The sequence below is a fragment of the Pedobacter alluvionis genome (assembly GCF_003664035.1).
Classification (GTDB): domain Bacteria; phylum Bacteroidota; class Bacteroidia; order Sphingobacteriales; family Sphingobacteriaceae; genus Pedobacter; species Pedobacter alluvionis.
Window position 1 is genome coordinate 1 of record NZ_RCCK01000013.1, and the last position, 57,671, is coordinate 57,671.

Sequence of the window (57,671 nt, forward strand, 5' to 3'; positions counted from 1 at the left end):
ACATTGTTTCCTTTAGGATCTTTACCAGTTGCTGTTGCAATGTTGTAAACAGCACCATTATCAATATCGGCCTGTGTTACAGTGTAAGAAGCAGTAAATGTAGTTAAGTCGGCAGCACCAGGAAGTAATGTTACCGGTCCGCCAGTTACGGTTACTTTAGGGTCAGTAATAACGATGTCACTCACCGTTACGTTACCAGTATTTTCAACTTTGAAAGTATAGCTGATCTTGTCGCCAAGGTTTACTTTACCGTCGCCATTCGCATCAGCATAAGTTCCGGTTTTAGTTAATTTAATAACCGGGGTTTGTGGAAGTGGCGTAATCGTGCAATCCGGACAGGCAGGATCAACAGGAGGCGTACCAGGACCTGAAGGGTTACCGCTTTCAGACTGATCGGTAACATTGTTTCCTTTAGGATCTTTACCAGTGGCTGTTGCAATGTTGTAAACAGCACCTTTATCAATATCGGCCTGTGTTACAGTGTAAGAAGCAGTAAATGTAGTTAAGTCGGCAGCGCCAGGAAGTAAAGTTACCGGACCACCAGTTACGGTTACTTTAGGGTCAGTAATAACGATGTCACTCACCGTTACGTTACCAGTATTTTCAACTTTGAAAGTATAGCTGATCTTGTCGCCAAGGTTTACTTTACCATCGCCATTGGTATCTGCGTAAGTTCCGGTTTTGGTTAATTTAATAACCGGGGTTTGTGGAAGCGGTGTAACCGTGCAATCCGGACAGGCAGGATCAACAGGAGGTGTACCAGGACCTGAAGTGTTACCACTTTCAGATTGATCGGTAACGTTGTTTCCTTTAGGATCTTTACCAGTCGCTGTTGCAATGTTGTAAACAGCGCCTTTATCAATATCCGCCTGTGTTACCGTGTAAGAAGCAGTGAAGCTCGATAGGTCTGCTGCACCAGGAAGTAAAGTTACCGGTCCGCCAGTTACTGTTACTTTAGGGTCAGTAATAACGATGTCACTCACCGTTACGTTACCCGTGTTTTCAACTTTGAAAGTATAGCTGATCTTGTCGCCAAGGTTTACTTTACCGTCGCCATTCGCATCAGCATAAGTTCCGGTTTTAGTTAATTTAATAACCGGGGTTTGTGGAAGTGGTGTGATCGTGCAATCCGGACAGGCAGGATCAACAGGAGGTGTACCAGGACCTGAAGGGTTACCGCTTTCAGATTGATCGGTAACGTTGTTTCCTTTAGGATCTTTACCCGTTGCTGTTGCAATGTTGTACACCGCGCCTTTATCAATATCGGCCTGTGTTACCGTGTAAGAAGCAGTGAATGTATTTAAGTCTGCTGCGCCAGGAAGTAAAGTTACCGGACCGCCAGTTACGGTTACTTTAGGGTCAGTAATAACGATATCACTTACCGTTACGTTTCCAGTGTTTTCAACTTTGAAAGTATAGCTGATCTTGTCGCCAAGGTTTACCTTGCCGTCGCCGTTGGTATCTGCGTAAGTTCCGGTTTTAGTTAATTTAATAACCGGGGTTTGTGTGATGATCGTTTCAGTAGGCGTATCATTTAAAGCAGTAGATCCTGAAATATCACTTACAGGTGTATTGATTGGATCCTTAGCAGTAACAGTAGCCTGGTTTGTTACCTTACCAGCATCAACATTAGCCTGAGTAATCGTATATGCACCTGAGTAAGTCCATACTTCGCTAACACTAAGCAACTGATCGTTACCAGTATCGCCCGTAGGGCCAGTTAAGGTAACAAAAGGCAGACTTTCAGCTAAAGCGACCGTGTTCAATATTACATCCCCTTCGTTTTTGACTTTAAAGCTGTAATTAATCACATCACCAAGTTTGAAAGTGCCACCAGCACCATTACCCGTATTCGTTATCGATTTAACTAAAGATATTTTCGGATTGGTACCAATGGTGATCGTTACCGTAATCGGGTCAGAATCTACCAGATCGCCTGTAGTAAGTTTGTAGGTGTATGTATCCGTACCGATATAACCATTTGTTGGCGTATAGGTAATTGTTCCATCACCATTAACCACAACAGAACCGTGCGTTGGATTAGCCACTTTACTAACAGTGGTACCCGATGCACTGACACCATCATTGGATTTTACAACTGTTGTAACCGGCGTGTTCAATGCAGTTAAACTGGCATCATCAACACCAACCGGTTTAATGCGGACAGTAATTGTACCCTGATTACTTACAACACCTGCATTGTCTTTTACCGTGTATTTAACCGGCGTTGCAATACCGATAAAGGCAGGCTCAGGATTAAAGGTAACTTGTCCAGTTGCCGGATCAACGGTATAAACACCCTGGTTGGCTACTGTAAGACTGGTACCATAGGTATTTGTTGTTGGGTTAAATAGTAAAACTGTTGTTTTATTGATTGTTGCGTTACCGTTTGGATCCGTATCGTTTGCAAGAACTTCAATAATCAAGTCAGTGTCTATAGTAGTAGATACTCCATCATTTACAGCAAACGGAACCTGATCAACGGCAAAGTTTACCGCTGTTACATCCATGCTTAAACCAGGTATCACTACTGTAACCCGCATGTCAGGCACACCAGCTTCAAATCCCGTCTGACTGTTGTTAACTCCAAACGCATCACCTACAGCATTCCAGCCAGTAGGAATCGTTGGCGGGATATTAGCTATTGTATTGGTTCCGTTTACCGGCACATTAACAGTAGAAATAGCCACACTATACGTTCCCTTATTCAGGTTGGCAAATTGATAGCTGCCATCAGCGGCAACAGGCGTTTTAGCAATAATTTTACTCGTGTTATCTAATAAGTAAGCGTATAGTGGAGATCCGCCGAGCGTGTTGATTCCTGTTCCCGAGATTTGATTATCACTCAGGCCGTTTCCGTCGTTAATCACATTTCCAGAAATTGACGGACCAATAATATCTTTCAGCTTGTAATCTTCTGTTTCACCATCGGCAGCGAACGACGTACTTCGCTCATCTACCGGCGTAGCAGGGTCATCGATTAGAGTACTTGTTGTTATTCTGATCCGGGCATAGAGCGGCCCGGTTTTGATGTCATTAATAAAAGACGCATTAGGATAAGTAAGCGTTACTGTATAATTGGAAGCATTGGCCGGAACAGTAACACTGATCATTTCATTTGGAGAAAAAATACCATCCCCATCAAAGTCGACCCATCCACGTACCACAGCAGGTACGTTTTTAGTATTAGTAACCGGAAAGCTAATGACATAATCCCCAGCCTGATTCACCTTAACATCGGCTAAGCCAGAAGGATCAATCGTGTTTTCATCATTATTTTGCGTATTGTTATCCGCATTAGCCAGGGGCCCATGAGCACCCAGACCATCCGCATCTACATTTGGCGAACCGATATACACCGTAGCCTCAGGCGTTAATGGTGTAGTAGGGTAATTAACAGTGGCATAGTCGCCATCACCAGGAAAATAATCGGTGATCAAAAATTTATCAATATAATGGCCAACTTTATCACCATACGAAATCGGGGCATCCCCAAGATCAAAAGGCAAGACAAAACCGATAGCCATTGCGGTAATACCAGAACCTTTCATCTCTACATCCAGCAGGTTGCTTGCATTATGGGCAAACATAACCGCCTGGATACCAAAATTGCCGGGCGTAAGGTTAGCAGAAAGTTTAAATTTCTTACCTGCATTAGAAAGCAACATTCTATAGTGGTCATCATTAGCGTTACCATTGGTACGCTTGTTTAGCAGCTGCCATGCAATAGAAGAAGGAGATGTTCCCTGGATATATTCACCACCAGCATCAATAGATTCAGCATCGCCGATCACCATACCTGGGTAAGTAATGTTTGTCCAGACCCCATTCATCAAGATATCAACTTTTACGTCGATATCGAACTTGATTGTTGCGCCGGTTGTGGTGGCAAGACCCGAATTTACCACACCCCTGGAATTGGGCTTAGTAAGTCCGTTTCCAGAATAGATCAAGTCGAGACCATCACCCGAATATTGACCAGGCGTATAGGCTACCATATTTCCGCCAGCGTTAGTAGTGCGGTTAGAAATGATGGCCGTAATGCGGACTGTTGGGGAGAACATCCAGCGATACGTACCGTTTACCACATTGGTACTGGTAAAAGTAGCTGGCTTTTCAGTCAGGGTAGCATTATCCCAGGTAAGCCAGTATACAGCTTTGGTAAGATCGCCAGCTGTTCCGCCAATGGCATATTGCGCCCTGGCGTTGTTTACGAAAAAAGTTAGGGCAACGAGCAATCCAATTGCGTACCGAAATCGTAAGTTTCGTTTTAAATACAGTAAAATTTTTTCCATGCGATAAGTTTATCTTCCCCTTACACATAGGGGAGCGTTAAGTGGGCGCAAAGATGACTTATGCAAGCATTAGTAACGGATCATCCGTATGGGCAGGCGTACTTCCCAGATGGATGATCTATGTTGATGTGACCTCTTGCAGGTACTCTGAAGGCGTGAGGCTGACTAGCAATTTGAAGTTTCTATTAAACGAAATCTTTGAATTAAAGCCACTTGCGAAAGCAAGTTGCTCTATAGTTAGCTTGCTCCCGGATTTATTATCGAGCATATGGCAAGCATATGCTATGCGGTGCTTGTTAACGAAGCTGGTAAAATTGGTCTGCAGCTGCAAATTGAGTGTTTGCGTAAGGTGGTGGGCTGGAATTTTAAGTTGGAGTGCAAGATTTTCCAGGGAAAGAGACGGATCAAGATAAGGTTTTTGCGCATCCATCAGATCATTAAGTCTGGAAGTATATTCCTGCAGCTGGAGATCCGATAATTTCGACTTAGCATATAAAGGGGTTGCATCTTTATCAAGAGCTTCCTCTAAAGGCCGCTCGCCATCAGCACGGTGGACCTTAAGGAACATATTTTTCAGATAACCAAGAATCAGGACTGTGATAATCAGCATGAATGTATAAATAGTTGTTCGAAACACATAGCTGCTTTGTGCGGCAGTACCATGTTTAGCTATGGAGATGCTTACAGCAATAAAGAACATACTGACAAACAGCATCATAATTCCGCCCACTAATACGATATTACGTTTCCGCTTCATCTGCAGGATTGCATTGCTTCCGTTACTAAAGATGCCCGTAAAGGTGTAGCCTAAAAGAGAGCATACCGAGCACAATGCACTTATTCGCATCACTGGCTTGAAAATATGGGGATCCTTATACCAACCGTAGATTGCCGAATGGATAAAGATAACGAAGAAGATTGCGAATGGGATTAAATGAATCAATACCCTACCCGTAGAAATCGTCTTTCCTTTCATTGCCCGAAGCGCAAAGTAAAGAAAAGGACCGTAGACAAATATGAAAGGCATCATCCTATCCAACCACCGCTCGTGTATGTAGAAATTCTCCAGATAAAAGACATAAAATGCATGGAAAAACACAAATATGGAAAATGCGTTGATGACTTTTCCAAACAAATCTTTTTTGTTGTATTCAAATCCGATATAGATGTTTATCGCACTAACAGTTCCTGTCAACAATAGAAGGTAGGGAATCAGTGGGAATATTGCCGGTTCATTCATAGGTGCTAAGGGGTACGCTGAGGATCTAAGTAAGTTCGCTGGTATTCTTGTGGTGTTAAATTAGTGATTTGCTTAAAATATTTATTGAAAGACGTTTTTGAGTTGAAACCGCATTCATAAGCTAAAGATTCAATGGTAAGCATGCCGTTGCTGGATTTCATTTGTTCAATAGCATAGCTGATTCTATACTGAGCTACGAACTTATAAAATGTGAGCTTCATCTGCACCGTAAATATTTGAGAGAGCAGGTGTTTTGGGATGTCTAATGTTTTAGAAAGAAGCTCCAATGACAGGTCGGATTTGAGATAAATATTTGTGTTGTCAAAACAGTCGGTGATCATTTTTCTGTAGCGCTCTGCCATCTCAGTACTCAACTGCGAATTAGCATACATAGGTGTTACGACGTCTTCCAGCTTCGCTGGAAGCGCTTTTGGCGCATTTGCCAGGTATCGAAAAACCAGGAAACTCATGCTCAACAACAGAAAATAACTAAAGAAACGGTAGTCAATCTGCATATCAATTTTAAATACGTTCCAGCATAAATACATCAGGATCATTAGTGTGGCAATGATGATATATATGGCAGCGCACATCACCAGCAGGTCGGCAGCAAGTGTATTTATTGCCGAGTACAGTCTATTGATTGTCAGGCAGCTGTATGTTATTAGTGATATAGAGATCACCAAATAGGAATTTTGGTAAAGCGAAAATGAGCTACTGGCCCATGTATAATGAAAGATTTTGGTAAACCATACATACGCATAGAGAACTGTGGTAAGCGCTGCCGGTATTAAATGCAAGCCATCTTTACTGGTCGTTCGAGCCCCAGAGAGAGATCGTAAAGCAAGATGGAGCAGTGGTCCAAACAACATCCATACGGGATTCCATAGACGCTCATTACACTTTATTTCATTTGCGATCCATTGCAATTTGTAAAAGACAACATAAATTCCCAGGCAAGCTGAGAGCAAAATTAATTTGTTGAAGGTACCGGCTAGCTTTAAGAGCATTTTTTATTAAGCATCAAGGATATTCGTATGGCCAACAAAGTTACCCTTTTCTAAATATTTTTAGTGATTTCGATTGTTCAGTTTGTTATGGGGATCAAGCGGGATTCTTGGGGGCATTAAACAAAAAAGCCTCAACTTTTGCAAGTTAAGGCTTTTGTTGCGGAATGGACGGGACTCGAACCCGCGACCTCCTGCGTGACAGGCAGGCATTCTAACCAGCTGAACTACCACTCCTTTTGTTCCCTTTAAAGTTCGAACCTCTTGTCTCTTTCGAGGTTGCAAATATAGAGACTATATCTTAATTCGCAAACTTTTTTTTCAAAAATATTTAACTCCTTAACCTACAGCGCCTTCCTGCATCTTCTCTGCATTTTCTGCGAACTGGAGTGCGTCAATAATCTCCTGGATATCCCCATCCATAATACTTGGCAGGTTATACATCGTTAATCCGATACGGTGTTCGGTAACACGCCCTTGTGGATAGTTATAAGTCCTGATCTTAGCCGAACGATCTCCGGTTGACACCATTGTTTTACGTTTAGCAGCAATATCACCATTCTTTTTCTGCAATTCGATATCGTAGAGTTTACTACGCAACATCTCCATCGCAATTACACGGTTACCCAATTGCGAACGTTCTTGTTGACATACCACCACAATACCCGACGGTTTATGTGTTAACTGCACTTTGGTTTCTACCTTATTTACGTTCTGTCCACCAGCACCGCCTGAGCGCGAAGTTTGCAACTCAATATCTGCAGGGTTAATATACAGATCAATTTCTTCTGCTTCTGGTAAAACTGCTACTGATGCCGCTGAGGTATGCACACGGCCCTGCGTTTCAGTATCTGGCACGCGTTGTACGCGGTGTACGCCACTTTCGTACTTTAACTGACCATAAACATCATCGCCATTTACTTTCAGAATTACCTCTTTATAACCGCCCGCAGTGCCTTCGGTTACATCAACAGTCTCCACTTTCCAACCCTTAGTTTCGAAATAACGGGTATACATGCGGTATAAATCGCCCGCAAACAAAGCCGCTTCATCGCCACCGGTACCACCGCGAATTTCAAAAACTGCATTTTTAGCATCTTCAGGGTCTTTAGGAATCAACATCAAGCGGATATTGCTTTCCATTTCTTCCTGCTGTTTTAACAAAAGATCGAGCTCTTCTTTTGCCATTTCGCGCATTTCAGCATCTTTCTCTGTAGCTAAAATTTCTTTGTTGGCATCAATATTACTCATTACATTTTTGTAGATTTTATATTCATCTACAATCTTGCCTAAATCTTTATATTCTTTATTTAAAGCCGCAAAACGTTTCATATCCTGAATTACATCCGGATTACTAAGCGATTCCTCCACATCTTCCCAACGCAGCTTTATAGCTTCTAATTTATCTAACATATTTATTCTTGTTGAAATTTCCTGATTAGTAGCACCAGGCTAAAAATCAGGAAATGCAAAAATAAGGAAAAAAGCTGAATTTGTTTGTTTAGGATTAGAGGTTAATTGGTTAACCGTTTGAATTGCTCAGTCGCTTAGACATAATTGAAATCGCTTAAGTTCAATTTGAAAATGAGCAGTTCCTCTCTTATGGCAGCCAGTAGCCCCGCTATCACTTCAAGTCCTCGCTGCGCTGTGGGCTTTCCGTTTTATCGGGTTTAAGAACAGAGGGCGGTGCAGCAGCTAAGCGCAATGCGACCCTTAATAGTAGCATGCACCTGCGTAACTAAACGGGATTACAGTGGCAGCTCCCGATTTTCCTTCAAAATCGGGACTATAATGAAAAGCCAGACGAACATTAAAAAAAGCTACAGGTTTTGCTTTCCGAAAAATAGACATTAATATAGTTGGAAAAATAGTTTTATGCCAGAGAAAGCACTATTTAGAGGTTTTGGAAATGAGCAGTTCCTCTCCTATGGCAGCCAGTAGCCCCGCTATCACTTCAAGTCCTCGCCAAACGCTGCGGGATTTCCGTTTTATCGGGTTTAGGAACAGAGTGAGGTGCATTTAGGCGCATGCGACCCTTAATAGTAGCATGAACCTGCGTAAATAAACGGGATTGTAGTGGCAGCTCCCGATTCTTCATCGGGACTAAAACGAAAAGCCCGACGAACATTAAATTAAGCTTCAGGTTTTGCTTTCCGAAAAAAATGAACCTAATTACGCATCCGGACTATAATACTCCAATTTCAAATCTACACCATCAAAAACCCCATAAGAATTATAGTTAAGCCACTCTCCAATATTCACATAGCGGCTTCCCTTGCCCAAATCAATATCAAGCGGCAGGTGTCTATGTCCGAAAATAAAATAATCGAAATGTGCTTTTTGCAATTGTTCTTTGGCATAAATGGCCAGCCATTCTTTATCCTCGCCTAAAAAAACTTCTTTTTCGGTTTGTGCAGCCCTACTCCCCTGGCTCCATCCATTTGCAATGCCAATGCCCAGGTTTGGATGCAAACGGGCAAACAACCATTGACAAAGTTTGCTTCTAAAAATTTTCCTTAGGAATTTATATTTGTTGTCTCCAGGCCCTAAACCGTCGCCATGGTGTAGATAAAATTTCTTACCTCCCCTTTCGATGATCAGTTCATCACTTACAATTTCCATCCCGATTTCCTGAATGAAATAATCGCGCACCCACATATCATGGTTGCCTTTAAAAAAATAAATTTTTATTCCGGCATCGGCCATAGCAGCCAATTTACCCTGCAAACGAATAAAGCCTTTAGGAATTACTTTCGAGTACTCGAACCAAAAATCGAAAATATCGCCCATCAAAAACAATTCGCCACAATTTGGCTCTATAAAATCCAACCAGCTTACAATACGCGCTTCACGGGCACGGCTTTCGGCATAATTGGGCGTACCTAAATGAAAATCGGAAGCGAAATAAATATTTTTTGCCATGGATTTTTCAAAGGTAACTCAAAAAGCTTAAAGACTAAAGAAGAAAGCACAAAGCTTAAAGACCAAAGACTAAAGCTAGAATACTAAATTAATACAAACACTAAAACTAAAATCGCCTAACAAATCGGTATAATCACCTTGAAGGAGAACTAATGTTATGTGCTTACCTCCGTGTAAATCTGTGTTTCCGTGGCAAAAAACTTAATGCCCTTAATTTCTCAATGGTAAAAACCCGAAGGTAAAGGCTGAAAAACTAGCATAAAGACTAAAACTTAAAATACCTTAATCTGTGCAATCCTAAAATCTGTGTAATCAACCCGAAGGAAAAAAAGACATATATTAGTAAATAAATCTGTTTCACTATGAAAAAACAAATTCTATTAAGCTTATTTGCATTAAGTCTGTTCGCCTGTAACCAGGGCAAAAAACCTGCAGAAAAAATAACATTGATGAAATATCCTGAAACAAAAAAAGATAGCACAAAAGATAATTATTTCGGCACCACTATTGCCGACCCTTACAGATGGCTGGAGAACGATACTTCGGCAGAGACAAAAGCCTGGGTTATAGCCGAAAATAAGGTTACCCAAAACTACCTCGGGCAGATTCCCTATCGTGCTGACATTAAAAAGCGCTTAACCGAATTATGGAACTATCCTAAAGAAAGTGCGCCATTTAAGGTTGGCGAATATTATTTTTTCACTAAAAATGATGGCCTTCAAAACCAAAGTATCTGGTTTATTAAAAAAGGATTAGATGGCAAAGAAGAAGTTTTTCTTGATCCAAATACACTCACAAAAGATGGAACAGCAGCCGTTTCGCTTTTGGGCTTCTCTCACGACAAAAAATACCTGGCCTATTCGGTTGCGCAAGCAGGATCAGACTGGAGCAATATTTACGTAATGGATATAGCCAGCAAAACCAAATTAGCAGATGAGCTGAAATGGACAAAATTCTCTGGCGCAGCCTGGAAAGGCGATGGTTTTTACTACAGTAAATTTGACGAACCTGCTAAAGGGACCGATCTTTCTGCAGCCAATAAATACCAAAAAGTGTATTTCCATAAATTGGGCAATCAGCAACAAAATGATCAATTAATTTTTGAAGATAAAACCAATCCTAATCTATATTTCGGCGCCAATGTTACCGAAGATGAACGTTTTCTGGTGGTTTATGCCAGTGCCGGCACTTCAGGCAATGCATTATACTACCAGGACTTAAAAGCGCCTGACAGCAAAATCGCCCTACTGGTTAAGGGCTTCGAAAACAACCACAGTGTTGTTGATAATATTGGTGACAAACTACTGGTAAACACCGACCTTGATGCAGAAAACAAACGAGTAGTTTTAATCGATCCTAAAAATGCAGATCCCAAAAACTGGGAGAAAATTATCCCTGAATCGAAATTGGCTTTAGAAGGTATTGGAACTGGCGGAGGATTTCTTTGGGCTACGTATTTAAAAGATGCAAGCACCAATATTATTCAGTTTGACTTAACAGGAAAGAAAATTGGCGAAGTAAAACTACCAGCAATTGGAACCGTTGGAGGCTTTGGGGGTTATAAAGAAGATAAAGAATTTTTTTACACCTTTTCCAATTTCACCACTCCCGGCACTATTTACCGTTACGATGTGGGCAAAGCTGAATCGATTTTATATAAAAAGTCAGAACTGAAATTCAATACAGACGATTATGAAACCAAACAGGTATTTTATCCATCAAAAGATGGCACTAAAGTACCCATGTTTATTGTACACAAAAAAGGCATCAAACTGGATGGCAATAATCCGGTTTATCTTTATGCATACGGCGGTTTTCAGGTGAGTTTAACCCCGGGGTTTAGTCTCTCGCGGATGTTATTTTTAGAGCATGGTGGCATTTACGTTCAACCCAGTTTACGGGGCGGGAGCGAATATGGCGAAGCGTGGCACAAAGGTGGAATGTTAGCCAAAAAACAAAATGTTTTCGACGATTTTATTGCCGCAGCCGAATACCTGGTTAAGGAAAAATATACCAACCCATCTAAAATTGCCATTTCGGGTGGCTCAAACGGCGGACTTTTAGTTGGCGCCTGTATGACGCAACGGCCCGATCTTTTTAAAGTGGCTTTACCTGCTGTTGGCGTGCTCGATATGTTGCGCTACCATAAATTTACTGTAGGCTGGGGCTGGGCTGTTGAATATGGAACAAGCGATAAAAAGGAAGATTTTGATTACCTGATTAAATATTCACCGCTCCATAACATAAAAAGTGGGGTGAATTATCCGGCCACATTAATCACCACAGCCGATCACGATGACAGGGTGGTACCGGCACATTCATTTAAATTTGCGGCAACCTTACAGGATAAATACAAAGGTGAAAATCCGGTTTTAATCCGAATAGAAACTAAAGCGGGTCATGGCGCAGGCAAGCCAACAACGAAAATGATTGAAGAAGCGGCTGATGTATGGAGCTTTGTATTTCAGAATTTAGGAATGAGTTGGTAAAGCTTGCGAGCGTCACCCTGAATTTATTTCAGGGTCTTAATAGCCAGATAGATGCTGAAATAAATTCAGCATGACGATTTACCGGAAATATAAACTATATCCCACTAAATCCATAGACCAATTATAATTTGCTTTAAATCACTAAAAACCCTTAACTTTTGCTTTCATTTTAGCCCAAAGCATATAAAATACTGAATATAATACGATTGCAAAATTATCTAGAATATTTCTAAATAGCAGGATTGATAATACTTTATTTCGTAACTTTGCGTCAAATTTTTTTTAATGATTACTACTGATATAGCCGTAATAGGCGCTGGTCCGGTTGGTTTATTTGCCATTTTTGAAGCCGGTTTATTAAAAATGCGTTGCCATTTAATTGATTACCTTCCTCAGGTTGGAGGTCAGCTGTCTGAAATTTACCCTAAAAAACCGATATACGATATCCCTGGTTATCCTTCTGTGTTGGCTCAGGAACTTATCGATAACTTAATGGAGCAGGCAAAACCTTTCCATCCAACGTTTACTTTAGGCGAGCGTATTGAAGGTTTAGAAAAACGCGGTGAAGCAGATTTCGTATTAACGACTAATATGGGTACCGTTATCGAAGCTAAAGTTGTGGTAATTGCCGGTGGTTTAGGTTGCTTTGAGCCACGTAAGCCTGCTGTAGAAAATTTAGAAAACTTTGAAAATGGCAAGGGTGTAAACTACATGATCCTTGATCCAGAGAAATACCGCGACCAGAAAATGGTAATTGCAGGTGGTGGCGATTCAGCTTTAGACTGGACGATTTACTTAGCAGAAGTTTGTTCTGAACTCACTTTGGTTCACAGAAGTGAAAGTTTCCGTGGTGCACCAGATTCGGTTGCAAAAGTAATGGCATTGGCCGAAAGTGGAAAAATCAATTTAATTTTAAACAGCAATCTCCAAGCTGTACAGGGAACTGACAAATTAGAGCAAGTTGAAATTGTTCAGAACCGTACCATGGAAAAAACGGTGGTAGAGGCTGATCACTTAATCCCTTTGTTTGGTTTGAGCCCTAAATTAGGCCCGATCGAAGACTGGAATTTAAATATTAACAAAAGTGCAATTGAGGTTAACGTTGATGATTATTCGACAAACATTCCTGGAATTTACGCTATTGGCGATATCAACACTTACACCAATAAACTAAAATTGATTCTTTGTGGTTTCCACGAGGCTGCATTAATGAGCCACAGCGCTTATTCTTACATGAACCCAGGTGTTAAATATACCATGAAGTATACAACTGTAAACGGAGTTTCAGAATTTTAAGCTTTCTCCTATATTTGCTATTCAAATAACAAGAGAACTAAAAATGGAAAACAACATCAATATATATATGCAGGAGCCGGATGGCTCGGTTACTGAACACGTTGCACCAACCGACATGGGTTTAAGCCTGATGGAGTTTTTAAAGGCATCAGAGTACGATATTCTTGCTACTTGCGGTGGAATGGCGCTATGTGCTACCTGCTGTGTTGATGTATTGGAAGGCGAAGAAAAACTTAACGAAATGACAGACGATGAGTATGCTATGTTAGATACTCTGCCTGATCTATTACCAAATTCGCGTTTAGCCTGCCAATTGCAGTTAAACAATAATATGGACGGATTAAAAGTGAAATTACACGGTATAAGTTAAGTTCTAAATAACATAAACAAAAAATGGCGATATCAAAAGTATCGCCATTTTTTGTTGGAGTGTTAGTCGGGATTTGCAATCCCGACTGCATGAGACGTGGATTTGCAACCAATACTATAGTCCTCGTTTGTTGAGGATTTATGAGCCTTGCATTTTTAATGCAATTGAATAACAGTGGCGATAAAATCGCCTTTCTCAGCTATCCTCGTTACAAACGAGGACAATAAGAGGATTAAAAATCCAAAGTTCTAAAGACGGGATTACAAATCCCGACTAACTTATTGAATCGTTACTTTCTGCTTTTCTACATTCCAGCCATACACTTCTACAGCTAAATTACTTTGTTTTCCTGTGTATTCTACCGTTACCGTTTTACTTTCGCCAGGTAAAATACTAATGTAGTTATCATCATAAAAAGCAGGTAATACGCGTTCACCAGTATTGCCGTTTATTAAAGCGATACGGTTAAAAAACGCGACAGGATTTCCAGCTGCGTTACTTAAGGTTACGGCCACTTTTCCGTTTTTCTGATCGACGGCAGCAACTTTTAATGGCGCTTGTTTGATGCTTTTTAAGCCCGAATATTCGCCGTCCTTACCCGGAAACCAATAAAGATTTTCACTTAAAATATTTTGCTTCTGATCTAAAATCTTTAACGAAATAAAAACACCTTCTTTTTTATCCAGCTTGGTTAAAAACTCATTCATAGGAAACAATCTTCTCACCGAAGATGGACCAACCGAGTTGAATGCCTGAGAGTAGAAATAATCTTTCCCATCCATATCATAAGCTTTAGCCTGTACCATCAGGTTGTTTTTGGTGGTAAATCCGTTGTTTACAATAGTAACCATACTATCCAAAGGATTCATCATCACATGTAAGGGCTCACTACCTTTCCTCAAGCCATATAAACAAGCATTGGGATCAAGGTAATAATCGTACATCTGTCCGCGCATGGCTGTCCATGGGTTTTGGGTTTTCCAGATGATGGAACCCGTGTACCAGTCCCACATTTTGTTAGAAAAGCCTTCCATTAATGCCCTATACTGGTCGTAATTGGCTAGTTGAGCTTTCATTGCAAAATCTTCCGCACTTTTTGGTTTGCCATAAGGATTCAGGTATTGCTCGTAAGAAATGTATTTATGGTAATCCCATACCGAATCGGGCTTAGCTTTGTACTGTGGCGCAATTAGATTTTCTTTCGGAATAAAACGGAGTAGTGAAGCGTAATCGCCGACTCCTACCGATCCAACTTCCGAATTGTAAGGAAAAGTCTTTGTACCCCAAAAAGTTCTGATGTCCTGTATCCCGTAAGGACCATCACCATTACCACCGATTGAATTGAACGACATTTCATCACTATTAGAGAAATCGAAAAGTTTTCTCGTACCATCTAAACGAGGAAGAATATCATTTTTTAAAGGTTCCAAAATATCTTCAGGTGGGGTAATTTCGTTTCCACCACACCAAAAAGCAAGTGAAGCATGATTTCTGATCATCTTGATCTGATCTTCAATGGCTGTTAAGGTGAGGGTATGGTCATCAGGATAATTTCTACGTGTCCATTGGTCTTCTTTCTTCATCGGGTCTACCCAACGGCCATTGCAATCGCCACTGAACCAGAAATCCTGAAAAACCAGCAAACCATATTTATCGCAGGCATTGTAAAATTCAGGCCTTTCCAGTATTGCCCCACCCCAAATCCTGATCAGGTTGAGGTTCATGTCTTTATGGTAACGTATTTCTGCATCGTAACGGGCATCGCTAAAACGGAGCATCGCATCAGAAATGATCCAGTTACCACCCTTTATGAAAATCTTTTGTCCGTTTACAAAAGCGCCCATACTCTTGGTATGCTCGTTCCAGATGTTATCAATCTGACGCACTCCAACTTTAAGCTGCTCCTGATCTAGTACCTGGTTGGCCGCTACAAATTCGATTTTTACATCATATAGGTTTTGTGCACCATATCCGCTTGGCCACCATAATTTAGGATTTTCGAGCTGTAAATCAGGAAGTTTAACGGTAGTGGTTCTATTCGCTGCAATGGTGGCTGATTGTTTAATCAACTTTCCGGCAATCTGATATTGCAAAGTACCCGAAACCGCCTGGCCGGTTGGGTTTTCTACTTCAACTGAAACTTTAACGGTTGCCGGATTTTGTTTCCCTTCGGGTAAACGTTTGCCCGGAACCAGGGTAATTACCTGCGGATTTTGGATATTGATGCTTTTTGTTTTCTCGATGGTCACTTTATCCCAAATTCCGGTGTTACGATCTCGCGTAGGCTGAATCCAGTCCCAGCCAGCTGTATATTGGGTGGTTAAACCTTTTGCAATGGTACCGTCGCCACCCTGACCACCGTTAGGATTACCTGGAAAATCTGGCGGATAAACAATTACAGCCAATCTGTTTTTTCCATTGGTAGATAACAGTTTAGTGATGTTATACTGTGCCCTAAGGTGCATCCCTACCTGGGTTTTCGGATTAACTTTTTTCCCGTTTAAATAAATTTCAGCTTTGTAATTTATTCCTCTAAACTGCAACCAAACCTGTTCGTTACCCTTAGCACGCTCTTCAAAATCTTTTACAAACCAGTATGTGTAATAATCGTTACCGGTTTTATATACGTCAGGAATTTTCTCGTTGTTCATTCCGTAAAATGGATCGGGAACTTTTTTATTGTTCAGCAAAGTGGTTAAAACCGTTCCAGGAACTGTTGCAGGCATCCAGCTATTAAGCGAAAAACCGGGTTTAGAAATTTCTGAACCATTAGCAGCTTGCACATCTTTGATATTTGTACAAACCCAGCCCGAGTTTAGCTCGTATCGCTGCTGTGCATTTACAATTAAGGCTGAACAGCACAAAATAAGTAGAAATATTTTCTTCATTTATTTGAAATCTTATAATTGATAATTATTGTTATGGCTAATTTTTAATACAAAAGTCGGTTAAACTTATTCCGACTTTTGTATTTTGTTTTAGAATTATTTTCCGGATATCGGCCTGTCTTCAGGTTTTACGCCCCAGGTTGCCGATGGTGTATTGCCCATATAAATCTCCATCTTTCCACCAGCAACAATAGCTTTATGAAGAATATACGATTTACTGTAGGGCTTTCCGTTCAGTACAATTTTCTGAATGTATTTGTTCTCTGCGCTATTACCTATAACCTTTATATTGAATTTTTTATTCCCAGGCAACGAAATAACCGCATCATTAACTAAAGGTGTTCCGAAAACATAAGCTCCGTTTGCCGGATTTACCGGATAAAAACCCATTGCCGTAAAAATATACCAGGCGCTCATTTGCCCCACGTCTTCATTGCCGCACAAACCATCAGGCTTAGCGGAATAAAAATCTTTGTCGATTTTACGGATCAGATCGGCTGTTTTCCATGGCTGACCTGCATAAGTATATAAATAAGTTATGTGATGGTTTGGTTCATTCCCCTGTGCATAATTACCAATCAATCCACTAATATCCGGCGAACCGTTGGTTCCCAAATCTAAAGGTAAGGTAAATAACGAATCAAGTTTATTGGTAAAGGCTTTATCCCCTCCAAAAAGATTGATCAACCCTTCTACATCTTGTGGCACCAACCAGGTATATTGCCAGGCATTGCCTTCAACATAATCGTCTTCACGGTGTTTGGATGAAAAAGGATCGAAAGGACTTCTCCAGTTTCCGTTGGCCAGTTTACCCCGCATAAACTGAACGCTTGGATCGAAATATAAACTGTACAGTTTCGATCTTTTACTAAAATAAGTGTAATCTGCTGTTTTGTTCAATGCCTTAGCCATTTGTGCAATGCAATAGTCGTCAATAGCATATTCTAAAGCCTTACCTACTGATTCGTTTATTTTATCGGCTGGAATGTGTTTAAGCTCCTGAATATATTCTATGCCATCTGTTTTTTGCATTGCCGATTGTTTTATCGCTTCGTAGGCCAGGTTTACATCAAAGCCCCGGTATCCTTTTAAATAGGCATCTACAATAACCGGAACAGCATGGTAACCTACCATGGTATTGGTTTCGCTACCCATTAAATGCCAAACAGGAAGTTTTCCCTGCTGTTTATAAATGGCCAACATCGTATTTACCACATCATTTACTTTATCCTGGTGAAGGATGGTGAAAAGCGGATTTGCTGCACGATAGGTATCCCAAAGGGAAAAAGTTGTTAAATTGTTAAAAGCGGCTTTTTTGTATACCTTTTTATCTGTACCGAGGTAATCTTTATTTACATCGTTAAATAGTGATGGCGCCACCATGGTATGAAACAAGGCAGTATAAAATACTTTTTTAGTTGTATTTGATGCTTCAATTTTAACCTTCGATAGTTCTTTCTCCCATTTTGCATCAGCGCTTTTAACGGTTGAAGCAAAATCCCAGCCTGGCAATTCTGTTTTCAGGTTTAAAATGGCATTTTCGATACTTACAGGAGATAAAGCAACTTTAATCTGCAGTTTATCATTATTAATGGCATTAAAGCTAACCGATGCCTTAAGTTTTTTACCCGTTAACGTTTTACCACTTTTAACCACTATGCTATCATAAAGCGCAAGACTTTTAATCGGTTGCGAAAGTTTGATTACAAAATACAAACGTTGATCGTTGGCCCAGCCCTTCGAATTACGATGCCCTACCAGGGTTGTAGCATCTAGCTGCTTAAGTGAAGCAGATACAGGTGCATCCCAACCAATGCCTTCAATTAAATCGATAATAATATGGGGATTTTCAGCACCTTTTTTAAAAGTATATTGGTGAAAACCTACTCGTTCGGTTGCAGTTAATTCTGCTTTAATTTGGTATTTATCAAGCAATACACTGTAGTAACCGGCTTTAGCCACTTCATTTTGATGAGAAAATTTAGAAAGATAACCTTGCTGATCATCGGCTGTTTTACCCTTTTCTAAAATGAGTTTACCCGTTGAAGGCATAATCGAAATATCACCTAAATCGCCAATACCTGTCCCGCTTAAATGCGTATGCGCGAAACCAGTAATGGTATTACTGCTATAATTGTAGCCACTGCACCAATCCCAGCCCTCAAAAATATTATTCGGCCCAAGTTGTACTGCACCAAACGGAACATTGGCACCAACGAAAACGTGCCCGTGTTTTGCCGATCCAATTATTGGGTCAACATATTGGGTTAATTTTGTTTTTTGTTGTGCAAAGATACTATTGGTAAAGAGAGAGGCTGTTAGAAGTAGAATAGATGAGGTTTTCCTGAACTGCATGTGTATTTATAATTTCCTACGATAGATTTAAAAATCTAAAAGTAAAACGTTTTACGTTATTTCCCATAAAAAGGGGAAATAATTGTGCTAAAATTAAGTAAAAGATAGGAATACACCATTTCCAGATATATAGTGCGCATGCGCGAATTGTATTTTCAAATTGTCTTATAGCTATTTCTTGGTCAGCATCTTTATATCCTTGAAAGATGCTGAAATAAATTACCAATTGACAGATTATAAAAATCAGTCGTCATTTCGACTGAAACGCAGTGAAATGGAGAAATCTGTTTCAATAGATTTCTCGACTGCGTTGCTCTCCGCTCGAAATGACGACCATTCGTACAAGTTTCCTTTACCCAATCTCCAAAACGATTACCTGATCAGGTTCTGCATTATTTAAAGTCGCGTTAATACTTAGTATTGATTTTTTAAAGCTATAGTTTATGGGGCTTTTATCTTTTAGCAAATAGGCTTTTTTGATTTTCTTTACCGGAACGTTGTCTAAATCAAGCATTGTTGTTTTTCCATCAACCAGGTGGATATAAATTTTGCTATCACTTTGTGTAATACTGCCCCAGGCCTGTGGCTTAATAAATCCTGCTTTAGTACCGTAAATGCTTTCGCCATAAATTTTAAGCCAATCGCCTAAACCCGCCAAACGATCTTGAAATTCCGGCTGAATTTTACCACTCGGCATCGGACCAATATTCAGTAAAAGATTGGATCCCAAACTTGCTGCTTTAACCAACATCTGAACCAGTTCTTTATTTGATTTGTAATAGGTATCGCTCAAATTATATCCCCACGAATTTGAAATGGTTTCGCAGGTCTCAAGCGGCAATTTATCTGATGCCTTTTGAAAACTTAAACCTGATTTATTCTCTCCGGGAAGATCGCGTTCGAACATCTGAAAATCTTCTCCCGCAAAGGGTGTGAGGTGGTGGTTATTCCCAATCATACACTGTGGCTGAAGTTTGTGGATTAAGCCATAAATTTCGTTGTATTTCCAATCAATTCGTGATGTTCTGTCTTTTGATCCTTCTGGTTCGGTCTGGTCCCAATGCCCATCAAACCAGACTCCACCTATTTCACCATAATTGGTCAACAACTCGGTTAACTGGTTTTTCATAAACTGCAAATAACTTGCATAATCGCCTTTGCCGGTCCTGCCTGAGTTCTGCCCTGTCCGTCCGGTCTCATGCGGATAATCTTCCCTGCGCCAATCTAAAAGTGAATAATACAGGTATAGTTTTATGCCTTGCTTGTGGCACTCATCTGCCATCATTTTTACGATATCTTTTTTATAGGGCGTATTCATGATGTTGAAATCAGAATATTTGGTATCCCACATACTAAAGCCATCATGATGCCTGGTAATCAGCGTAATATACTTCATTCCGGCATTCTTTGCCATGCTCACCCATTGTTCTGCATTAAACTCAACCGGATTAAAAAAATCTTTAAGGTTGGTGTAATTATGAACAGTCAACTTTCGTTCGTTCATTACCCACTCGCCACTTCCTGGTATGCTAAAAGGCCCCCAGTGGATAAATAAGCCAAACCGGGCATCGTTAAACCATGCTCTTTGTTTTAAATTAGAAGCCGCAGGTGTATAATCCTGTGCTTTTAACTGTAAGGCGATTAATAGCACAAGGCATATTAAGGTTAATTTCTTCATTAGAATAGCGGTGTGGTTGGTTTAGTCTATTGATGCGGTGGCTTTGGTTGGTTTTCCAATTACCTTGTAATTTCCGTCTCCTTTTAAGATAGCCAGAATCTGCGATTGGTTGGTGAAAAGGTTTTTCGCTGCAGCCAGTTCTTTATCATACTGAAAGCTCTGCTCAATTCTTCCTTTTTCGTAAAAATAACGGCTCACAATCTGTGTTTCTAAAACTCTTTTAATTTCAGCTTTATGGCTAACCAGGTCAGTTTTTTTAGAAGAGGTGAGTTTATATTTTAGGTTCTCGAGATCGGTTTTTACTTCTGCGGATTTATTTTCCTTTTCGGCTTCAACACGTAAATCGGAAAGCAATCTTTCGGTACGGCTTTGGTAAGCTAAATCCTTATCGGCAAGGCTGCTAGAAAATGCAGCATAATCTGCATCAGATAACTGGAAAGTTTTGGCTGAAGCTAAGCTTGCTTTTTCTTTCCTGTATTGATTTGCAAAGTTAAAGAAAAGGTTTTTATTAAGCATTGAAATGGTAATCGGGCTTAATTTGGCTGCATCAACCACAATATCGGGATAAACACCATTACCGCTGTACACATTTCTTCCTGCTTTGGTCTGGTACATGATCATGGTAGAATCGGCAAAACGCTCGGCAATACCATCCGCATTTTTATGTGCATAATCTAATTTTTGAATACACCTGCCTGATGGCGTATAATACTTTGCAACAGTTACTTTAACCAGACTATTATAAGGCAGATTGAAAGTTTGCTGCACCAAACCTTTACCATAGCTACGCTGCCCGATTACAATGGCACGATCTAAATCCTGCAGCGAACCAGCAACAATTTCTGAGGCTGAAGCCGAATTTCCATTTACAAGCACCACCAACGGAACCGATGTAGAAACTGGCGCTAAAAGTGTTTTATAGGCAATGGTTTTCTCTATATTTTTGCCTTTTTGGGTAACAATAAGCTGATCTTTATTTACAAAGAGGTTCACAATTTTAACCGCTTCCTGCAAAATACCTCCACCGTTGTTTCTCAAATCTAAAACTACACCTTTGGGGTTTTCTTTCTGAATGGCCAGCAGGGCATCTTTAACTTCCTGACCAGAATTTTCAAGGAATTTATCGAGCTTGATATAACCGATTCCATCGCCAACCATTCCAGCATAAGAAACGTTAGGCTGTTTTATTTCATCACGGACAAGTTTTTTAGTAATTTCTTTTCCATCTCTAACCACCAACAAATCAACCGGTGTTCCTTTAGGACCGCGCAACAGCTGACTAATTTCCTGGCGGTCTTTGCCCTTTACCGCAATTCCATTGATACTTACCACCTGATCTCCTGCCTTAATCTCACTTTTATTTGCCGGGTAACCTTCACTCACGTCGTTAATAAACAGTTTCCCATCGATAAAAACAGTGCTGGCGCCAATACCTCCGTACTGCGTGCTTACATATTTTAATTTGTAATCTTCAATTTCCGATTCGGGAACATACTCGGTATAAGGATCCAAACTATCTAACATGGCATCAATACCTGTTTTCATCAACTGAGGGGCATTGGTATCATCTACATAGTTGATATTGATTTCTTTATAGAGTGAGGCAAAAATATCCAGGTTTTTAGAAACCAGAAATAAATCTTCTTTAAATGAAAAAGATAAAGCAGCTACCCCCAAACCAGCTGCAAAAAGGCCATATTTTAGTTTCTTCATTCCCCTGTTTATTTTAATTCCAATAGTGCAGAACAATAGATTATTACCTGTTTGAAAGATTATTTAGTAATTCTGTACAAACGTAAATGTACAAAAAGCAATAAATATTAAAAACAGCTTATTTGGACCAGACGTAAATTAAGCGTTACGCTAAAAAGAAGCAGAAATTGGCCTTTTTAAGAGAGAAACTAAAGTCTGTTGCCTTTGGTATCGGCAAGTGCTTTCTGAATGGTAAATTCGATATACGTACGGTCGCGTTTCACCAAACGCATTAAATCTTCAACCAATTGATCTTCTTTGCCAGGAGTAAATTCTAAAGGCTCATTCGCCAGATCGCGGTATTTCCTTAAAAACTTAGTTTTTACTTTAAATGCAGTTTCAGAAGTCAGTTGAAAATTAGCCATGGCATATTTTATTTGATGCAAAAGTAAAAAATATTTGTTCAGGTTGATACCTTTTTGTGTGATATGATAAAAAATTGGAGAATCACGGATTCTTTTTGCACGATAATTGTGTTAAAACTGCGTTATAAAACTCAGCCGGGTATTAAAGCCCATAAGATGTAAATTTTAAAATTGAAACCAGAACCTGCAAAAACACCATAAAAACGGCATTTGCAGAGATTTATGGAATCACTGAACTTAAAAAAAGCAAATTAAACAACATGAAAAAGATTATCTTCTCCATTGTTTTCCTAACCCTGGGTTGGGCAACATCACAGGCACAAACCTTTAATCTAGGAGTAAAAGCCGGTGTTAACTTAGCTAAAATTAATGCAGATTTTGCAAGTGAAGAAAACCGTTTAGGTTATCAGATCGGTGCGTGGGCACGTATTGGCGGCGCAAGTTTTTATGTGCAGCCAGAGGCTTACATTGGCAGCAAAGGGAACAAATTTATCAGTATTCAGCAAAACAACGGCAATGAAGTGGCTGCTGAAGGAAAAGTAAAATTTACCACTTTAGATGTTCCTGTGTTGTTGGGAACAAAATTTGGTGCTAAAAATTTAAACTTCCGTGTAATGGCTGGTCCGGTTATTTCATTTATTTTGGACGAAAATTCGTCATTTAGTTCTGCTTATCAGCAAGCTACCGATTTCGACAACTACAAAAACCAGGCATTAGGCTTGCAAGCTGGCGCAGGTGTAGATGTAGGTAATATTTCAGTTGATTTACGTTATGAAGCAGGTTTATCAAACATTAGTAAAAGTGAAAAATATAGCCAAAAACCTAATTTATTTCAATTGAGTTTAGGGTTTAAAATTTTGTAAGGATTAATAGGCGCCAGATTATTTTTTATCTGGCGCTCCTTTAAATTCAGGTCTTTTAATCTATTTCTGATCCGTTTCATAAAAGACTTACTTGGGTCTGCTTTCGCTGTTAGATATTCCGGATCACTCTCCTTCCATAAGCTTGTTCCAATAAACTGTTTATGCTCGTAATACTCAATAGGGTATTTGGCCTTCATGTACCGAACCAGATTATCATTCGCCTGCAGTTGTTTACCAGTTATGGTGCTTTCTCGCTACCTACATTTTTCTACACTGATAGTAAATAATTTAAACTGATCATGTGCCTGGCAATACAGAATCGGGCATTAACTGGAAGATTGTTCTATCCCTGTCGATTAGGTACTGACTGGAAACATTTAATGAGCCTGCCGCTGCAATCGACTTTCTGGCTTCTGGCAAAAATGCAGAATACCGCCTATTCCTAAATTTTAAGTAAAAGCCATAATTGTTTCCGCTTATTTATGAAGAAACTAGTGCTGTGATTAGTCTGATACGGTAGTAAAAAAGCCACCACTAAATCAGCAGTGGCTTAAACTAAAACAAACGAGAAAAAATTACCTTATCAGAAAAAAAGATACGTATGGCCGCCGTGGTGCTGTAGTGATACCACTATAGCCACTGGCAAAAATGGTGTATACTCTTTGATTTAAGAATGTGCTTGCGCTGGTGTAATTGGCCAAAACTGTTGCTGTGGTTACAGCCGCCCCAGCCGGTCTGATTTTCCAGGTTTTTGATTGTGCTGATCTTAATTTAATCTCATTGGTAATGTTTAAATAATTTACATTACCTGCAATCAGCGAATCCTTTGCATTATCAGTAGCGCTGGTTCCATAATACAGATCTACGGAAGGAACATTAGGCATCAAATTAATAAAACGGTATTTACAATAGGCCGTATCCGGTCTGATAAAACTTTCCTCAGTTAAAACATTTTTGGTATTCGCAGCGGTATCGGTGATATGGGCAACATAGTTCTTACCTGCTTCTATCTGAAAAGTTGTGCTGTACAACACAAGTGAATCAGTGCCGTCATCTTTCTTTTTAGGAAGAATGATTGATAATTTTAGATTTCCCGGGTTCACCGCCAGGAAATCGGCAGTTGAGCTACCACCAGTGTTATAACCACCGCCCGGAAAAGGTGTGCGGGCCGTAATAACACTACTTACCCTTTTATCGTTAATTTTAATAGCTATCGCTCTATTGTTATAATAATAGGAGGCGTAATTTACCTTTAACAATGCCTGATCGCTGGTCAATTTTTCGGTTTCACCATAATCGAGTACATTTTTAGTACAACTAGTCAAAGCTATGGCAATGAACAGACCAGTGAATAAATTAGAAAATATCTTCATGTTAATATACTTTAAAATAAAACGTTATGGCTGACTAAACCAAACTTCTTTAGTCATATAATCGGGTTCTAAACCGCCCCACTTCCTGAGTTCTTCAGCATTCCACACATATTCGGAGTTATAACGGGGCCTGAAACGGTAGGCATATTTACCCCCAAGTAAAAGATCTGCCGTAGGAATCTGATAAAACTGTCTGAAAACATTGGCGTCATAATGGTATTTCCGAAGATCAGTCCACTGCTCTAAACCTGCCCAGCCCCACTGCGCAATGTATTTCTGTCCCATAATGTCGGACAGCGTTAATGTTGCCTCACTTTGCGCTACTTCCGTAGAAGTTAAATAGGCAGTGATTTCTGCATCGGTGATTAGCGGATCGGGTGTTTTGGAAGAACGGCCATAAGTATTGCAAAAAACCATATGCCCTGATATACCTAACCTGTAAGCATTGTAAGCATCAGTTGTTTTTCCCTGTAAAAACAACGCCTCTGCTTTTGCAAATTGCAATTGGGAATAAGTCATAATCGGATACCTGGCTGCATCGGCAAAAATATATTTCCCATTGTAGGCAGTGGCACCTGCAGGGATTGATCCGAAAACAATCGGCAGGCCGGATGTACTACTACCTTGAGTGGGAACACCGGCTATATACCTGCCCAGAGTAGCCGTAGCCGTACTTGCCGGCAACATCCTACTCAACCGTGGATCGAGTGAACTTGTTGGGTTTGTGGAAGGCACCCCCCTCACTCCGCCTGCAAGATAGTTTAAGATAGTAGTCGAGATTCTTCCATAATAGGCAGAAGTTGTACCTGAAGTGTTAATATAACCCAAAGTTGGCCCAAAAGGATTGGTGTCATCCTGACTGGCCGCCGAAAAATAAACCGTTGCAGATTCGGCCTCGTTAGCGAAGGATAAGTTAGTATACTTAACTACACTATCGGCATACATGGTTTTAAATTCGGGCTTGTTAACCAAATGGCTATACTGCAAAGCATAAATTGCATAAACGAACTTGCGCCATTTGGCCATATCTCCTTTATAAATACCATCCCCGGTAACACTGGCTAATTGCGTAACATAGTTTAACGGGCTTTTCATCAGGGAATATTTTAGAGACTGTTCACAGTAGAAACGTACCTTTGCATACACCTCTGGCTGATCGTGGTAAGGAAATTTTAACATCCCAGGCGTAAAAGCTTCGTCCAAAATAATCGGCCCGTGCAGATCGGTAGTTTGCTGATAGGCCCAGGCTTTAATAGCATAACCAATTGCCGCATATTCATATTTCTGGTTGGCTACTGCATCATTAATCAAATTCTCCAGATTCAAGCCAAGATCTACATAAGTCATTCTCCAGATCACTCCTCCATTATCACTATTAGCTACAAAAGAGTGCTTTTCAGGATAAAGTGATGCAATATCGGTAGAGGCACCGATCATGTTCTGCGTAAACTTCCAGAGCAAACGGTAATCCTGCGCCGTTCCATTTGTCATCTGGAATAAAATTGGAGGCAGCAGCAGTTCTGCCTTACTGGTTTGAGGCACTGCAGGATTTGTATTAATATCGAGGTATTTTTTACATCCTCCGGCCATTAATAATACTGCCGCAGCAATATATAATTTATATAATCTTTTCATGTTATTTGCTATAATTTAACCCTAAATCCAACATTAAAACCTATTGGTTTACCAACATTACCATAATCAATTCCGTAACCACCAATTCCACCAACACCTGGCGAGTTTGCATTACTCTCCGGATCGCCACCTGAGTAATTGGTAATGAGTATAGAGTCGGTTAAAGTAAAAAATGCCCCAAAACTCTGGATAAATCCTATTCGACTAACCAGTGATGGCGGAAAATCGTAGGCTAAAGTAACATCCCTTAAACGGAGTGTGTTGATATTCTTCTCTACGAACATCTCTGGCGCAACATTTAATGAATAATAGTTAGAGGCATAATATGGCGTTACCGAAATCGCGTTAACCGTTGGGTTTGAGGTGTTTTGTAACCCATCATTCAGCACGCCCTTAATAATCCGCGGTACTTCCCTATCTAGCGTTTTTAAGCTAATTCCTTTTCTATAGGATTCATATTCAGTACCGTTAACTACATCACCGCCGTACCTGAAATCCCACAAGAAGGAGAGGTTAAAACCTTTATAACTAAACCTATTTACAAAACCTAACGTGAACTTTGGATTTCTGTCGCCGATCGGATAAAACTGGGTATCAGTAACCGATGGCAAACCTGATGATGGATTGATCAGGATATCGCCCCTATCATTACGGGCAAATCTGGTTCCACTGATTGCACCTGTGCTATAACCCGGGTGTACTGCGCTTCTAATATCACCAACTACCCAAGTATCAGATTCGTAAAGCTCAGGAAGTTCGTTAGCCAGCGACAATACCACACCACGGTTGCGGGTAAAATTAAAAGTAGTGTTCCAGTTAAAGTCTTTTCCCTTGATCGGATTACCAGTTAACTGCACTTCGATACCACGATTACGTACGGTACCGCCATTCATCATCTCTAATACGAAACCTGTACCATAACTTAAACGGGGATTAATGATCTGATCTTTACTCAACAGATTGTAATAGTTAAAATCCAGTCCTATACGGTTTTTCAGGAACTGCATTTCTGTTCCGATTTCAAAGTTCTCTGACACCTCCGGTTTTAAGTTGGGATTACCACCATAATACGAATAGGCATAACCACCGCCTGTAAATCTTTTGGCCTCATAGTTTGTACCTGTAGAATATTCTCTCCAGGGTTCTTTACCTGTTAAGGCATAAGAAGCTCTTAACTTACCATTATCCAACCAGGGCAAGGCTGTTTTAACGCTGGCCAGATCCGTAAAGTTAAAGGCCAGACTTGCCGATGGATAGGCAAAATATGGATTATTAGGCATTAAACGCGAAGCGCCATCAACCCGACCAGATAAAGTTAAGTAAAGAAGCGTTTTGTAGCCCAAAATGGCCTGTGCAAAAGCACCAACGGTACGGTAACGGTTTACATAGGTTAATGTACGCTGTGTAGTTGGCAGTGTATTGTTAATGCTGTAAAAATTAGGGTCGTACATGTTCGTTCCACGCTGAGAATCAGTAGCAGAATTGTAATCGTTAAATGTAGCACCAATCACATAGGTATTGTTGAAATCGCCAATTTTATGTTTGGCTGAAGCGGTTAAAGATCCATTAAATACTTTCGCCAATTGACCATAAGTCATTATTGTGCCACCTGTTGGAGCAGCAGCTGAACCCGAACCACGGTAAGATTGGGCATGATATACCGATAATCCTTTAGTATTGGCAATATCGGCCCCGACGATACCATTAATACGCAGCCACTTTAAAGGAGTTAGTTCTATATTAGTGTTGGCAATCAGTCGGTTAACCTTATCATTATTTACGTTTTTAACTACATCCCAAAGGGGGTTGTCAAACTCTGAATAAACGCTAGCGAGGTGCAAAATCCGGTTTCCATTGGCATCCTGATAGTCCTGAACGTTATAGGCAGAACTAAAACGCATCAACTGTAGCAGCGAACCGTTAGTACCTTTATTGGCCTTATCATTATTGGAGTTGATGTAATTAAAGGTAGTAGTTAGTTTTAAAATCGGCGAAATGGTACCAACAGCGGTTACCCTTGAGGAAATCCTGGTGTAACTTGTTGTAGGAATCGTTCCTTTTGAATCGGTATATTCATTAGACCAGCGATAAGAGAATTTATCGGTTCCACCCTCAAACGATAAATTGTGTTTTTGCGTAAAACCCGTTTCGAAAAAATTGTGGATATTATCGTAAAGCGGTGTATTAGGCAAAAATGCCGGGCCGAAAAAGTTGGATGAACCACCATCATAAACGCCATTTGAAGCTCCGGTATTGTACTTGGTCTGTATTTCAGGAAATTTATTCAATTGCTCTACCCTAAAAGAATTGTTGTAATTGATGCTTCCACGCCCTGCTTTACCTTTTTTTGTAGTAATCAAAATGGCACCACTGGCACCAGCGCTTCCGTATAATGCAGTGGCCTCCGGGCCTTTCATGATTACGTAACTTTCAATATCATTGGGATTGATATCCATACCCCTGTTGGAATAATCCTGATCCTTGTTTGCTGCACCCGACACGAGTTCTCTGGTCTGATTAAGTGTGCTGTTATTAATCGGCACACCATCAACCACAATTAGGGCATTATTATCGCCACTAATGGATACAAATCCCCGTAAAACAATTTGTGCAGAGGCACCCGGATTTCCATTGGTGCTGTTAATTGATAAACCTGGAACACGGCCTTGTAAACCTCCAAAAAAATCGTTTCTCTGGGTTTCGGCTACTTCTGCTCCTGAAACTTTAGGGGTAGAGTAACCAAGTGATTTTGCGTCCCTGTCAATACCATAAGCGGTAACCACAACTTCGTTGAGGTTGCTGGCATCGGTGGCAAGCGTTACATTAATTGTTGTATTTGTACCAACAGTCCTTTCAACTGTTCTGTATCCAACATAAGAAAATATGAGTACATCTGTTTTTAATGCTTTAATAGCATAATTCCCATCGCCATTGGATTGTGAAACTGTGGTACTCCCTTTTACCCTGATGGAAACACCAGGAGTTGGTCCGTCGGCCGAGCTGACCTTACCGGTAACGGTTAGCTGTTGCGCAAAAACGTGAACACACAGCATAATCATACCGATAAAACTAAAGAATAGTTTTCTCTTCATAATTAATTAGTAAGAAAATTGGTTATAGGTTGTTGTTTGTTTTCCGGTCTATCAAACGCGCAAATTACCGCAGCATCTGATGTTAGTTCAAGTAAATATGATGAATGTTTTTGATAAAAAGAACAAATACTAAAGATTTATAATCGAAACAACAATATATTATTGCAAAAACACGCAAATACACGCAACATTAAAAATCTAAAAATCTTTTATACATTCGTTTAAAACCAAACACCTACTTATGCTGAAAAAAGAACGCCACGACTTCATTATGCGCCAGATTAATTTACATAACCGCGTATTAACTTCTGATCTGGTTCAATTGCTTAATGTTTCAGAAGATACCATTAGACGGGACCTACAGGAACTTGTTGATGAAAATCTGCTTTACAAGGTCCATGGAGGCGCTTTATCTAAATCATACCACAGTTCTTTTGATGACAGTACAGTTTATGCGCGTGATAGTAAAATTGCCATCGGCAAAAAAGCCGTTCAGCTGATAAAGGATGGCATGGTAGTGTTAACAGGTGGTGGAACCACAATTTTAGAGTTTGTAAAGCTGCTTCCACAGGGTTTATCTGCAACTTTTTTCACTATTAGCCCTCTGGTTGCGGTAGAACTGGCCAAGTACAATAATATCGAGGTGATTTTGATTGGTGGTTTGTTTTCTAAAAATTCGCAGGTTACTTATGGCGGACAGGTAATTACGCAATTATCGGAAATAAAGGCCGATTTATGCCTGATGGGAACGAGTGCCATCCATCCGGACGAAGGCCTAACAGATACTTACTGGGAAATTAACCAACTTAAAAAGGCCATGCTGGCCTGTGCAAAAAAAACAGCCGTGCTTTGCATCTCCGAGAAATTGGATATTGCTTTAAGATTGAGAGTTTGCCCGATAGAAAGCATTAGTTATTTGATAACTGAATTAGATTTAGATCATGAATCGCTTTCGCGTTATGTAGAAAAGCAATTAAATATTTTATAAAAAGAGTCCCGTCGAAAATCGGGACTCTTTCGTTTTACTAAAAAGTTGGATCAGCAGGGGTATTCGTATTATTATCTCTTTCCTGGAAAGGATAAGGAAAGAAATTCCGTTTACGATCGGCTAAAGGCTGATTGAACCTTCGCATATCCTCTATCTTCAATCCGGAAGCATATAGTTCGATTGAACGGTGTTTGTAAATAAGATCAAGCAATTGCTGCTGCGTGTAAGGGCCAGCTAATGGCGGCAATGCTGCGGTCACCCCGAAAAGATCTGAAGTTTTGGTTACTACCTTGTTCAACTCAATTAATGAATTGGTTAGGTCTGGCTGTCTCGCCAGTGCTTCAGCCTTTATTAAAATCATCTCTCCAGGTAAGTAAATCGGAAAAGGGCTTGCTGTTGCTGCTGCAAAACCATTCATACGTAAGGTTGGGGTTGCCCCTGCCATTACGGTATAAAAAGCTATCCTTTTATCTGCAGCATCCGGAGTGTTCGTACCGGTAAGTCCTAGATTTGCGTTTAATGGCTGAAATACATTATTTGAAGAAATGATGCTAAATAGAATATTCGGTGAGGTAGCATCAAACTTGAAAAATGATGCCTTAGTTAAATCAACAGCATTTGCTTCTGTTAATGCCAGTGGATAATTTCCTGAAAATAGTGCATATCTGGCTTTGAGTGCATGAATTGTATTTATAATATTCACATCAGAAGGAATATTACCTAAAAAGCTGGCAGAAATTGAATTTGCAGCAATAACAGTTAAAGCATTATCCAAAACAGCAATTGCTTTTGTAAAACCAGCAGAACGGGTAATAAAAGTTACGTTTTTTCCTGTTCCATCTGGAATTTTCTCCCAGTATTGCGCCATATTTCCAATTGCCAGGGCCTTGAATATGCTAGAATAGGCAATTAATCCCGCTGCATAACCTTTGTCACCCAAATTACCGGCATTAGCAATCACTAAATCTGCATCGTAAATAATCTTGTTAGCACTTGTCCAAAGATTAAATAAAATTGTATTTGTCCCATCAACGGTACTGCCACCGGTGCTTAACTGTAACTCAGGAATATTCCCTGAATTGAGTAACCGCAGCTCGTTGGTTACAAAACCATTTGCTGCAACAGAGTTGAACATTACACCTGTACGGGTTAAAGTATAAACCCGCTGTAAACCTATTGCCACTGCAGTTAACCCTTGCTGGGTACCCAAAGCCACATCTGTTTTAGCTCTGGATGGATCCTGATATTCTTTCGTACATGAGGAAAAGCACAATGTTAATGAAAGTGCTAAACAGGTTATATTTGTCGGAATATTATTTCTTAAAATTTTCATAAACTTTCCTTTAACGATTATAATTTAACTTGTAAACCCAAACTAAAAGTCCGTGGAATTGGCACCGAACCAAAATCTATATTTCTCAGTATCGTTGATTGCCCGCCGGAATTTAACTCAGGATCGTAACCTTTATAGTTGTCCCAGGAGATAAGGTTTCTACCGCTTACCGTTACAGTAAGGTCCCTTAGGAATTTTAGCTTGCCTATATTATAGCTCAGCGAAATCTCTCGCAGCTTAACAAAAGATCCATCATCAATCCTCCACTCCTCAATCGCATAAACTCCGGCAACATATCCCCTGGGCAACTGGCCAAGTTGCTCTTGTTCGGCTACTTTACCATTTCCAACACCCTGGCGGGTTCTCCAATCGGCATTCCAAACGTCGCCGCCTTGTACCGCATCAAACTGTACATGCAGATTCAGTTTTTTATAGGTAAAATCGTTTACAAACGACATGTTATAATCAGGGTTTGGATTACCGATTACTTTACGAAGCGTTGTTCCGGTAGGCAAACCATTTGCATCGCGTTGCGGAGTAAACGTAGTGGCAGAATTTTGAATTCCCTTTTCTATCTGAGGAATTCCTGCTGCATTTGTTAACAGACTTCCATCCGGATTACGCGCAAAAAAGGTTCCATAGAACACGCCAATGGCTTCACCATTTATAATCGCAACAGGAGCGCCTGGATTTGTACTAAACAACCTTAAACCACCTACATCAAGTGCTGTATTTCTATTCCTGTTGAAAACAACTGAAGTGTTCCATTTAAAATCTTTCCCATCAACCGGAGTTCCATTCAACACAAGCTCAATCCCCTTGTTCCTTAGTGAGCCTATGTTATCTAATAAGCTGGAAAATCCTGTTGAAGGGGCCTGCACACTGGCAATCAATAAATCGCTTACTTTTTTATTGTACCAGTTAAATTGTAAACCTAATCTGTTTTTGAAGAAAGATAAATCTGTTCCCAGTTCCAATTCGCGTTGGCGTTCTGGTTTAACGTTTTCGTTAGCTAAAGTCGCACTCGAAAACAACGATGCTCTACCCAAAAACGATTGTGTAGAATAGGCATTGATCCTATCATATGCGCCAATACCGGTCAAGTTTCCCGATTCTCCATAAGCCGCTCTTATTTTAAATGTATCCCACCAATCAGAAACACCAAAACTTTTCCAATAATCGGCAGAAGAAAGCACATAACTTAAGCTTCCTTTCAGGTATTCCTGTGTGCGGTTATCAGCCCCAAAAACTGAAGATTGATCAACCCTTAAGGCACCCGTAACAAATAAATGATCTTTATACTTAAAATTTTGCTGGATATATCCTCCACTTACAGACAATTCAGTTCTTCCATCTACACTTGGAAGCTGTGTTGCAGCAGCATTTACCGTTTCGATTAATGGGGCTAAACCTCTGCCATTTACCAACTGATATCTGGTTTTTTCATACTGAAACGAATAACCAACTTGAGTAGTTGACGAAATCAGCTCTGATAATTTAGCCTGATAAGTTGCATTAAACTCATTGTTAAACTGAAAAGCATTGTTAGTTGCTGCACTTGCGTAGCCATTTAATGTACCATCTAAAGCCGCACCACCACCATAAAAATCTGGATTTACGTTATACGCAAATGGTGGAATGTAGGTTGACCCACTCTGACCAGAATTATCAACACCTAAAGTAAAATCTAAGGTTAAATTTTTTACAGGGTACAATTTCAAATTGGCATTGGCAATAATGCGGTTAGTTTCCTGACGCTGTTTAATGTCTTCTATTACCGACACAGGATTCACCCTGCCACGTTCTCCAACAGCCATTAAATTACCATTAGCGTCTCTGGCAAAAATATCATGAATGTTCCCGATAATGGTAACAGAATTCATTGGCGAAAAAAACGAATTTCCATCTGGCTTTTCATTGGCCGAACTGCGGATATAATTTAAGCCGGCACTAAATTTTGCCCATTCCGTGATTTTCTGATCGATGTTTGCCCTGAAATTATAGCGTGTAAAATCGGTGTTTTTAATAATTCCCTGATTACTGAAATAAGCTGCCGAAGTATAGTATTTTGTATTTTCATTACCACCGGAAACAGAAATCGTATTATCTGTACCTGTAGCAGATTGAAAAATGTAATCCTGGTAATTATAACGAGTGGCAGGGATTTTTTGGGTCTGCAGAAACGGAGGATCACCAACAGTCTGGATTACGTCTTGTGTAGGAAAGTTAATAGGCGTACCAAACCTTACCGGAGATTCGTTCACCTCAACCTGTTTACGCAAATGGCTCAATGTTAAACTTGTGCTGAAATTAACCTGAGCAGCACCACTTACACCTTTTTTGGTAAAGATCTGAATTACTCCGGAATTTGCCCTCGAGCCATAAATGGCTGCAGCTGCAGCTCCGTTTAAAACTTCAATACGCTCAATATCTGCCGGATTGATATCAACCATCCTATTCTGCCCAATGCTTCCAACAAAGTTTCCGCCATCATAATTGGCTGAGGTATTGGTAACCCTGGTAGTTGAATTGTTAACGATCACACCATCAATAATGTAAAGCGGCTCTGATGATGAATTTACGGAGCTAATACCTCTTAAACGAACAGATAAGCCCCCTGCAGGATCACCAGAGTTCTGGCTGATTTGAGCACCAGCCGTTTTTCCCTGTAAAGATGAGAGTACATTTCCACTGGGCGCTTTGTTCAGATCATCACCTTTAACGGTACTTACATAACTTCCCAGCTCTTTTCTGGTTGTTCCCTGCGATGTTCCAGTCACAATTACTTCATCCAAACCAACAGCATCAGCATTTAGGGAAGTACTTAGCTGAACCTGATCGCCTGACGCAAGATCGATCGACTGCGCTTTACTCTTGTAACCTACGTAAGAAAACTGAATCTGATATTTGCCAGAGGCCAAATCTACGGCAAACGTATAAGCCCCATTAGAATTGGTACTTGTTGCTAAACTTGTATTAAGGATTTTAACTACAACGCCCGGGATAGGCTCGTTATTTGAGGCATCAGTCACTTTCCCGCTAATGGTATAGCGTTTATTCTGTGCCTGCGCCTTTTCCGTAAACAGAAGCAGCAGAAATGGGATCAACAAAATTACGAAGAATCCTGATGACCATTTTAGGTAACTTTTTTCCATAAAATTTGGTTTTGTTAGAAGATTAGTGTTAAAAACAAATTTAACAAAATACCATATAAACCAATTTTTCAATCTGTACAATCTTATCTACAAAATTGGGACTACTTAAGCAGGCAAACTAATTTTACCCATGCAAACCGAAGGCACTCCTTGCCGGTTGCCAAAATTAATCGGCTCTCCACATAGCGTTTCGTTAGCCAAAACAGCAAATAAAACAGCCTCTTTTGCATCGGGATTAATATTTAAATCTTCAGTGCTTAGGAATTTGCAAAAGGGCAGCCTGGCTTGAAGAAGCTGAACAAGCAGCGGATTGTGCATGCCACCACCACTCATAAAAATATATGATTTAGCATGCTCTCCAAAACAACGTTTTATCGCATTGGCAATGGTTTCTGCTGAAAAATGGCACAAGGTTGCCATTACATCTTCTTTGCCCAGATTTGTTGTTGAAGACTGTTCTTGTGCCTTTAGTAAATATTCCAGGTTAAATAATTCGGGCCCGGTGGTTTTAGGAAAATCCAATTCAAAAAAACTACAATTCAACAATGCAGATAACAGCTCTGGATTAACTTTACCAGCCAAAGCAATACTGGCATTTTTATCATAAAACTGATTAAAATATTTTTGCATATATTGATCCATCAGAGTATTTCCGGGACCAACATCTGTCGAAAAAATTTCGCTGGCATCAGTACTTCCAGGCAAATAAGTGAAGTTTGCAATACCGCCAATATTCAACATTACCCGATCTTCACCAGCCTTCGAAAACATTAAATAATCTCCATATACAGCCAAAGGTGCGCCTTCCCCTCCCGCAGCCAAATGTTTCTGCCTAAAATCAGACAGCGTAATAATTCCGGTTTTAATGGCAATATGGTCGCCATCACCAATCTGTAGTGTGCCATTAGGATAATCGGCCAGTTTGTGCAAAGATTTTGGTGCGTGAAAAATGGTTTGTCCGTGACTGGCGATAAAGTCGATATCCTCGTTTTGATACTCCCATTCTTTCAAAGCTTCATTAATCAATTGAGCATGAACATTTGCAATGTGCGCATTCATCAGGCAAACCGATTGTAAATCGACCTCTTTTTTAGAAAAAATAGCCTTTATTTTTGCCCTGAAATCATCTGTATAATCGCCCGTTTTAAATCTTAAAACACGGATATCAGTTTCAGCACCACTTTTCTTAACAGAACAGAGGGCAATATCCAATCCATCCATTGAAGTCCCGCTCATCAATCCGATAATTAAACGTTCTGACTTGCCTGCTTTTGAATATAACTTTTGGATCTGCCTGTTCATATTAATTTTATCTTAAAGATCAAACGTTTGTCTGCCCCCTTAATTGAATTTTATGTAAATACTTGCAATAAATGTAAATAACCTTTGTTAAAAATTGGGCATAACTCTCTATATTTACTGCTCCGTACATTAAAATCCATATAAAAAAAATGGCTAGATTAAATCTACTGGAGGAGACACGTTTCGAGAAATTACCTGTAAGCGTGTTCGAAAATCCAAAAATTGCTTCAATTAATGTGGCACATCGCATTGCCGGGCTCATTAAATCAAAACAAGCAAACAACACACCTGCAGTACTGGGCTTAGCAACAGGTGTTACCCCAATTGCAGTTTATGCCGAACTGGTTAGACTGCACAAAGAAGAGGGCTTAAGTTTTAAAAACGTAATTACTTTTAACCTGGATGAATACTATCCAATGGCGCCAACCGCAGCGCAGAGTTATGTTACGTTTATGAACGAAAACCTTTTCAATCATATCGATATTGACAAAAAAAATGTTCACATCCCTGATGGTACGCTTGCACTGGAAGATATTCCTGCTTTCTGCCTGGAATACGAAAAGAAAATCGGCGATCTTGGTGGCCTTGACATCCAGATTTTAGGAATCGGCCGTACAGGTCACATCGGGTTTAACGAGCCGGGTTCTGCACCAAATTCCGGTACCCGCTTAGTTACCTTAGATGATTTGACGCGCCGGGATGCTGCGCGTGATTTTGGCGGAAAAACCTTTGTACCAACAAAAGCCATTACCATGGGTATCGGTACAATTTTCAAAGCAAGAGAAATTATATTAATGGCCTGGAGCCGTAAAAAAGCTTCAATCATCAAAAAAGCTGTTGAAGGAGAAATTTCAGGCGAGGTTCCGGCAACATACCTTCAGCTTTCTGAACATGTAGAGTTTATCCTCGATGCACCTGCAGCTTCAGAATTGACCCGTTTTGATACGCCCTGGTTGGTTAAAGATTGTGTTTGGACAGATGCATTGATCCGCAAGGCAGTGATCTGGCTGGCCAACACATTGAAAAAACCGATCTTAAAATTAACGGAAGACGATTACAATAATAATGGTATGGCGCAACTGGCTACTGAAAAAGGACCAGTTTATAACATCAACATCCATATCTTTAATAAATTACAACACACCATAACTGGCTGGCCAGGTGGCAAACCCAATGCTGACGATTCTCAGCGTCCGGAAAGAGCCGAACCAGCTAAGAAGAGTGTAATTATTTTTTCTCCTCACCCTGATGATGATGTGATCTCGATGGGCGGTACTTTTCTACGTCTGGTTGATCAGGGGCACGATGTACATGTAGCTTATCAAACTTCGGGTAATACTGCAGTATGGGATGACGACGCACTTCGTTTTGTAGAGTTTAATGTAGATTTCACAGAGAAAATGGGCATGGACAATACGCACTTAAAGGAACTTTACCACAAAATGAGGGCCTTTATTGAGCAGAAAAAGCCAAACCAGATTGATACTCCCGAGATCCAAACGGTTAAAGGGCTTATTAGAAAAGGCGAAGCTATTGCCGGTGCAAGATATTGCGGTTTAGAAGATGACCATATTCATTTCCAGGCGCTTCCTTTCTACGAAAGCGGGAAAGTTCAGAAAAATCCGGTAACTGATGCTGATATTGAACTTACAATAGCCTTATTGCAACAAGTTAAACCTCAACAGGTTTATGCTGCCGGCGATTTTGAAGATCCTCATGGAACGCACATCGTTTGTTTCAAAATTATTTTAGAAGCATTAAAACGATTGCGTAAAACTGAAGCCTGGGCGCAAGATTGCTGGTTATGGATGTACCGTGGCGCATGGCATGAATTTGAAACTTATGAAATCGAAATGGCGGTTCCAATTTCTCCACAAGAGCTTGAACGCAAGAAATATGCGATTTTCAAACACCAGAGTCAGAAAGACAGGGCGGTTTTCCCTGGCGATGACTCAAGAGAGTTCTGGCAACGGGCAGAAGATCGTAACCGTGAAACTGCAAAGGCTTATGACGAACTTGGACTTGCAGAATACGAAGCTATGGAAGCTTTTGTTCGCTGGAAATTTGAAGACTAGTTTAAAATAACACCAATCCTGCTTTGTTCGCTCAAAGCAGGATTTTTTTTGTTCCGCTAAGTTGTCATGCTGAGGGATAATTTATTTTATAAAAATAAATATAAAGGACAGGTGATTTTGATGAATTAATAGGCCATGAAGAATCGTCATTGCGAGAAGGCTTTTTCAGCCGACGAAGCAATCCTACAACGATCGCTAACAGCGTGCGCTTTAAGATTGCTTCGTGCCTCGCAATGACGACCTTTCTTTATAAGATCTGTCAATGGTAGGAGTTAGAATTTTCCCAATACATAGGAGGGGGTTGATGACAGATATACAAGGGGCGTCATTTCGACCGCAGTGGAGAAATCTTTGAACTATGTTAAAAGATTTCTCCATTTCGCTGCGCTTCAGTCGAAATGACGGCGATTTTTTAAATCTATCATTGATAGCGAAGCATCTTTAAAAAAGTCAGTCATCTCATTAAATGCTGTTTCATACTTTCGCGAGAGAGATCTCCCCTATTAGTTAGCGCCACCCTAACCAACCTAGTCAAAGTTTAATTATCCAAAATCTCTTTTTTTTGAAAGCAATGTCTGCAGTTCTTCGGTCACTATCGTCCTGCCCTTTGCTTAATCCCGATAAAAAACGATAAAACAATATTAATCTTAAATCGGGATAACGCTGCCGGTCAGGTTTATTGAACATAAGGCTCTGCCGTTATAATCCCTACTTCCTTCAGTAAAATAGTCTGGCCTAATCAAACCTCTCCGTGTTTCCGAGTCTCCGTGGCAAAAACAAATATCTATCCTCAAACTGTCATGCTGAGCGCAGCGAAGCATCTATTCAATAAGGGGTCTCTAACTACATAAAACACACCTAACAAAAGATCCTTCACTTCGTTCAGAATGACAGATCTTATCCCGCCAGGTCTTATTTATTTCTCATTCTAAAAACAATACTCTAAATTAGTTTGCTGAACCCAAATAAGCGAATCATGACTGAACCTAAACAACGATTGTTATCGCTGGATTTTTTTAGAGGATTAACCGTAGCCGCGATGATCTTAGTGAATAATCCGGGCAATTGGGGGCATATTTATGCACCTTTAGAGCATGCAGAATGGAACGGATGTACGCCTACTGATTTGATTTTCCCATTCTTTTTATGGATTGTTGGCGTTTCTATTGCCTTTGCCATGAGCAGTAGTAAAGCAGATCCATCTACACATCAAAAAACAATGATTAAAGCCATTAAACGAGGTATTATACTTTATTTACTTGGTTTTTTCCTCGCTATATTCGGAAAGATTATCAGTGCAATAATGGATAACGGATCCATCTGGGAGGCCTTTCAAACCGTTAGATTGTTGGGCGTTTTGCAAAGGATAGGCATTGTTTTCATCATTAGCAGCATCATTTTTATTAAGGTTTCCAACAAAACCATATTTAAAACATTAATTGTAATCCTAGCCGTTTACTGGGCACTAATGACATTTATACCAGTCCCTGGAGTTGGGTACCCTAACCTGGAAAAAGAAACCAATTTAGCAGCCTGGATAGACCGTGGAATTTTAACAGAGGCACATACCTGGGCTTCATCAAAAACCTGGGATCCGGAGGGAATTTTAAGCACATTACCAGCAATAGGAACCTGTTTATTTGGTATTCTCGTTGGCGTTTGGATGCGCAGAAAAGATGTAGACAATCCAACCAAAGTAGCCTGGTTATTTACCACGGGGATTGCGGCAGTTGTTTTAGGCTTAATTTGGGACCTGCAGTTCCCGATTAACAAAGCGTTATGGACAAGCTCTTATGTGTTATATGCCGGTGGCCTGGCCTCCATCGGATTGGCGCTCTGCTACTGGATTATTGATGTGCAGGGCTACAAAAAATTTACCACTCCCTTTGTTGTGTATGGTGTGAATGCCATTACCGTTTTCTTTCTGGCTGGATTAATGCCAAGAGTATTAAACCTGATCCAGATTACAGATGCAGATGGTACTAAAACAGGATTATTGGTTCGGTTCTACGAAACCTGTTATACGCCATTTTTTAGCCCAATAAATGCTTCTTTGGTTTGGGCCATAACCTACGTATTGGGTTTTTATGTATTATTATATTTTATGTATAAAAAAAACATTATTATTAAGGTTTAGTAAAAAAACGCTATAATTGATTGTCACTCTCTTCAATTGAAAAAGAAAACTACCATATATGATATCGCCAAGGCGCTCAATATTACAGTATCAACTGTTTCCAGGGCGCTTAGTGGCTTTCCGGCAATAAGTGATACCACCAGAAAGGCTGTTGTTGAAATGGCTAAAAAATTAAACTATAGCCCAAATAAACTCGCATCAGCACTAAAATCCGGTAAAACCCATATCATTGGTGTAATTGTGCCAAGCGTACAGGCACATTTCTTTGCATCTATTATCCATTGCATAGAAGATGGCCTGAAAGACAGCGGCTACCGCGTAATTATCTATCAATCCAATGAATCTGTTGAGAATGAAATTAATGGCGTAAGAACCTTACTAGAAGCACAGGTAGATGGCATTATGGCTTCAATGTCTTTAGAAACGGAAGACACTTCGCACTTTGGTGAAATTATTAAGCAGAATAAGCCCCTTATATTATTTGACCGTGTAAATATAGATTTAAAAGTTCCAACCATCACCCTTGACGATTTTAAGGCAGGCTATATTGCTACTAAACACTTAATCGATCAGGGTTACCAAAAAATTGCATTTGTAACCACTGTTCACCAGATTAAAATATTTAACGATCGGCTGGAAGGCTACAAAGCAGCCTTAGCAGACCATAACTTTCCGCTAATAGAAGACCATATTATTTTTGGTGGTTTATCCATTAAAGACGGGCGATTTGGTGCAGGCAAGTTAATGCGTAGCAGCAATAAACCCGATGCTATTATTGCTGGTGATGATTTTACGGCGCTTGGTGTAATTAAAAAGTTAAAAGAGATCCACGAAACACCACCTCAGGTTGGTGTAATTGGTTTTGCCAATGAAGCATTCTCCGCCTACATCACCCCTAACCTATCAACAATTGATCAGCATGCCTCTCAAATGGGCCAGGAGTGCGCTAAAATGTTTCTGAAAATGATTAATCAGGAGAACCCGTATGCCAATATGGAACATATTGTGCTCGATCCGGCTGTTGTAGAAAGAGAATCGACCAACAAAAAGGTTTAAACACATTATTACTTCGCTAAAGGAACTTCAATACCAACCGGCCCACTGGGCTCACTTTCATTTTTTAATCTATCTAATGCCGTTACCAGATAGCTGTACCGTTTTCCACTTTCTATACTTGTATCAATAAATGAAAGATAATCTTCAAAGCTTATTTTAACAATGTTCTTAGGGTCAAGGATCGAAATTTTCTCTCCTTCATTAAATCGGTAAACTACAAATCCCGAAGCCGTTTCCCCATCTTTAGCCTTTAACGGAAGCTGCCATTTTAAATGAACACCATCCTTTAGTGCATCGGCTGTTAATGCCTGAGGCTCGTTTGGCGGTACCTCGTCCAGCCATGGCATTTGCGGTGGCAGAGCAGGGTATTTATAAAGATCGTTCTTCAGCGAATCGCCAACGGCTTTAGCTACCGTACTTAATGATTTAGAACTAAAAAATACGCTACCCTGAATTCGGTTATTATCTCTGAGGTATCTGATCTGCCTGGGTATTTCGCTCAGGTTTTTCCAGGCGGCTTCAGCCCGCGAATTTACCAGGTAAGCACCCTGCCCAATGTAAACATGCCTGCCAAAGGTATTATTGCTCCACCAATCAACTAAAACACCATAAGGTGCAACTCTTCTGGTAAACGTAAAATAAATTTGAGGATTGATGTAATCTACCCAGCCTTCTCTAACCCATTTACGGCTATCAGCAAAAAGTTCTGCATAATTGGACAGGCCACTGGTAGCAGAGCCTTCAGGATCCTCATTTTTATTTTTCCAGATCCCAAACGGGCTGACCCCAAATTTCACCCATTTTTTATAATGGTGAATACTATCATCCAGTTGTTTAATCAACATATCGACGTTATTACGCCTCCAATCTTTTATATCGGAAAAATTATTAGGGTATTTGTAAAAAGTATTACTATCATTAATCGTTTGCCCCTCTAATTTATAGGGGTAAAAATAATCGTCGAAGTGAATCCCATCAATATCGTATCCTTTTACCACGTCTAAAATTACCTGAACAATATATTCCCTCACATCCGGAATACCCGGATCAAACTGCTTTTTACCACCATAGGTAAAAAACCAGTCAGGATGTTTCCGATAAGCATGGTTTTCGCTTAACACAGTCGAGCTACTCATACTGGCTCGATAAGGATTAAACCAGGCATGGAGTTCCATTCCCCTGAAATGGGCTTCTTTAATGGCAAAGGCCAAAGGATCATAACCCGGTGCCGGCGCCAAACCCTGTTTCCCCATCAACCATTGGCTCCAGGGTTCTCTCGATTTTGCATAAAATGCATCGGCTGCCGGCCTAACCTGCAAAATGATAGCATTCATCCCCTGGCTTTTATGTCTTTCTAAGATACCGATCAGTTCCTGCTTTTGTTGATCAACACTTAAACCCGGCTTCGATGGCCAGTCAATATTGGTTACAGTTGCCACCCAAACACCTCTAAACTCCCTTTTTGGTGCAATTTTTGCTAAAGGTTGTGCATTTAATATATAAGGTAGTACAGTTAAGAATAAAAGTGCGTATAGGAAGTTTTTAAGCATTATTTGTGTCTTATTTTTGATTCAGGTTGTGTGTTTGTGTAAATTTGAATACAAACGAACATTAGCAAGTAAACGATTTTTTTTAAAAACTCTTATAAGTTTATTAAAAATTTTAATTTGCGCCCTGCTAAAATTAACTGTGTACCCCATTTACCTATGGAGAGCAAAAGTATATTAATTTACAGAAGATACAGCGTTATTAAATGGAACCACAAAAGATTAATAAGGGTGATAGAAACAAAATTTACTTCCTGGTCATCGTTATTGCCGCTTTAATAGGCACAAATGCTTACTTGTTTTTTAAAGATCGAAAGCAAAGTGAAAAATTTGTTACTGTTAGTGCAGAGAAGGATAAACTAAGGCTTGAGGTAGAAAAGATTGAGGTTGAATTGGATAAGGTTAATGCATTGAATCTGGATTTAAATGATAAGCTTGTTGAAGAACAGAAGCTTGCCCGTGTAAAAATTGAAGAACTTAAAGCAGCTTTAGAAAAAAATCAGATCACCAAGGCAGAAATCGACAAAGCAAATGCACAAATCAATGAGCTGAAAACATTTGTAAAGAACTACAATGATCAGATTATTCAGTTACAGAAAGACAATATTTTTTTAAAAAACAGTCGCGATAGTTTACAGAATACGCTGAGAAACATCAGCAATAAGGCATCAAACTTAGAGAACGAAAACTCGAATTTAAATGCGAAAGTTAAAACTGCCGCAGCATTAAAGCTTCAATCGGCCGAAATTATTGCTTTCAGAACAAAATCAAGCGGCAAAAAAGTCGAAGTGAGCAAATCGTCTACAGCAGAGAAATTAAGTGTGCGCTTTAACATTGTGCCGAATCATCTGGCAGAAAAAGGACATCATAATATTTACCTTCGGGTATTCGATCCTGCAGGGAATCTGCTTGCAGACGAGGAAAACCATTTTGAGGCTGACGGGCAGGATATGCAGTTCAGCCATTCTATTTTTATTAACTACAATAACGATGACAGCACCTATGTTATCGACTGGGCAAATCCTAAACCATTTATAAAAGGCATATACACCGTAATTTTATATGCAGATGGTAACACCATGGGGAAGGCCCAGGTGGAGCTGAGATAATTCATCATCTTCACCAATCTACTTATTTTAATTTATGCTAACGGAAAGTTCAAATAGAACGTTGTTCCCAGGCCGTTTATAGAAGTAAACTTAACTGAACCACCTGCATTTTCTACGGCCTGCTTAACAAAAGCCAAACCTAAACCTGTGCCCGATGTTTTTGTAGTGAAATTAGGTACAAATATTTTGTCTTGCAGTGCCGGCGGTATACCCTTTCCATTATCTTTTATTTCTATATATGCATTTTTCGAATCTACATATACAATAATAGTAATGCAGCATAAGGTTTCCTCATCTATAGCTTCTATCGCATTTTTAAGCAGGTTATTAAACGTTCTTAACAACTGATCGTGATCAGCCATGATTTCGATTTCCTTGTCGCTTTTGTTTAGGATATCAATGGTGACATTTTCGGCGCTTTTAAATACCTCCCTTGCCTGTTCTATAATCGGAAGTAAAGAAAGCCGCTCCAGCTTGGTATCCGGCATTTTTGCAAAATTAGAAAATTCAGATGCGATTTTCGAAAGGCTATCAATCTGTTCTATAAATGATTTACTGAACTTATTAAATTTAAGTTCGAAGTTCGGATCCTTCTCCTTCCACGACTTCTCTAGCAATTGAACACCTAATTTTAAAGGCGTTAGCGGATTCTTGATTTCGTGAGCAACTTGTTTTGCCATCTCGCGCCAGGCACTCTCTCTTTCCGATCGGGCCAGTTTGATTGCACTATCTTCCAAGGCCGAAATCATGTGGTTATATTCCTTAATTAAAGATCCGATCTCATCATGCCTACGCCATACAATAGGTTCATTCTTTTGCCCTATTTTAGTTTTACTAATACTTTCCTGAATAAAAGTTAAGGGATTGGTAATCTGATTGGCCAGAAATACAGCCAACACCCCAATAGCCACAAATACCAACGCGTAAAGATTAATCAGGTTACTTACAAAAAGCGCAAGTTTATCACTATACTCCTCTTCGTTAGAATAGTTCGGCAAACCAATATAAGCTATTGTTTTGTTCTGCGCATTCCTGATGGGGGCGTATGCAGCAGCATAAATTAAATTCCCAATATTCTCTTTAGGATTAATATATTCTGACCGGTGTAAACCACTTAAAGAAAAGAAAGCTTTAGGTCCCATTTTTTTACCGATAATTTTATAATTATAGAGCTTGGGATAGGTCGTCATGATCAGGTTGCCACTCAGGTCATATAAATTTAAATCAGCATTATTGATATCGGCAAAATTGTTAAAATCTGCTGCAGCATTCTCATCGTTTGCAATAATGCCATTATTAAAAACCTGTTTTTCAAAATTCTGCTGAACCTTTCTTATTTTATCCTTTAATATCGCATCCTGCTGTCCACGATACTCATTGTTCATATAGTAGTAAGTTCCCCAGCCTACAATGACCAGCGTTGCCACTACCGCCAATACAATAGATACCTGGATTCTGGTTTTATACAAAATCTTATTGGCATTGATCATTAAAGATCTGTTGATACTGAACCAGCCTACTTTATCATCATCAAGGTTTTTGATTAACCATATTAACCCGTAAAGCAACATGGAGAAGATGATAAATACCAGAAAGAAAAACGACAACGCGGCCAAACGTTCTACATAATCCACCTTCTCTTTGCTAATCACAACCATTTTGCTGTCAGTAGGTTTATAAACTAAATGGCTGTAATGAAGTTCATCATCATTACTGATTATAAAATCATCTTTTTTACCTTTAAAAACACTTCCATCTAAAGGATATGTATAATTTCCAGACTGATTAAGCAATTTATTATTGCTGTACAAAGCAATGGAATAACCTTTAAAACCTTCGTCTTTGATCAATTTTTGATCTCCCAGGAGATCGGGTAGCCGATTATTATAATTATATGGTTTCGACCGGAGTTCGATAATAAGTGTGCCCAATAAACTGCCATTGTTTACAACCGAAATGATCCCAAAGTAATCCTGATAACCAAATGTATTGTTTACCTGATAAAAAAAGTTAGATCCATCGATTTTAACAGAGCCAGCTTCCACCAGGTTTTTATACTTATTAATCGGTGGCGTATCAGAATTTTCTATTGCAGCCCCCATTTTATCATACGGATAAATCTGATAATCGTATCGGTTTAAATAGCCATCCAAATAATCTTTAATATGATTTTTGAGCACCGCGTAACCACCCTTCCGGTTTTGACTAAAATAGCTTGTCAGAAAACTATCTTTAACAATTTCATCGCCCAAAATACCTAAAGCAACAATTGCATTCGGATCTTCTGACGATTGCACTTTTCTCGCCAAAGGCTCGCGCAAACTTCTTTCTTTAATATCTTTATACTTGGTGTACTTAATAGAAGTGTTAAAGGCCAGACAGAAAAACACAATGGCAAACATTCCGATTGAAAAATTCTTCTCTTTTAAATAAACGGCCCTCGCTACTATAAATAACACTAGCGCAAAAACAATAAAAAATGCATTAAAATCCACCACCAACTTATAGATAAAAACGCCGGCAAAGCCAATCAGGAAAACAATGACCCGCTCTTTATTGCTCACATTTAATTGACTGCTTATTGTTGCCGAGATAACAGTCATGAGGTAAATCTGAAACCAGGCTAAACATAAAATTACAATCCCCACCCAGCTGGTTCCGCTTAGTTTAAGGATATTAACGATATCGAAATTAATTTTTGAGTTAAAAATCAATCCGAAGAAAATATCATCGGTATCCCAAACAATTCGGCCTATCAACACCATTAATCCTGCCTGAATAACAATTCCAATTATTTTACTCCGCTTAATCCATTCCGGAAACTTATATTGTTCCTTGTGGTTATACATAAATAACAGTAACCAGGTAAGTGCGATGACGTTCAACAGGAAATCGCCTAACGAAGGCATCAGGAAATTATCTGCATATATTCTTGGATCAAATAGATCCAGGGTAAACCTGTGATTAAACCAACCGTAATATAAATCTGTTAACCTAAATGCTAAGAAAAAAAACAATAGTAAAAAAGTACCCCAGGCAATATGTCCACGCCTGGCAATAAACGAACTTAAAGAGTTAAAAAACATGCAGATGCATAACATACCTGCAATAAACAGCCATAATTGCGTACCAGAATAATGGGTTTCTGCATACCCCGGCTTTACTTTTAGCCCAAATAAAAATTTATTTTCGAGGTTTTTTATTACATAAACATCCTTGTCTGTAAAAGAGGCAAAGGTTAGTATTTTTGTTTTGGATAAAACAGGATCAATATCATTCTTAAAATACTTTGTTTCTTTAAATGGATATTGAGATTGAATAGTGATTAGGAAAATAAGGCTGAAATTTCCCTGGGTACTTTTAATCACCTCGTACCAGCCATTATAAAAAAACAGTACCGAACTGCCTTCTTTTATGGTAGTTGGATCTATTTCAGAAACCTTATAACTACTCCAAAACTTAAGCTGATTATTTTGAAAGGTTAATAGATTTATTCCATTATTCTCGCGATAAGATGTAATAAAATCAATCGCATTTTTAGGATTCAGATGAAATTGTTTGGCTTTGGCAACTTCCTGCTTATTAGCCAAAAATGTTTGAACAGCTTTCTCTTTGATTAAAATTTTCTGTTGAATTTCTTCTGCATCGTGTTCTAACAGTTCACCCCTGGTGGTAAACCTGCTTAGCGAAATAGAAGTTGCCACGAGGCAACAGCCCAAAACAAGCAATAGAAATCTTATTTTTACACCAAAGCTCATTTTCATCTACGGATAAAGATATTAAATATTGATAAAAAACAACGCCATAAACAGTTAAGTTTATGGCGTTAAATATTCCATTTAAATAAATTATGCTATCGCAGCACTGCTTGTCTGTACTTCGCGGCTTACTTTTTTAACCAATCCCTGCAATACATTGCCCGGACCAACTTCTACAAATTCAGTTGCGCCATCGGCAAGCATGTTACCTACTGTCTGTGTCCAACGTACAGCACCGGTTAATTGTTTAATTAAATTAGCTTTTATTTCAGCTGGATCTGTATAGGGCTTAGCATCAACATTTTGATAAACAGGACAAATTGGTGATGCAATATTGGTGGCTTCAATAGCCGCTTGTAATTCGATTTTTGCCGGTTCCATTAAAGGAGAGTGAAATGCACCGCCTACGTTTAATTTTAATGCCCTTTTTGCTCCGGCTTCAGTTAATTTGGCACAAGCAAGATCAATACCTTCTATGCTGCCCGATATTACCAGTTGTCCGGGGCAGTTGTAATTTGCAGGTACCACTACAGCATCAATTTCAGCACAGATTTTTTCAACCACATCATCAGCTAAACCTAAAATAGCTGCCATGGTTGATGGCTGTGCCTCACATGCTTTTTGCATGGCATTTGCGCGGGCAATAACCAGTTTTAATCCATCTTCGAAACTCAATGCATTTGCAGACACTAAAGCAGAAAATTCGCCCAGAGAATGACCAGCAACCATATCTGGTTTAAAATCTTCGGCTAACACTTTAGCCAATATCACCGAATGCAAAAAAATGGCTGGCTGGGTTACATTGGTCTGCTTAAGCTCTTCATCTGTTCCGCTAAACATAATATCGCTAATGCGGAAACCGATAATTTCATTGGCTTGTTCAAATAATACTGCGGCTTTGGGATTTTCGTAAAGATCTTTACCCATACCTACAAACTGCGCTCCCTGTCCGGGAAAAATATATGCTTTCATTATAATTAGTTTGGCGTATCGTGTTTGGCGCTTAGCGTTTTTTATCTAGGCGCCCATCATGATACTTAATACTTTCTACTTAATACTATCTTACCTGAAATTTCTTCTTCCTACTTGATACTAAATACTCGATACCAATTAGTCTAAACTCGCTGTAATCAACCTCAAAAACTCAGCCCTTGTTTTATCGTTACTTAAAAAAGTTCCGGTAAAGGCAGATGTTGTGGTTACCGAGTTTTGCTTTTGTACACCACGCATAGACATGCATAAGTGCTTGCATTCAATCACCACCGCAACGCCCATCGGGCTAAGGGTATTTTGGATACAATCTCTAATCTCGTTCGTTAAACGTTCCTGTACCTGTAAACGGCGGGCAAAAGCATCAACTACACGAGGAATTTTACTTAAACCTACAATGTGTCCGTTAGGAATATAGGCAATATGCGCTTTGCCGAAGAATGGCAACATGTGGTGTTCGCACATCGAATACACTTCAATATCTTTAACCACCACCATTTGGCTGTAATCCTCTTCAAACATGGCCGATCTAAGGATTTCATCAGGCTTTAAATCGTATCCATGTGTTAAATATTGCAGCGCTTTAGCCACTCGTTCGGGTGTTTTTAGTAAACCTTCGCGTTCCGGATTTTCGCCCAACTGGCCAAGAATATCTTTATAATGTGTAGCTACAGCTTCAATTTTATCTTCATTGTAACGGTCTATTTTTACATAACCGTCTCTCGATTCGCCTTTTAATACGTCTTTATTGCTCATTAATTTAGGTTTTTAACCAAAGTACTCAACAAAATTATTTTCGGTTTCGTAGATTTTTACGCAATGTAAAACTGCGCCGCTCTCTGCAATCGGAGCCCAAAGTTGTTTCCAGATTTCGATGGCCAGGTTTTCGGTCGAAGCCAGTTTGCCTTTCATAAAATCCACATCAAGATTTAAATTTTTATGATCAACCTTATCTACCACATAATCGTTCATTACGTCTTTCAGCCATTTCAAATCAACCAGAAAACCTGTTTCCGGATTCACTTCGCCTTTAACGGTAACATATAACCAATAGTTATGGCCATGCCAGTTCGGGTTGGCACATTTACCATAAACTTCATTATTTTTATCATCATCCCAATCGGTACGGGCCAATTTATGCGCCGCATTAAATGATGCTTTTCTCGTTATGTAAATCATTACTATAAAATAAAATGCAAATATACGGATAAAGGTTTAAGCTTAAAGACTAAAGACCAAAGCTAAAAGAAAACAATCTGCTAACTTTACTGCATGAAAACTTTAATTGTTGCTGCTACTAAAGCCGAACTTACCTTCTTTTACCAGCATTTTAATTTACCGGACGGAGATTTTGTGGAAAGTAAAAATTTCGATTTGCTGATTACCGGAGTTGGGATGGTAGCAACAGCCTTTGCCCTGGGTAAACATCTTTCATCTAAATATAACCTTGTGGTAAATTTCGGTATTGCCGGAAGCTTCGACCGGGATATTGCTTTAGGTACAGTATTGAATATTACTGAAGATACTTTTGCTGAACTGGGCGCCGAAAACGGAGATGATTTTTTAACCATAAGCGATTTAGGTTTTGGGGAGAACCATTATACATCGAAGATGCAAAAAAGCCTTAACTTACCTATGGCAAAAGGCATAACTGTGAACTGTGTAACGGGAAGCGAAAAAAGCATTAAAAACTTAATCGAGAGGTTAAATCCAACTACCGAAAGTATGGAAGGTGCTGCTGTTTTTTATGCCGGTAAACAGTTAAATATAGATTGTTTACAGATTAGAAGTATATCTAATTATGTAGAACCAAGAAATAAAGACAATTGGGAAATTGGTTTGGCCATTAAAAACTTAAACGATTGGGCCATTGCTTTTGTTGGAGAAATGAACTGATTATGACTGATTAGTTTACTGCAGTACTTAATTTTGATTTATGAACCCGACACAATTAAAATAATTATTTTAATTGTCAAAGGCTCCATCTAACAACTGAAAACAAAAAAATAAAGATGAAACTTACACTTGGATTTTCTCCCTGCCCTAACGATACCTTTATTTTTGATGCGCTTATTCACCATAAAATTGATACGGAAGGATTAGAATTTGAGGTTTCTTACGATGATGTAGAAACCTTAAACCAAAAGGCACTTAGGGGTGAATTAGACATTACCAAATTAAGTTTTCATGCATTTGCCTACGTAGCCAACCAATACGCTTTATTGGATGCAGGGAGTGCACTCGGATTTGGTGTAGGCCCGCTATTGATCAGTAAGAAACATTTTAATGGAGAAAACGATGCCGAACTCCAAACACCAGATTCCAAACTGAGGGTTGGAATACCAGGAAAGTATACTACCGCGAATTTTTTGCTGGGAATTGCCTATCCCCATTTACAAAACAAACAGGAACTTGTTTTTTCTGAAATTGAATCGGCTTTGCTTAACGGACAGATTGATTTAGGACTGATTATCCACGAAAACAGGTTTACCTATCAGGATAAGGGATTAAATAAAATCGTTGATTTAGGCGATTATTGGGAAAAACTAACAGGTTGTGCCATTCCATTAGGCGGAATTGTAATTAACCGTAATTTAAACCATGATCTGCAGTTAAAAGTGAACCGTTTAGTCCGCCAGTCGGTAGAGTTTGCCTTTGCACATCCACAATCGGGAATCGATTTTATCCGCCAGCATGCCCAGGCCATGGAAGAAAGCGTGATGTACAAACACATCGAGTTATATGTGAATAAATACAGCATAAACCTTGGCGAAGAAGGTCGAAAAGCAGTTGATACCTTATTTAAACTGGCGCAGGAACGCGGAATCATTCCTGCTATTCAGGAGAATTTGTATATTTAATTCTTCCCATCTCGACCGCAGTGGAGAGATCTAATTTTTTCATGAAAGACCCTGAAACAAGTTCAGGGTGACGACTCGGTAGAAAGGCCCATCTAAATAGATTTCTCGACTGCGTTGCTCTTCGCTCGAAATGACGATAGCGCGGAACATTTCAAAATTACAACATCCGCATTTAAACACCGTGCTAACTCACCAGCAACTTATAACCTTTTCCGTGTACGTTAATAATTTCTACCGTTGGATCGGCCTTAAGGTACTTGCGCAACTTACTTAAAAACACATCCATACTTCTTCCGTTAAAGTAATTATCATCATGCCAGATACTTAACAATGCTTCTTCACGGGTTAAAACGGTATTCTTTTTTAAACACAACAAACGCAACAACTCGGCTTCTTTCGTAGAGAGTTTTTGCTGATGATCGCTATCGGTAATAATCTGGGTAGTATAATCGAAATGATATCGCCCGATAGAAAACTGTGTTTCGGCGGCCTCATCGCTGTTATCTGTTTTATTGGCTACGCGTTTAAACATCGCATTAATCCGCAGTAAAAGCTCTTCTATCCGAAAAGGTTTAGTGATGTAATCATCACCACCTAAATCATAGGCCGCAGATTTATCTTCCAGCATGGTTTTAGCCGTTGCAAAAATAATCGGCACCTGCGTGTTTACCTTTCTTATGTCTTTACCTAATGTAAAACCATCTTTTTTGGGCATCATCACGTCTAAAATGCATAAATCGAAGTTTTGCTTGTTAAATGTTCTCAATCCATCCTCGCCATCGGTGCATAATACTACATCAAACTTGCCTTTTAACTGCAAATAGTCTTGTAACAATAAACCTAAATTGGGGTCGTCTTCTACCAGAAGTATTTTTTTCATTTTCTTGTTTTTATTCAATAGTAGCATTAGCTACATTGGGAGTTTGATTCTGAATATGCATAACAGTTTAATGTATCTGTGAATTAAATTACTACTCCACAACAAGAGCCGTTAAACCGTTCAATTTTAATATATCAATAAAGCACCTTTTATAAAGGTAAAGATATTTCGAACGTTGTTCCTTTATCCTTTTCGCTACTTACCTTAACCGTTCCATTCAGTTTTTTAATAATATCCTGAACATAATTTAAACCCAGACCAAAGCCTTTAACATCATGTAAATTACCTGTTGGCACCCTATAAAACTGATCAAAAATCCTTTTAGACTGCTCTTTGGTCATGCCTATTCCCTTATCTGCTATTTCGATAATTAAATTCTTGCCGGTATTGCGGGTCCTAATGGTAATCTCCGGCGTATCGCTACTGTATTTATTCGCATTATCAATCAGGTTATAAATTACATTGGATAAATGCAGCTCATCGCCATATACAACAGCATTTTCTGCGTCGGTATGTACATTGATAATGGCATTCCTTTTCTGCAGCTGCAATTCCATGCTATCCAACACAATCACAATTAAATCGTTAACATCTACTTCGGTGTTCTCCATTTTAAGCTCACCCTTTTCTAAGCGGGCAATACTTAAAACACGTTCGATGTGACTCCCAAGGCGAACATTTTCATCATAAATAATTCCTGCCAGACGTTTTAACCGTGCTTTATCTTCTGTCACCTCCGGATCTTTTAAAGCTTCACTGGCAATCATAATAGTGGCCACAGGCGTTTTAAACTCGTGCGTCATATTATTGATGAAATCTGTTTTCATTTCCGACAGTTTTTTCTGTTTCAAAATAGCATAAAGCGTATAAGAGAAGATAAAAACAAGCACCAGCAACAGGCCAATTGATGAGGCTAGTGTAACACTTAGATTAGCTATAATGGCAGAATTTTTATTTGGAAAACTGACATAGAGCATTCCGGGATCGCGAAAAATATCGTTGCCAAACAAAGGTGTTTTATAGGTATTTTCGGGCAAAAACTCTCCTTTAACGTTAGAAGCCGCCATAAAAATGGTTGAATCTTTTCTGGCTAACGAAACCCGGTATGAAGGCACTAATGAAATGTTATTGGCAAGGAGCTCTTGCTTTAATAAACGGTCTAAAGAGCTAAAATTAATGCGTTTATAAATTGGCACATTGGTTTCCTGCAGTTCTTTAGACACATCCTCAACCACACTTAACCTTGTATACGAAAAAGTATCTTTGCCCAGCGCTGCAATTTTTAGTTCTAACTGCTTTTTAGCTATATCATCTTCCCGTTTAAACTTTTTCTGTAAGTCGCTTGGTATTTTCGGAACATTGGCAAAACCCGGGCTACCATCCCGCGGATCGAAAACCAGGTACCTTAAGGTATCGGGCAAACTTTGCAAACTTTTAAACTCGAATGCTTTTGGCGGCGCAGAAAAAGGCTTGGTACGCATGCTGTAGCCTTTAATAATCAGGCTCTTCATGTCCACGAAAGCATCCATCTGCAGGTCGAGCTTATCGCCGTTTTTCGAGGTTAAAGAACTGTATTCCTTTTCTGAAATTACATCGGGTGCACGGTAAGCATTACGTATAATACTATCTTGCTGGTTAAGGTAATTTTCGATCTGGTTTTCGCGCTCAACCTGGCGAAGCTCAGCCTCCTGTACATATTGCTGTCTTAAATCTTTAATATCAAGCACACGCTGTCTCGAATCCTGGAGCTGTTTCAGCTTGTTTTCTGCATCTTTGCGGTTGAGGTGATCAGCAACATTTCTACGTTGTATTTTATTGACTACCGAAGTTAGCGTTTGATTTACCTGCTCGTCAAAAAGCTGGGATTTTAGCTTATACGATTCCCGGATGTAATACAATTGCATTACAAACACGCCCAGTAGCGCTACCGTCATTAAAACCGTAATTAACCAAAAACTTCTTTTCTTCATGGAACTGGATTGGTTTTTAAACTAAAAAAAACCGGGCATAATCTTCTTAAATCTAAACAGATATCAAAAATACTGAATAGCTAAGCCAAGTGTTTGTTTTTAACATATTTTAACAGCACTGAGAAGACTTCCGAAGTTTTCGGGAATACCAGCCTGGTAAACTTCGGAAGTATAAGTGATGGAAGAACTTCGTAAGTCTGGCATGGGCAAAAAAAATGCCGAGGCTAAGCCTCGGCATGGTTCAAAATTGTTTGCTTAAAAAAGACTCTTTATTTAGAAAGGCAAATCATCATCTTCACCTGGCGCATTGCTTACATCAACCGGAGCTGCATAAGCTGGAGTAGCTGCCGGAGCACCTGCTGCAACTGCATTGATACGCCAAATAACCAAACTGTTAAAATATGATGTTTTACCCGCTTTATCTGTCCAAGGGCGACCACGTAAATTAAAGAAAACCTCAACCTCATCTCCTGCCTTAAATGTATCTAATAATGCAGTTTTATCTTGTAAAGCCTCAAAACGGATGTATTCTGGGTATGTTGGATTTTCTGCGTATTCTACTATTAAATCACGTTTTTTAAACGTTTCACTTACTTGTTGTGTGGCACCTACTTCGTGTACTTTTCCTTTAATTTCCATAACTAATACTACTTAATGTACTATAAACATCAAATCTCTATAATTTTATTGATAACTTCGCATATATTATGATGCAAGTTTTCCACAATAAAAGCAAGGTAATTATTACCTGCAACAAGCGCCTTTCGCCTTATTTACAAGAAGAAGTTACAGCTCTAGGTTATGCCATCGAGCGGTCTTTTGCTACGGGTGTTGAGCTCAACATCACCCTTACAGAGTGTATTAAGCTCAATTTAAACTTACGCTGCGCCAGTCAGATTCTATATGCAATAAAAAGTTTCAAAGCCATTACACCAGATGATTTGTATAAAGAAATTGCAGCCATTGAGTGGGAAGAACTGATTGATTTTTCGGGTTACTTCTCCGTAACCTCAAATGTTGATAACCCAAATATTACTACGCCGCTTTTTGCAAACTTAAAAGTAAAGGATGCCATTGTAGACCGTATGAAAGAGAAAAAAGGCATCCGCCCCAACTCCGGATCGGACGCAAACAAAGCAGTAGTGCATTTATACTGGAAAGATGCCGATGCAGATGTTTTTATGGATACTTCTGGCGAAACGCTGGCCAAACACGGTTACCGGAAAATCCCAGGAAAGGCACCAATGTTAGAAGCCTTGGCAGCTGGGGTTATTTTAGCAACCAACTGGGATAAAAAATCGCCATTTATAAACCCCATGTGTGGTTCAGGAACCTTAGCTATTGAAGCAGCCCTGATTGCCACCAACCGTGCCCCGGGATTATACCGCATGAATTATGGTTTTATGCATATATTAGGTTATAACGAAGAAGATTTTTTCGCTGAGCGCAGAATTTTAAAAGATCAGGTAATTAAAAATATTGATCTCAAAATTGTAGCTTCCGATTTGTCGGAAGATGCAGTTGAAGTAACCCGTAGAAACGCTAAAACGGCAGGTGTTGATACTTTAATTGAATTTGAAGTTTGCGATTTTGAATTAACACCCGTTCCTGAAGACGGCAAAGGTGTTGTTGTTTTTAACCCTGAATATGGCGAACGCTTAGGTATACACAGCAAGCTGGAATTGACGTATAAACGCATGGGCGATTTTATGAAAACCAAATGTAAAGGTTATTCGGGATATATTTTCACCGGAAATCCTGACCTTGCTAAGAAAATTGGATTAAAAGCTGCTAAAAAAGTAGAATTTTATAATGGTAAACTAGACTGTCGCTTACTAGAGTATGAATTATATGATGGCTCTCGCCGGGCGCCACTAATTGATGCCTAGTCTTTTTGATTGAAAATTAATATATTACACTCTCTTACGTACCATAACGTAAAAATTTTGAAAAAATATGGAATTTGATGACATGGACCATATGCCCGAATGGGAGCATTTTAGCCGATTTGGCCGGGATGATGAGGATGAAGAAAACCTATCAAGTGTCGATGCCGAAAAGGTTAGACTGAAAGTAACCAGGGCTAAAAGTCTTTATAACCAGGCAAGAGCCGTGTACAAATATGCCGCCCTGTTCTGCGAAACACTGGAGGGAGAAATGGCCGAAATGACAGCCAACTTAATTATGCAGAATGCACTGATGCTTTGCCCTAAAATTGTTGGGGCAGAGGGTGCAGATATGTATATTTTGAGAATGGAAAATGCTTCTATTATCCGAACCAACTGTCGTGAATTAGAAACCCAGGTAAGAGCTGCAGATATGTTCGAAATCTGCACTCCGGAATATAAAGACATTGTTTTAGACGAAATTGAAAAATTTCGTCTACTCTTTATCGAATGGGTTAAATATTTCGAAAAAGATGAGTTTGAAGATGACTGGGGATTATATTAACCTTTACAATTAATTTCTTACCCTGATTTTTTCTCTGGCAAGCTTTTCCGCAAACTATCACATTCTTAAATATCCCGTTCGCTCCTATTCCCTTTCGGCTGTCTAAAAAACAAATCACTTTAACAACCTGACGATCAACAAAAACAAAACACCTAAACATTTTATGCTGTTTTTTGTTATCCTATTTAGTCGTCTGTCCCGGTTCGTATAATTCTTAATAGTGCTAAAAATTTACATTTTAAAATCTATAGGAATAAAAGTTTCGTACCTAATAAAAAACATTAAAAAATTTATCCCTTTTATGGAAAATGTATTGGCTTTAAATGCAAAGAATGTTGCCGGGAATATCAGAAAAATAAGAGAATACAGAGACTATACTCAGGATTATCTGGCAGCGAAATTAAAAATTTCTCAAAATGCATACAGCAAGATTGAGTTA

39 protein-coding genes and 1 tRNA gene (1 of these 40 running past the window's edge) are annotated in these 57,671 nt (G+C 39.5%); 14 read left to right on the forward strand and 26 right to left on the reverse strand.

All coding sequences use genetic code 11. From position 1 onward, the window contains the following. From BCL90_RS16815 to BCL90_RS16840, 6 genes are all read right to left on the reverse strand, one after another. Positions 1 to 4,295, reverse strand: a 4,295-nt coding sequence (locus BCL90_RS16815; protein ID WP_244214197.1) for a CshA/CshB family fibrillar adhesin-related protein, incomplete at its 3' end; no start/stop codon positions are given. 118 nt (positions 4,296 to 4,413) lie between these two features. Next, a complete protein-coding gene (locus BCL90_RS16820) occupies positions 4,414 to 5,535 on the reverse strand; it encodes an AraC family transcriptional regulator (RefSeq protein ID WP_121285179.1) in 1,122 nt (373 codons plus the stop codon). Between the two features lie 5 nt (positions 5,536 to 5,540). After that, positions 5,541 to 6,545 (reverse strand): helix-turn-helix domain-containing protein, encoded by a 1,005-nt coding sequence (locus tag BCL90_RS16825; protein ID WP_121285180.1) that lies wholly within the window; start codon positions 6,543 to 6,545, stop codon positions 5,541 to 5,543. Positions 6,546 to 6,705: 160 nt separating this feature from the next. Continuing rightward, positions 6,706 to 6,779: transfer RNA gene (locus tag BCL90_RS16830), tRNA-Asp, on the reverse strand. Between the two features lie 102 nt (positions 6,780 to 6,881). Continuing rightward, positions 6,882 to 7,955, reverse strand: a complete 1,074-nt coding sequence (gene prfA / locus BCL90_RS16835) for a peptide chain release factor 1 (protein WP_055904375.1) — start codon at positions 7,953 to 7,955, stop codon at positions 6,882 to 6,884. A gap of 759 nt (positions 7,956 to 8,714) precedes the next feature. Further along, the gene (locus BCL90_RS16840; RefSeq protein WP_121285181.1) at positions 8,715 to 9,464 is read right to left on the reverse strand and encodes a UDP-2,3-diacylglucosamine diphosphatase; all 750 of its coding nucleotides are present in this window, start codon (positions 9,462 to 9,464) and stop codon (positions 8,715 to 8,717) included. A gap of 362 nt (positions 9,465 to 9,826) precedes the next feature. Between BCL90_RS16840 and BCL90_RS16845 the strand changes: the two genes are divergently transcribed. From BCL90_RS16845 to BCL90_RS16855, 3 genes are all read left to right on the forward strand, one after another. Continuing rightward, complete coding sequence (locus tag BCL90_RS16845; protein ID WP_121285182.1) at positions 9,827 to 11,953, forward strand: prolyl oligopeptidase family serine peptidase; 2,127 nt, start codon at positions 9,827 to 9,829, stop codon at positions 11,951 to 11,953. A 285-nt stretch (positions 11,954 to 12,238) separates the two neighbouring features. Then, the gene (locus BCL90_RS16850) at positions 12,239 to 13,249 is read left to right on the forward strand and encodes an NAD(P)/FAD-dependent oxidoreductase (protein WP_029274634.1); all 1,011 of its coding nucleotides are present in this window, start codon (positions 12,239 to 12,241) and stop codon (positions 13,247 to 13,249) included. A 43-nt stretch (positions 13,250 to 13,292) separates the two neighbouring features. After that, positions 13,293 to 13,619, forward strand: coding sequence for a 2Fe-2S iron-sulfur cluster-binding protein (locus BCL90_RS16855; RefSeq protein WP_121285183.1), 327 nt, complete (start codon positions 13,293 to 13,295; stop codon positions 13,617 to 13,619). A 278-nt stretch (positions 13,620 to 13,897) separates the two neighbouring features. Here the strand turns inward: BCL90_RS16855 and BCL90_RS16860 are convergent, their stop codons facing one another. The 5 genes from BCL90_RS16860 to BCL90_RS16880 all read right to left on the reverse strand — a co-directional run bounded on the left by BCL90_RS16860 (position 13,898) and on the right by BCL90_RS16880 (position 22,657). Beyond that, positions 13,898 to 16,507 carry a glycoside hydrolase family 2 protein gene (locus tag BCL90_RS16860; protein ID WP_121285184.1) on the reverse strand — a complete coding sequence of 870 codons (2,610 nt, stop codon included), beginning with the start codon at positions 16,505 to 16,507 and terminating at the stop codon, positions 13,898 to 13,900. Between the two features lie 96 nt (positions 16,508 to 16,603). Beyond that, entirely contained in the window at positions 16,604 to 18,862 is a 2,259-nt protein-coding gene (locus tag BCL90_RS16865) for a GH92 family glycosyl hydrolase (RefSeq protein ID WP_121285185.1), read from the reverse strand. Positions 18,863 to 19,214: 352 nt separating this feature from the next. Next, positions 19,215 to 20,540 carry an alpha-L-fucosidase gene (locus tag BCL90_RS16870; protein WP_121285186.1) on the reverse strand — a complete coding sequence of 442 codons (1,326 nt, stop codon included), beginning with the start codon at positions 20,538 to 20,540 and terminating at the stop codon, positions 19,215 to 19,217. 21 nt (positions 20,541 to 20,561) lie between these two features. Further along, complete coding sequence (locus BCL90_RS16875) at positions 20,562 to 22,253, reverse strand: S41 family peptidase (protein WP_121285187.1); 1,692 nt, start codon at positions 22,251 to 22,253, stop codon at positions 20,562 to 20,564. A gap of 188 nt (positions 22,254 to 22,441) precedes the next feature. After that, positions 22,442 to 22,657 carry a hypothetical protein gene (locus BCL90_RS16880; RefSeq protein ID WP_010599278.1) on the reverse strand — a complete coding sequence of 72 codons (216 nt, stop codon included), beginning with the start codon at positions 22,655 to 22,657 and terminating at the stop codon, positions 22,442 to 22,444. A gap of 260 nt (positions 22,658 to 22,917) precedes the next feature. On the opposite strand from BCL90_RS16880, the gene BCL90_RS16885 reads away from it, so the two are divergent. Beyond that, the gene (locus tag BCL90_RS16885) at positions 22,918 to 23,520 is read left to right on the forward strand and encodes a porin family protein (protein ID WP_121285188.1); all 603 of its coding nucleotides are present in this window, start codon (positions 22,918 to 22,920) and stop codon (positions 23,518 to 23,520) included. Here BCL90_RS16885 and BCL90_RS25935 read toward each other — a convergent pair. The 4 genes from BCL90_RS25935 to BCL90_RS16905 all read right to left on the reverse strand — a co-directional run bounded on the left by BCL90_RS25935 (position 23,490) and on the right by BCL90_RS16905 (position 29,620). Further along, positions 23,490 to 23,717, reverse strand: coding sequence for a hypothetical protein (locus tag BCL90_RS25935; RefSeq protein WP_121285189.1), 228 nt, complete (start codon positions 23,715 to 23,717; stop codon positions 23,490 to 23,492). The two genes, BCL90_RS16885 and BCL90_RS25935, sit on opposite strands and share 31 nt — an antisense overlap. Before the next feature lie 378 nt (positions 23,718 to 24,095). Further along, entirely contained in the window at positions 24,096 to 24,893 is a 798-nt protein-coding gene (locus tag BCL90_RS16895) for a DUF4397 domain-containing protein (protein WP_121285190.1), read from the reverse strand. Between the two features lie 24 nt (positions 24,894 to 24,917). Next, on the reverse strand, positions 24,918 to 26,528 hold the full coding sequence (locus tag BCL90_RS16900) for a SusD/RagB family nutrient-binding outer membrane lipoprotein (protein ID WP_121285191.1): 1,611 nt from the start codon (positions 26,526 to 26,528) through the stop codon (positions 24,918 to 24,920). A gap of 8 nt (positions 26,529 to 26,536) precedes the next feature. Next, complete coding sequence (locus BCL90_RS16905) at positions 26,537 to 29,620, reverse strand: SusC/RagA family TonB-linked outer membrane protein (RefSeq protein WP_244094982.1); 3,084 nt, start codon at positions 29,618 to 29,620, stop codon at positions 26,537 to 26,539. A gap of 241 nt (positions 29,621 to 29,861) precedes the next feature. Between BCL90_RS16905 and BCL90_RS16910 the strand changes: the two genes are divergently transcribed. Continuing rightward, complete coding sequence (locus BCL90_RS16910; protein WP_121285193.1) at positions 29,862 to 30,608, forward strand: DeoR/GlpR family DNA-binding transcription regulator; 747 nt, start codon at positions 29,862 to 29,864, stop codon at positions 30,606 to 30,608. Between the two features lie 37 nt (positions 30,609 to 30,645). Here the strand turns inward: BCL90_RS16910 and BCL90_RS16915 are convergent, their stop codons facing one another. From BCL90_RS16915 to BCL90_RS16925, 3 genes are all read right to left on the reverse strand, one after another. Continuing rightward, positions 30,646 to 31,941: a RagB/SusD family nutrient uptake outer membrane protein gene (locus BCL90_RS16915; RefSeq protein WP_121285194.1), complete on the reverse strand. Its 1,296-nt coding sequence runs from the start codon at positions 31,939 to 31,941 to the stop codon at positions 30,646 to 30,648. A 17-nt stretch (positions 31,942 to 31,958) separates the two neighbouring features. After that, positions 31,959 to 35,096, reverse strand: coding sequence for a SusC/RagA family TonB-linked outer membrane protein (locus tag BCL90_RS16920; RefSeq protein ID WP_121285195.1), 3,138 nt, complete (start codon positions 35,094 to 35,096; stop codon positions 31,959 to 31,961). Between the two features lie 105 nt (positions 35,097 to 35,201). Further along, positions 35,202 to 36,398, reverse strand: a complete 1,197-nt coding sequence (locus tag BCL90_RS16925) for an anhydro-N-acetylmuramic acid kinase (RefSeq protein WP_121285196.1) — start codon at positions 36,396 to 36,398, stop codon at positions 35,202 to 35,204. A gap of 149 nt (positions 36,399 to 36,547) precedes the next feature. Between BCL90_RS16925 and nagB the strand changes: the two genes are divergently transcribed. From nagB to BCL90_RS16940, 3 genes are all read left to right on the forward strand, one after another. Further along, the gene (gene nagB / locus BCL90_RS16930; RefSeq protein ID WP_121285197.1) at positions 36,548 to 38,473 is read left to right on the forward strand and encodes a glucosamine-6-phosphate deaminase; all 1,926 of its coding nucleotides are present in this window, start codon (positions 36,548 to 36,550) and stop codon (positions 38,471 to 38,473) included. Between the two features lie 976 nt (positions 38,474 to 39,449). Then, a complete protein-coding gene (locus BCL90_RS16935) occupies positions 39,450 to 40,610 on the forward strand; it encodes an acyltransferase family protein (protein ID WP_121285198.1) in 1,161 nt (386 codons plus the stop codon). Positions 40,611 to 40,646: 36 nt separating this feature from the next. Beyond that, positions 40,647 to 41,666: a LacI family DNA-binding transcriptional regulator gene (locus tag BCL90_RS16940; protein ID WP_121285199.1), complete on the forward strand. Its 1,020-nt coding sequence runs from the start codon at positions 40,647 to 40,649 to the stop codon at positions 41,664 to 41,666. 8 nt (positions 41,667 to 41,674) lie between these two features. Here BCL90_RS16940 and BCL90_RS16945 read toward each other — a convergent pair whose 3' ends face one another. Next, complete coding sequence (locus BCL90_RS16945) at positions 41,675 to 43,216, reverse strand: glycoside hydrolase family 10 protein (protein ID WP_121285200.1); 1,542 nt, start codon at positions 43,214 to 43,216, stop codon at positions 41,675 to 41,677. A 203-nt stretch (positions 43,217 to 43,419) separates the two neighbouring features. Here BCL90_RS16945 and BCL90_RS16950 point away from each other — a divergent pair, with 203 nt between their 5' ends. Further along, complete coding sequence (locus tag BCL90_RS16950; RefSeq protein ID WP_121285201.1) at positions 43,420 to 44,322, forward strand: hypothetical protein; 903 nt, start codon at positions 43,420 to 43,422, stop codon at positions 44,320 to 44,322. 32 nt (positions 44,323 to 44,354) lie between these two features. On the opposite strand, the gene BCL90_RS16955 is transcribed toward BCL90_RS16950, so the two are convergent. The 4 genes from BCL90_RS16955 to BCL90_RS16970 form a co-directional block, all read right to left on the reverse strand. Then, on the reverse strand, positions 44,355 to 48,086 hold the full coding sequence (locus BCL90_RS16955) for a sensor histidine kinase (RefSeq protein WP_121285202.1): 3,732 nt from the start codon (positions 48,084 to 48,086) through the stop codon (positions 44,355 to 44,357). An 84-nt stretch (positions 48,087 to 48,170) separates the two neighbouring features. Then, entirely contained in the window at positions 48,171 to 49,052 is an 882-nt protein-coding gene (fabD, locus tag BCL90_RS16960; RefSeq protein ID WP_208529776.1) for an ACP S-malonyltransferase, read from the reverse strand. Positions 49,053 to 49,190: 138 nt separating this feature from the next. Next, on the reverse strand, positions 49,191 to 49,826 hold the full coding sequence (folE, locus tag BCL90_RS16965; RefSeq protein ID WP_121285204.1) for a GTP cyclohydrolase I FolE: 636 nt from the start codon (positions 49,824 to 49,826) through the stop codon (positions 49,191 to 49,193). Between the two features lie 12 nt (positions 49,827 to 49,838). After that, positions 49,839 to 50,249, reverse strand: a complete 411-nt coding sequence (locus BCL90_RS16970; protein ID WP_029274209.1) for a 6-pyruvoyl trahydropterin synthase family protein — start codon at positions 50,247 to 50,249, stop codon at positions 49,839 to 49,841. 93 nt (positions 50,250 to 50,342) lie between these two features. On the opposite strand from BCL90_RS16970, the gene mqnB reads away from it, so the two are divergent. Both mqnB and BCL90_RS16980 read left to right on the forward strand, forming a co-directional pair. After that, on the forward strand, positions 50,343 to 50,966 hold the full coding sequence (gene mqnB / locus BCL90_RS16975; RefSeq protein WP_121285205.1) for a futalosine hydrolase: 624 nt from the start codon (positions 50,343 to 50,345) through the stop codon (positions 50,964 to 50,966). A 116-nt stretch (positions 50,967 to 51,082) separates the two neighbouring features. Then, positions 51,083 to 51,931, forward strand: coding sequence for a menaquinone biosynthesis family protein (locus tag BCL90_RS16980; protein ID WP_121285206.1), 849 nt, complete (start codon positions 51,083 to 51,085; stop codon positions 51,929 to 51,931). Positions 51,932 to 52,115: 184 nt separating this feature from the next. On the opposite strand, the gene BCL90_RS16985 is transcribed toward BCL90_RS16980, so the two are convergent. The 3 genes from BCL90_RS16985 to BCL90_RS16995 all read right to left on the reverse strand — a co-directional run bounded on the left by BCL90_RS16985 (position 52,116) and on the right by BCL90_RS16995 (position 55,420). Beyond that, positions 52,116 to 52,811 carry a response regulator transcription factor gene (locus BCL90_RS16985; RefSeq protein ID WP_121285207.1) on the reverse strand — a complete coding sequence of 232 codons (696 nt, stop codon included), beginning with the start codon at positions 52,809 to 52,811 and terminating at the stop codon, positions 52,116 to 52,118. Between the two features lie 149 nt (positions 52,812 to 52,960). Then, complete coding sequence (locus tag BCL90_RS16990) at positions 52,961 to 54,781, reverse strand: sensor histidine kinase (protein WP_121285208.1); 1,821 nt, start codon at positions 54,779 to 54,781, stop codon at positions 52,961 to 52,963. Between the two features lie 273 nt (positions 54,782 to 55,054). Continuing rightward, positions 55,055 to 55,420, reverse strand: a complete 366-nt coding sequence (locus BCL90_RS16995; protein ID WP_057933226.1) for a DUF3127 domain-containing protein — start codon at positions 55,418 to 55,420, stop codon at positions 55,055 to 55,057. 71 nt (positions 55,421 to 55,491) lie between these two features. On the opposite strand from BCL90_RS16995, the gene BCL90_RS17000 reads away from it, so the two are divergent. The 3 genes from BCL90_RS17000 to BCL90_RS17010 form a co-directional block, all read left to right on the forward strand. Beyond that, on the forward strand, positions 55,492 to 56,670 hold the full coding sequence (locus tag BCL90_RS17000) for a THUMP domain-containing class I SAM-dependent RNA methyltransferase (protein WP_121286154.1): 1,179 nt from the start codon (positions 55,492 to 55,494) through the stop codon (positions 56,668 to 56,670). A gap of 67 nt (positions 56,671 to 56,737) precedes the next feature. After that, positions 56,738 to 57,232, forward strand: coding sequence for a hypothetical protein (locus BCL90_RS17005; protein ID WP_057933225.1), 495 nt, complete (start codon positions 56,738 to 56,740; stop codon positions 57,230 to 57,232). Between the two features lie 301 nt (positions 57,233 to 57,533). Continuing rightward, positions 57,534 to 57,671, forward strand: partial view of a helix-turn-helix domain-containing protein gene (locus BCL90_RS17010; RefSeq protein ID WP_121285209.1) — the 5' portion only. Its footprint extends 144 nt past the window's final position; the window shows 138 of its 282 coding nt (coding positions 1–138); its start codon is at positions 57,534 to 57,536; the stop codon falls past the right edge of the window.

Coding starts and splice junctions, on each gene's coding strand:
- BCL90_RS16820 (WP_121285179.1), bottom strand. CDS start 5,535: ATGAATGAACCGGCAATATTCCCACTGATTCCCTACCTTCTATTGTTG.
- BCL90_RS16825 (WP_121285180.1), bottom strand. CDS start 6,545: ATGCTCTTAAAGCTAGCCGGTACCTTCAACAAATTAATTTTGCTCTCA.
- prfA (WP_055904375.1), bottom strand. CDS start 7,955: ATGTTAGATAAATTAGAAGCTATAAAGCTGCGTTGGGAAGATGTGGAG.
- BCL90_RS16840 (WP_121285181.1), bottom strand. CDS start 9,464: ATGGCAAAAAATATTTATTTCGCTTCCGATTTTCATTTAGGTACGCCC.
- BCL90_RS16845 (WP_121285182.1), top strand. CDS start 9,827: ATGAAAAAACAAATTCTATTAAGCTTATTTGCATTAAGTCTGTTCGCC.
- BCL90_RS16850 (WP_029274634.1), top strand. CDS start 12,239: ATGATTACTACTGATATAGCCGTAATAGGCGCTGGTCCGGTTGGTTTA.
- BCL90_RS16855 (WP_121285183.1), top strand. CDS start 13,293: ATGGAAAACAACATCAATATATATATGCAGGAGCCGGATGGCTCGGTT.
- BCL90_RS16860 (WP_121285184.1), bottom strand. CDS start 16,507: ATGAAGAAAATATTTCTACTTATTTTGTGCTGTTCAGCCTTAATTGTA.
- BCL90_RS16865 (WP_121285185.1), bottom strand. CDS start 18,862: ATGCAGTTCAGGAAAACCTCATCTATTCTACTTCTAACAGCCTCTCTC.
- BCL90_RS16870 (WP_121285186.1), bottom strand. CDS start 20,540: ATGAAGAAATTAACCTTAATATGCCTTGTGCTATTAATCGCCTTACAG.
- BCL90_RS16875 (WP_121285187.1), bottom strand. CDS start 22,253: ATGAAGAAACTAAAATATGGCCTTTTTGCAGCTGGTTTGGGGGTAGCT.
- BCL90_RS16880 (WP_010599278.1), bottom strand. CDS start 22,657: ATGGCTAATTTTCAACTGACTTCTGAAACTGCATTTAAAGTAAAAACT.
- BCL90_RS16885 (WP_121285188.1), top strand. CDS start 22,918: ATGAAAAAGATTATCTTCTCCATTGTTTTCCTAACCCTGGGTTGGGCA.
- BCL90_RS25935 (WP_121285189.1), bottom strand. CDS start 23,717: ATGAAGGCCAAATACCCTATTGAGTATTACGAGCATAAACAGTTTATT.
- BCL90_RS16895 (WP_121285190.1), bottom strand. CDS start 24,893: ATGAAGATATTTTCTAATTTATTCACTGGTCTGTTCATTGCCATAGCT.
- BCL90_RS16900 (WP_121285191.1), bottom strand. CDS start 26,528: ATGAAAAGATTATATAAATTATATATTGCTGCGGCAGTATTATTAATG.
- BCL90_RS16905 (WP_244094982.1), bottom strand. CDS start 29,620: ATGAAGAGAAAACTATTCTTTAGTTTTATCGGTATGATTATGCTGTGT.
- BCL90_RS16910 (WP_121285193.1), top strand. CDS start 29,862: ATGCTGAAAAAAGAACGCCACGACTTCATTATGCGCCAGATTAATTTA.
- BCL90_RS16915 (WP_121285194.1), bottom strand. CDS start 31,941: ATGAAAATTTTAAGAAATAATATTCCGACAAATATAACCTGTTTAGCA.
- BCL90_RS16920 (WP_121285195.1), bottom strand. CDS start 35,096: ATGGAAAAAAGTTACCTAAAATGGTCATCAGGATTCTTCGTAATTTTG.
- BCL90_RS16925 (WP_121285196.1), bottom strand. CDS start 36,398: ATGAACAGGCAGATCCAAAAGTTATATTCAAAAGCAGGCAAGTCAGAA.
- nagB (WP_121285197.1), top strand. CDS start 36,548: ATGGCTAGATTAAATCTACTGGAGGAGACACGTTTCGAGAAATTACCT.
- BCL90_RS16935 (WP_121285198.1), top strand. CDS start 39,450: ATGACTGAACCTAAACAACGATTGTTATCGCTGGATTTTTTTAGAGGA.
- BCL90_RS16945 (WP_121285200.1), bottom strand. CDS start 43,216: ATGCTTAAAAACTTCCTATACGCACTTTTATTCTTAACTGTACTACCT.
- BCL90_RS16950 (WP_121285201.1), top strand. CDS start 43,420: ATGGAACCACAAAAGATTAATAAGGGTGATAGAAACAAAATTTACTTC.
- BCL90_RS16955 (WP_121285202.1), bottom strand. CDS start 48,086: ATGAAAATGAGCTTTGGTGTAAAAATAAGATTTCTATTGCTTGTTTTG.
- fabD (WP_208529776.1), bottom strand. CDS start 49,052: ATGAAAGCATATATTTTTCCCGGACAGGGAGCGCAGTTTGTAGGTATG.
- folE (WP_121285204.1), bottom strand. CDS start 49,826: ATGAGCAATAAAGACGTATTAAAAGGCGAATCGAGAGACGGTTATGTA.
- BCL90_RS16970 (WP_029274209.1), bottom strand. CDS start 50,249: ATGATTTACATAACGAGAAAAGCATCATTTAATGCGGCGCATAAATTG.
- mqnB (WP_121285205.1), top strand. CDS start 50,343: ATGAAAACTTTAATTGTTGCTGCTACTAAAGCCGAACTTACCTTCTTT.
- BCL90_RS16980 (WP_121285206.1), top strand. CDS start 51,083: ATGAAACTTACACTTGGATTTTCTCCCTGCCCTAACGATACCTTTATT.
- BCL90_RS16985 (WP_121285207.1), bottom strand. CDS start 52,811: ATGAAAAAAATACTTCTGGTAGAAGACGACCCCAATTTAGGTTTATTG.
- BCL90_RS16990 (WP_121285208.1), bottom strand. CDS start 54,781: ATGAAGAAAAGAAGTTTTTGGTTAATTACGGTTTTAATGACGGTAGCG.
- BCL90_RS16995 (WP_057933226.1), bottom strand. CDS start 55,420: ATGGAAATTAAAGGAAAAGTACACGAAGTAGGTGCCACACAACAAGTA.
- BCL90_RS17000 (WP_121286154.1), top strand. CDS start 55,492: ATGCAAGTTTTCCACAATAAAAGCAAGGTAATTATTACCTGCAACAAG.
- BCL90_RS17005 (WP_057933225.1), top strand. CDS start 56,738: ATGGAATTTGATGACATGGACCATATGCCCGAATGGGAGCATTTTAGC.